The sequence below is a fragment of the Aquaspirillum sp. LM1 genome (genome assembly GCF_002002905.1).
Taxonomy (GTDB): domain Bacteria; phylum Pseudomonadota; class Gammaproteobacteria; order Burkholderiales; family Aquaspirillaceae; genus Rivihabitans.
Window position 1 is genome coordinate 1,660,330 of the sequence record NZ_CP019509.1, and the last position, 57,671, is coordinate 1,718,000.

The window sequence follows — 57,671 nt, forward strand, 5'->3', positions numbered from 1 at the left end:
TTTTCATCCCGTCCACTTTCGGGTCGCGGTACAGCAGCAGATTGCGGTTGGGCTGGGTGATATTGTTATAGCGGAATTCCTTCATCGAATAAATCGGGTAGAACTCCGGGAAATCCCGAATCACCGCATTGGCCAGCGTACTCAGATCACGCACCGTGGTGTAGTGCTGTTGGCCAGGCAAGCCGGTGGAATTGACAAAATGGGTGCCATTCATGCCCAGCCGGCGGGCTTCGCGGGTCATCAGCTGGCCAAACACTTCTTCGCTGCCGGCAATGGCTTCGGCCAGGGTCACGCAGGCGTCGTTGCCCGATTGCACAATCATGCCGCGAATCAGGTCGGAAACCGTCACCGGGGTTTTCGGGTCGAGAAACATCCGCGAGCCCTCGGTTTTCCAGCCCTTGGCCGACACCAGCAGGGTTTGTTCCAGGGTCAGGCGTTTTTCGCGCAGCGCCTTGAAAGTGAGGTAGGCGGTCATCAGCTTGGTCAGCGAGGCTGGCTCAACGCGCAGATCAGGGTCACGCACGGCAATGAGCTGCTGGCTGTTGAAATCATTCAGGAAATACGCCTTGCCGGCGATGTCCGGCGGCGGAGGCACAAAGCTGGCCGGGGCAGGATTGGCAAAAGACAGCGATGGCAAAACCAGCGCAGCGGCAACAACAAAAGAAAGCGGAGTGTTCATTGCGGATAGGGGGCGGCTGAGCGCGATAGGCGTTGACGGAATAAGCGCAGGGATTATACACCCCTGCCGGAACAGGACATCCCTCATCCCGCCTTTTGCCCAGCCTTTTGCCGCTGGCGTGCGTGGCCAGACGATAAAGCCGTGACCGACCTACCCCCTGACCGGTGCCGGCAAGACGGCATGCGCCATCGCACATCACCCTGCGCACCAGGTATTTTGCCTGGATGCGGCCCCCCCAATTCCGACCATCCATGCCACGTCATGCGGTGGTGTTTGTTTGAAAACACCACAACGCCAGCTGTGTAACTGGCTATTTAATTCAATCAGTTACATGATTTATTGGTGGGCAGGCCAACCCGGCTCCGCTTTTGTATTTGCACCCCAACCAAGCACTTGCTAGAATGCCTTCCATCACGCCAGAACACCAAAGAGGAGAAACGGCACATGATGACCCCCGGACAACGATTTAAAGCCGCTGTTGCAGCAGAAAAGCCCTTGCAGGTCGTGGGCGCAATCAATGCCTACGCGGCCCGTCTGGCCGACCATTCCGGCTACAAGGCGCTGTATCTGTCCGGTGGCGGGGTGGCTGCCGGGTCGTGCGGGATTCCCGACCTGGGCATCACCACGCTGGAAGATGTGCTGATTGACGTGCGTCGCATCACCGACGTGACCGAACTGCCGCTCTTGGTGGATATCGACACCGGCTGGGGTGGTGCTTTCAATATTGCCCGCGCCATTCGCCATCTGGAAAAAGCCGGCGCTGCCGCCGTGCATATCGAAGACCAGGTGCAGCAAAAGCGCTGTGGCCACCGTCCGAACAAGGCGATTGTGCCGCTGGATGAAATGGTTGACCGGGTGAAAGCCGCCGTGGATGCCCGTCGCGATGGCGACTTTGTCATCATGGCGCGCACCGATGCACTGGCCGTGGAAGGCCTGCAGTCGGCCATCGACCGCGCCTGCGCCTGCGTGGAAGCCGGTGCCGACATGATCTTCCCGGAAGCCATGACCGAACTGGCCATGTACAAGCAGTTTGTCGAAGCCGTGAAGGTGCCGGTGCTGGCCAACATCACCGAATTTGGCTCCACCCCGCTGTTCACCACTGACGAGCTGGCCTCGGTGGGCGTCTCGCTGGCGCTCTACCCGCTGTCGGCCTTCCGTGCCATGAACCTGGCTGCGCTGAATGTGTATCAGACGCTGCGCCAGGAAGGCACGCAAAAGAATGTGGTCAGCACCATGCAAACCCGGATGGATCTGTACGATCACCTGGGCTACCACGAGTACGAGCAAAAGCTGGACGCGCTGTTTGTCAAGGATGGCCAATAAGCGCCGGATGGCACTGACGTAAACCGGAATACTATGGCGTGGCCATGACCACGCCGCTTCCCACACATTGAAATAGAGGAGCACTCCATGTCTGAAGCACCCGTTGTCGGCAAACCGAAGAAATCCGTAGCCCTGTCCGGCGTTGCCGCTGGCAACACCGCCCTGTGTACCGTTGGCCGTACCGGCAACGACCTGCACTATCGCGGTTACGACATTCTCGACGTGGCCACCACCTGCGAATTTGAAGAAATCGCTTATCTGCTGGTGCACGGCAAGCTGCCGAACCAGGCCGAACTGACCGGCTACAAGAAAAAGCTCAAGGCCCTGCGCGGCCTGCCGGCTGCGGTCAAGGCGGCGCTGGAAGCCCTGCCGGCGGCCAGCCACCCGATGGACGTGATGCGCACCGCCGTGTCCGTGCTGGGTTGCGCCCTGCCGGAAAAAGACGACCACAACGCACCGGGCGCGCGCGACATCGCCGACCGCCTGATCGCCTCGCTGGGTTCGGCCCTGCTGTACTGGTACCACTTCAGCACCAACGGCAAGCGCATCGACGTGGAAACCGACGATGACTCGGTCGGCGGCCACTTCCTGCACCTGCTGCACGGCGAAAAGCCGTCCGAGCTGTGGGTGAAGGCGATGCACACCTCGCTGATCCTGTACGCCGAGCACGAATTCAACGCCTCCACCTTTACCGGTCGCGTCATCGCCGGTACCGGGTCGGACATGTACTCGGCCATCACCGGTGCCATCGGCGCGCTGCGCGGCCCCAAGCACGGCGGTGCCAACGAAGTGGCGTTTGAAGTGCAAAAGCGCTACGACTCGCCGGATGCCGCTGAAGCCGACATCAAGGCCCGCGTCGAGAAAAAAGAAGTGGTGATTGGTTTTGGCCACCCGGTGTACACCATCAGCGACCCGCGCAACAAGGTCATCAAGGAAGTGGCCCGCGACCTGTCCACTGCCGCTGGCGACCTGAAGATGTTCGACATCGCCGAGCGTCTGGAAAGCGTGATGTGGGACATCAAGAAGATGTTCCCGAACCTGGACTGGTTCAGCGCCGTGTCGTATCACATGATGGGCGTGCCGACTGCCATGTTCACCCCGCTGTTCGTGATTGCCCGCACCACCGGCTGGGCCGCGCACGTGATCGAACAACGCGAAGACGGCAAGATCATTCGCCCGAGCGCCAACTACGTGGGCCCGGAAGATCTGACCTTCGCGCCGATCAGCCAACGTTGATTGACTGATGCCAGAGGGGCGAGCCGCGCAAGCGGCAGCGCCCCTTTTGCGCCCCAGAGCCTGCTCACAGGCCCCTTGCCGATCGTCTTCACCTGGATGTTGCCACGTCATGAACACTGCATACCGCAAATCTCTGCCCGGCGCTGCGCTGGACTACTTTGACACCCGCGCCGCCGTTGACGCCATTGCTCCCGGCGCTTACGACACCCTGCCCTACACCTCGCGCGTGCTGGCCGAACAGCTGGTGCGTCGTTGCGAACCCGACGCGCTGACCGATTCGCTCAAGCAGCTGATTGAGCGCAAGCGCGATCTGGACTTTCCGTGGTACCCGGCCCGCGTGGTGTGCCATGACATTCTGGGCCAGACCGCGCTGGTGGACCTGGCCGGCCTGCGCGACGCCATTGCCGACCAGGGCGGTGACCCGTCGCTGGTCAACCCGGTGGTGCCCACCCAGCTGATTGTTGACCACTCGCTGGCGGTGGAGTGCGGCGGTTTTGATCCGGATGCCTTTGCCAAAAACCGTGCGATTGAAGACCGTCGCAACGAAGACCGTTTCCACTTCATCGAGTGGACCAAGACCGCCTTCAAGAATGTGGACGTGATTCCGGCGGGTAACGGCATCATGCACCAGATCAATCTGGAAAAAATGTCGCCGGTGATTCAGGTGCGTGACGGTGTGGCCTTCCCGGATACCTGCGTGGGCACCGACAGCCACACCCCGCACGTGGACGCGCTGGGCGTGATCGCCATCGGCGTGGGCGGCCTGGAAGCGGAAACCGTGATGCTGGGCCATCCGTCGATGATGCGCCTGCCGGATATCGTCGGCGTCAAGCTCACTGGCAAGCGTCAGCCGGGCATCACCGCCACCGACATCGTGCTGGCGCTGACCGAGTTCCTGCGCAAGGAGCGCGTGGTCGGCGCTTACGTGGAGTTCTTCGGCGAAGGCGCTGACAGCCTGTCGATTGGCGACCGCGCCACCATCTCGAACATGTGCCCGGAATACGGTGCCACGGCGGCAATGTTCTACATCGACCAGCAAACCATCGACTACCTGAAGCTGACTGGCCGTGAGCCGGAACAGGTGGCCCTGGTAGAAAACTACGCCAAGCTGACCGGCCTGTGGGCCGATAGCCTGGTGAATGCGCAATACGAACGCGTGCTGGCATTTGATCTGTCCAGCGTGGTGCGCAATATGGCTGGCCCGTCCAACCCGCACAAGCGCCTGCCCACTTCCGCCCTGCAAGCGCGCGGCATTGCCGACGAAGCCAAGCTGGCCAGCGCCCGCGCCGAAGAAGCCGAAGGCCTGCTGCCGGATGGCGCAGTGATCATTGCCGCCATCACCAGCTGCACCAACACCTCCAACCCGCGCAATGTGGTGGCCGCCGCGCTGCTGGCCAAGCGCGCCAATGAACTCGGCCTGACCCGCAAGCCGTGGGTGAAGAGCTCGTTCGCACCGGGCTCCAAGGTGGCCAAGCTGTACCTGGAAGAAGCCGGCCTGCTGCCGGAGCTGGAAAAACTCGGCTTTGGCATTGTTGCCTATGCCTGCACTACCTGTAATGGCATGTCTGGCGCGCTGGACCCGAAAATCCAGCAGGAAATCATCGACCGCGACCTGTATTCCACCGCCGTGTTGTCGGGCAACCGCAATTTTGATGGCCGTATTCACCCCTACGCCAAGCAGGCTTTCCTGGCCTCGCCGCCGCTGGTGGTGGCCTACGCCATTGCCGGCACCGTGCGCTTTGACATCGAGCAGGACGTGCTCGGCGTGGTGGACGGCAAGGAAATCCGCCTGAAAGACCTGTGGCCGTCGGATGAAGAAATCGACGCCATTGTCGCGGCCTGCGTCAAGCCGGAACAGTTCAAGCAGATTTACCTGCCGATGTTCGACCTGGGCGAAGTGCAACAGGCAGAAAGCCCGCTGTACGACTGGCGTCCGATGTCCACCTATATTCGTCGTCCGCCGTACTGGGACACCGAAGGCATGGGCGCGCTGGCGGCCAATCCGCGCACGCTCAAGGGCATGCGCCCGCTGGCCGTGCTGCCGGACAACATCACCACCGACCACCTGTCGCCGTCCAACGCCATTCTGGCCAGCTCGGCTGCCGGGGAATACCTGGCCAAGATGGGCCTGCCGGAAGAGGACTTCAACTCTTACGCCACCCACCGTGGCGACCACCTGACCGCCATGCGCGCCACCTTTGCCAACCCGCAGCTGGTGAACGAAATGGCCGTGGTCGATGGTCAGGTGAAGAAGGGTTCGCTGGCCCGCGTCGAGCCGGAAGGCAAGGTCATGCGCATGTGGGAAGCCATCGAAACCTATATGGACCGCAAGCAGCCGCTGATCATCGTCGCCGGTGCCGACTACGGCCAGGGCAGCTCGCGTGACTGGGCAGCCAAGGGCGTGCGTCTGGCCGGGGTGGAAGCGATTGCCGCCGAAGGCTTCGAGCGCATCCACCGCACCAACCTGATTGGCATGGGCGTGCTGCCGATGGAGTTCAAGCCGGGCACCACCCGTCTGACCCTGGCGATTGACGGCACCGAAACCTACGACGTGAAGGGCGATATCTCGCCGCGTTGCGACCTGACCCTGGTCATTCAGCGCAAAAATGGCGAAACCGTGGAAGTGCCGGTCACCTGCCGTCTGGATACCGCTGCCGAAGTGCGCGTGTACCAGGCTGGCGGCGTGCTGCAGCGCTTTGCCCAGGACTTCCTGGAATCCAACGCCGCCTGAGTGGTGTTGACCGGCCAGGCGGCGGCGCAAGCCAGCCGCCCGGCCAGCCCCCTTCGAGGAGAAAAGAATCCATGGCCACTGTAGCCCAGATCAAAGTTCCCGCCACCTATATCCGGGGCGGCACCAGCAAGGGCGTGTTTTTCCGCCTGCAGGATCTGCCCGAAGCCTGCCAGGTGCCGGGCGCGGCGCGCGACCAGCTGTTCATGCGCGTGATTGGCAGCCCCGACCCCTACGCCGCCCATATCGACGGCATGGGTGGGGCCACCTCCAGCACCAGCAAGTGCGTGATCCTGTCCAAGTCCAGCGTGCCCGATCACGATGTGGATTATCTGTACGGCCAGGTGTCGATCGACAAGCCGTTTGTCGATTGGTCGGGCAACTGCGGCAATCTGTCCACCGCCGCTGGCGCGTTTGCCATCCACGCTGGCCTGATTGATCCGGCCCGTGTGCCCGACAACGGCACCTGCGTGGTGCGTGTCTGGCAGGCGAATATCCAGAAAACCATTATCGCCCATGTGCCGGTGACCAACGGTCAGGTGCAGGAAACCGGTGATTTCGAGCTGGACGGGGTCACTTTCCCGGCGGCGGAAATCGTGCTGGAGTTCATGGACCCGTCCGACGGCGACGACGATGGCGGCTCGATGTTCCCCACCGGCAATCTGGTGGACGATCTGGACGTGCCCGGTGTGGGCACCTTCAAGGCCACCATGATTACCGCCGGCATCCCGACGGTGTTCGTCAACGCCGCTGACATCGGCTACACCGGCACCGAGCTGCGCGAGCAGATCAACAGCGACCCGGAAGCGCTCAAGCGCTTTGAAGCCATTCGCGTGGCCGGCGCGCTGCGCATGGGCCTGATCAAGACCCCGGAAGAAGCCGCCACCCGCCAGCACACCCCGAAGATTGCCTTTGTTGCCCCGCCCACCACTTATACGGCGTCCAGCGGCAAGACCATCGAAGCGGGTGATGTCGATCTGCTGGTGCGCGCGCTGTCGATGGGCAAGCTGCACCACGCCATGATGGGCACCGCTGCCGTGGCCATCGGCACCGCTGCCGCCATTCCTGGCACGCTGGTCAACCTGGCGGCTGGCGGCGGCGAACGCACCGCCGTGCGCTTTGGCCATCCGTCCGGCACCCTGCGCGTGGGCGCAGAAGCCAAGCTGGTGGACGGCAACTGGACGGTGACCAAGGCCATCATGAGCCGCAGCGCCCGCATTCTGATGGAAGGCTGGGTGCGCGTGCCGGGCGATACGTTCTGAGCGCGCTGCACTGACGTTTTTGTTTTAACGGGTTTCTTCGTGTCTGTTGTAAAACCCAGGTGATTGAGCCCGGCCTTGTGCCGGGTTTTTTTTATGTGCCGGGGCATGCCGGCACAGCATATGCCCGCTGCGCTTCACAGCGACGCGCCCATGGCGTTCTTCTGCTGCGCCCATCCGGATGCCAGCCCCGTTCCTGTGCCGGAGGTCGTGATCTTTTACGCACAAGGAGCACGCACATGCAATTTAACGACACGGCCAAAAAAACCGCGCTGGACGCGTTTGCCCAGCTTAACGCCCCCGCCAGGGAACAGATGCAGTTCAGTTCGGTGATGTTGCGCAATGGCCAGTTTACCGGCTCGGGCGTACTGGTGATGGACCGGGACAACCTTCAGGGTATTGTGACCGCCAAGCATAATCTGTGCGTCAAGGCGGGTATTTCCATTCCGACGCAATGGAGCGACGTTCAGGTCAACGATCTGGTGGTGCAGTTCCTGACTGGCCTGGTGGTGGGCTATGATTTTTCGCCTGGCCTGCCGAATAACACCACGCTGCCGCGCACCCTGCACGCCCAGGAGTTGAACAGCCACACCAGCGATATCGAGTTTCGCAATGGCTATGGCCGCTGGGACTATGACCTGATGTTCATCGCCTTCAAAGACCCTGGCCTGGCAATTCGCCAGTATATGGCCAGCGCGCCTTCGCACCGGATGGCCTATAGCCATAAGGACATGCCGTTTTACCAGCAGGACATGGTGGGCAAAACGGTGTTTGTCACCGGCTTTGGCGACGTGCTGGCCGGCACGGGGGCGTCACTGAATCTGTCTCACCCCTGGCAGGTGCGCCATAGCCGGGTATTTGCCCATCCGCCACAAGTGCTGCGGCACAGCAAGCCGGCGCACTATTTCACCGACGTGCTCAGCCTGGAGGCCAGCGACAGCAGCAGCAGCGCGCCAGGCGATTCCGGCGGGCCGGTGTGGCATGTGGCGGCCAATGGCAAGGTGTATCTGCTGGGGGTGACGCTGGGGTCAAATTTCCTGTATGACAGCCTGCCGCCGGATCAGCCAATCATCAATAATGCGGCCACCTATCTGTTTGCCGGCGGCTATCTGTTTTAAGGGCGGGCCGCCAGACAGTAAGGACACGCTGAAAAAACCATCATTCCCGCGCAGCCGGGAATCCAGAGGCATCCACAGCGTGCAGCAGGTGTGTGCGCTCACGACTGCCCCGCCATGCTAAGGCCCCGACGGTGCACGATGTGGTCCGGTCTGGGTTCCCGCCTGCGCGGGAACGACACCTGAGGTGAAACTCATGCCGAAAGCGGTCGAGTCGCCAGCCAGCGTGCTAGGGAAGCGCTGAAAAAATCGTCATTCCCGCGAAGGCGGGAATCCAGGGTTTTGATTTTGCTGGGTTTTGCTTTTGGCAAAAACGGTTTTTCTGAATAAATCAGCGCGTCCTTAGCTGCGCCGCCCCGCGCCCGGCGTTTTCAGCGCGGTATACAGCGCCTCCACTTCCGCGCGCGCCCACGGCGTGCGGCGCAAGAAGGTCAGGCTGGATTTAATGCTGGGGTTGCTGGTAAAGCAGCGGATATTCACCCGCTGTCCCAGCGCCTCCCAGCCATACTGCGCCACCAGTTCGGTGAGCAATGCTTCCAGGGTCACGCCATGCAGCGGGTTATTGTGTTGTTTCGGGTCGGTCATACGCTTACCTTGCGGCCAGAGTTCGGGTTACGGGTATAGGCGCAAAAGCCGGGACGCGGGCCGATTTGGGGATGGTTGCGGCAGGTGTCCGGGCGTTCGGCATAAATGGTACACAGGCGGCTGAGCGGGTCCAGATACTGGCAATCGCCATTGGCGCGCCGGCTTAAGGTAAACACGCTGTATTTGAAGTTGAAATGCTGAATCACCCGCTGTTTTTCCAGCCGCCGGGCAATCTGCTTGATTGGCTCCTGCAGTTCAAACTCGTCCACCACGCCCATGCGCACCAGATCCGGCAGGCGAACCTCCACCGGCATGCTGCAACAGCTGCCCAGGCAATCGCTGCATAAGCCGTTTTTGTACTTCACCCAGGTGCCCAGACGCTCGATATCGGCCACAACCCATCCTTAACGCATTGAATTCAAAAAACTTCCGCCTGTTTGCGGAAAGCGGGCATTCTACGGACAAGGGCCAGGAGTGGCAAGCAGGGCAAGTGCCCGAACACGCAAGCGCTGTTGGGAAACGCTGAACGCGTCGCCGCTGCCGCATGGGCGGGAATCCTGGGTTTTGCTGAATCAATCCGCGCTGTCCTCCCTGCAGCCACCGCCAGCGCTATGGCATACTACACACTTGCAGCCACCCCAAAGAACCCACACCATGCGCCCTGTCCTCATCACCCTGGCCACCGCCTGGGGGCCGCGTTTTGGCGGCATCAACACCTTTAAGGACGCGCTGAAAAAATCAGCATTTCACCAAAGAAGACCGAAGCGGGCCGCATCGATTCGGCATGAGCGCTTGGGCGAGTAAAAAATGCCTGCTCACCGTCATTTTCGGTCAGTCTTCACCCTGTCAGGCGGCAAATTTCCTCATTTCCCCCTTTCAGGACGCACCTTGGGTGTTCAGCGCAAACAGTCGCCGCCTGGCCGTCAACAGATTCGCCAACCCAAAAAGGGTGTGCAGCCGCGCCGTGTTCTTCGCCAGCCCACGGTAGGACACCTTCTTCATGCCAAAGAGGTTCTTGATGATCTTGAACGGATGTTCAACCTTGGCCCGGATCCTGGCCTTGGCCTGTTCGATCCGCTCCTGCAGTCGTCCGACCGGCGTATCCGGCAACGCCTTGCGCTTGCCCGCACGCATGGCAATTTCCCATTCAACCCGCCTGCCCCGGTTCTCTTCCCGCTTCTCAACCCCTTGGTAGCCTGCATCGCCAAAGGCAAGCCGCTCTTCGCCATGCAGCAAGGCATGCGCCTGGGTAACATCGCTGATGTTGGCTGACGTGGTGACCAGGGTATGCACGATGCCCGTTTCAGCATCCACCCCAATGTGTGCCTTCATGCCGAAGTACCACTGGTTGCCCTTTTTGGTCTGATGCATTTCAGGATCACGCTCACCGCTTCGATTTTTGGTCGAGGACGGCGCAGCAATGATGGTGGCGTCAACAACCGTGCCTTCCTTGAGGATCAGGCCCTTCGCGGCCAGTAGGGCGTTGATGGTCTCGAAGATGCGCTCGGTCAGCTGGTGCGTTTCCAGCAGGCGGCGGAACTTGAGCAGGGTGGTGGCGTCTGGTGCAGACTCCCGCGACAGGTCTATGCCAACAAATCCCCGGATGGCCTGGCTGTCATAGATGGCGTCTTCGATGCCTTCGTCTGAGAGTCCGAAGCATTGTTGGGCGATGTACATTCGCAGCATCCGCGCTACGCCAATCGGCGGTCGGCCCCGGCCTGTTCCTTTCGGGTAGAACGGCTCAATCTGCGCGACCAAGGCGGCCCATGGCGTGACTTTGTTGATTTCGTCAAGAAACCGGTCGCGCCGCGTGACCTTCTTCTTTGTCGCGTATTCCAGTTCGGAAAAGCTGGCTTGCGTCTTCATGTGACCACCCACGTTCAATGTGCTGATGTTCGCAGATCAGGAGGCTTAGATCCAGCTGTTGGGGAATAAATCAGCGCGTCCTTAACACCGAGCTGGTCAAATCCCTGGGCGTCCACCAGGAGCGCGATTTTGACGTGGTGTGCCTGCTGCCGCGCATCACCCCAGAAGACGCGCAAGCGGCCCAAACCCGCTACGCGCTCACCCTGCTGGGCCTGAACCGCCCAAACGACGAATTCGACCCCACCACGCTGACCGCTGATGTGCAGCAAATACTGACCACACGCGGCTGGCAAGCCCCGGTCTGGCTGGGCCACGACGACAAAACCGGGCCGCTGGCCTTGCAGCTGCGCGACGCGCTGGGCGGCCGCGCCGCGTTGGTGCATCACATGGCGCATGGCGCGTATCAGGGGTTTAAAAAGGGCAGCAGCGCCAGCGCCGCTGAAAAAGCCGAGCACCAACGGCAACTGTTTTGCCAGGCGGATGTGTGCCTGGCAGTGGGGCCACGGCTGCAACGCGAGCTGGAAGACCGGCTGCTAAATGAAGCCAAGCCATACACCGTGCATACGCTGATCCCCGGCCTGAGCGACCCGGTGGAGCATGGCGTGCATCCCGCTTCGCGCATGCCGTCCTCGTTTACCGGCTTTGTCTCGGGCCGGCTGGACGATGACCGCATCAAGCAAGGCCGGCTGGCCTTGCACGCATTTGCCCAGGCGGTGGCGGAAGCCCGCGAGCACGATGGCCCACCGGCGCTGGCGCGCTCGCCGCGCATGCGCATGATGGGCATCGACCCGGCTCAAGAAGACGTGCTACTCGGCCAGGTACAAACCTGGGCAGATGGCATGTTTCAGGTGGATTTGCTGCCCTATAGCGAAGACCGTGCGCACTATTTTCGTCAGTTGGCAAGCTCCAGTGTGGCGCTGATGCCCTCCTGGCATGAAGGTTTTGGCCTGACCGGCTGGGAAGCCATCGGCGCTGGTGTCCCGTTGATTCTGGGCAGTAACTCCGGCCTGTGGGAATGGCTGCGCGACACCCTGCATGGCAGCGGCGAAAACCACAGCCTGTTTCCACTACAGATTCGCGGCCACTATAGCCCCGACGCCAATAGCGAAAACCACCACGAGCAAGACCTGCAAGCGGTGAAGCACGCCCTGCGCCGCCTGGCCAACAACCCCGAGCACGCCAAACAAGCCGCCCTGCGGTTGCGCGACACCATCCAGCGCGAAGGCTGGGATTGGCGCAAAACCGCCGAGCAATGCATGAACGCGCTGGCCCTGCCCCGCGCCACCCCACAAACCCAGCCGCCAGCCGTCACGCCCGCGCCCAGCATCGCGCCGCCGCCAGCCACGGCAAGCCTACCCGACTGGCTGCGCCCGCCCGAGGCGTCGCCATGGCAGCCCGAGCTGGGGCTGGCGCCGTCGCGGCTGCTGCAAGCCGCCAACGCCATTGTGCCGTTTCACTCCGCGCGCCAGCCGCTGCTGGATAATCTGCTGGACTGGGCGCGCCGCCCTCAACACCCGGTGCAAGTGCGCCTGTACACCGGCGCGGGCGGCAGCGGCAAAACCCGTCTGGCGCTGGCCGCCAGCCAACATCTGGCCAAGCAAGGCTGGACCGTGGCCTGGCTGGGCAGCGCCAAGCCCGCCGACTGGCTCGCGCACTGGCAAACCCTGCTGCGCCAGAGCCAGCCGCTGTGCCTGGTGGTGGATTACGCCGAACACCGCGCCAGCGAGCTGGATGCCCTGCTTAGCGCCGCACACAACGCCCTTGGTCAGCCCAGCATGCAAGTGCGCGTGCTGCTGCTGGCGCGCAGCGCCCACGGCTGGTGGGCCGACCTCCGCCGCGACAGCCCAGCCGCCGACCTGTTGAACGGCCCCGCTACCGAGCCAGTGCACACCCTGCCGGATTTGCGCCTGGACAACCAAGACCGCCACGAAGCGTATCAACAGGCGCTGGCCGCCTACGCCCACGCCCAGCGCCGGCCCACCCCCAGCCACGCCTTTACCCCACCGCTGGAGCAGGCGCAATACGCCCGCCCGCTTTACTTGCACCTGGCGGCGCTGGCGGCATTGGACAGCCAGCGCGCCACCCAGGCCAGCAGCCTGCTGGAAAGCCAGCTGCACCGCGAATGGCGCTACTGGAAAACCAGCGGCGCCGACACCCGCCATGACGACTGGGCCGACGCGCTGGCCTGGCTGGCGCTGGTGGGCGGCGCGCCGCGCGCAAATGCTGAACAGATGCTGAGCACGCTGGGCCTGCCGCACGCCGCCGCCCTGGCCACCCAGCTGGCGCGCGCCTACCCCGCTGCCCCCGGTACCATCGCCACCCTGCAACCCGACCTGCTGGCGGAAACCCTGCTGGCGCAACGCCTGGCCGGCGAGCGTGGCCTGGCGCTGCTGCAACAGGCGCTCAGTCAACACCCGGAGGCCGCGCTGGCCACCCTGGGCCGCCTATGCGCCGACACCCGTCGCCCCGCCAGCGCACACGACGACCCCGGCTACGCCGCCACCCTGCTGCACGCGCTGCAACACGCCTTCCCCAGCCAAGGCCAAACGCTGATCAACGCCGCCCACGCCAGCGAACCCGGCCTGGGCCGCTGGCTGGCGCGGGCCTGGGCGGGGCTGGATGATGAGACGCAGCAGCGGTTGAGTGAAAGCTTGCAGTTGCCGGAGTTTTCGGTGTGTTTGTTGGATTTGCAGGTGGGCTATCGCCAGGCTGCGCTGCGGGCGGCTGGGGAAGATGCAAATGCTCGGGCACAGGCATTGAATAATCTGGCGCTAGCCTTAAACGCCCAAGGTGGCGCTGAAGCACAACAGCAGGCGCTGGATTATGCCCGTGAGTCCATGGAAATTCGTCGGCAACTGGCCGCCAGCCAAGCGGCAGCCTATCTGCCGAATTTGGCCATGTCGCTGAATAACCTGGCTGTCTGGCTCGGTGAACAAGGCGATGCCGAGTCGCGCCGGCAGGCGCTGGCTTATGCCCGTGAGTCCATGGAAATTCGTCGGCAACTGGCCGCCAGCCAACCGGCAGCCTATCTGTCAAGTCCCGCCTGGTTATAAATGCGTTTCTTGAATAATTCAGGTTTTTTCTTCTGCCATTCCTTCAGCGCCTGAACGGGCGAAAGATGATTGAGCGCACGCTGCGGAATCTGATGATTGTACGTTTTCACATAGCGTTCAAGCGTCGTTTCCAACTCGGCGGCTGAAGCAAATCGGGTCTGACTCACCACCTCACTGATTCGGCCATTGAAGCGCTCAACCATCCCGTTTGTCTGTGGATGGCGCGGCGGGCACAGGCGGTGCTCAATGCCCAGCTCCGTGCAGCGAACATCAAAGGCATGCTGCCCGGTTGGCTCACGTTTTTTGCTGGTGAAGCGGTCGGTGAACTGGCTGCCGTTGTCGGTGAGCAACCTGACGATCTTCATCGGTGCTGCGCGCTCCAGCCGGTTTAAAAAGTCCACGCTGCTGCGCTCACTTTGATTGGCATAGATATGCATGAACACCCAGCGGGTGGCGCGGTCGATGGCCACAAACAGGTAGCGCCGCTCTTTCTCGTCAGGCATCTTCGGTAAGTACTTGATATCCATGTGCAGGAAGCCTGGCTCGTAATCCTTGAAGGTTTTGACCGGCGGCTGGACCTGGCCGGCATCAGCCAGCGCCTCGGCTTGCAGTTGACGCAGGTTGGCCACGCCATGGCGGCGCAGACAGCGATCCAGCCCAGAGCGCGAGACGTCTGGATTGATGAATTCGCGCACCACCGCGACCAGGTCATCCAGTCCCAGTAGCGTCAGGCTTCGCAAGGCCACGACAATCGCCTCCTGCGCCGGCGTCAGCGTGGTGCAAAGCTTGTGCGGGCGGTGTGATAAATCCTCCTGGCTATCGCGCTGCTTCCACTTGCGTGCGGTGGCCACGCTGATGTTGTAGCGTTTTGCCAATTCAAGCAATGATGCTGTTGAGTTCTTGATCTCGGCTCGCGTGCGAGGGGTGGTTCGGGCCTGGGCGTGGACTTCACTCATGTTGATTGCTCCGCTTTCAATGTCTCAATCAGATCACGCATCAGGTCTCTTGCCAAGAAGAGTGGCCAGCTACGAATTGGAATATGATCACACGGGACGCGACACCTATCTACCGTATTTGGCCGGGTCGCTGAATAACCTCGCTCTTCGTCTGAGTGAGCAAGGCGATGCCAAATCACGCCTGCAGGCTCTGGCTTATGCGCGTGAGTCCATGGAAATTCGTCGGCAACTGGTCGCCAGCCAAGCGGCGGCTTATCTGCCGGATTTGGCCATGTCGCTGAATAACCTGGCCCTTCATCTGAGTGCGCAAGGTGATGCCGAGTCGCACCGGCAGGCGCTGGCTTATGCGCGTGAGGCCATGGAGACCTATCGGCAACTGGCCGCCAGCCAAGCGGCGGCTTATCTGCCGGATTTGGCCATGTCGCTGCATAACCTGGCTATTGGCCTGAGTAAGCAAGGTGATGCCGAGTCGCGCCGACAGGCGCTGGGCTATGCGCGTGAGTCTATGGAGGCTTATCGGCAACTGGCCGCCAGCCAACCGGCAGCCTATCTGCCGAATTTGGCCCTGTCGCTGAATACCCTGGCCAATCGTCTGAGTGAGCAAGGCGATGCCGAGTCGCGCCGGCAGGCGCTGGCTTATGCCCGTGAGGCCATGGAGGCTTATCGGCAACTGGCCGCCAGCCAACCGGCAGCCTATCTGCCGAATTTGGCCGGGTCGCTGAATACCCTGGCCAATCGTCTGAGTGAGCAAGGCGATGCCGAGTCGCGCCGGCAGGCGCTGGCTTATGCCCGTGAGGCCATGGAGACCTATCGGCAACTGGCCGCCAGCCAAGCGGCAGCCTATCTGCCGGATTTGGCCAGGTCGCTGAATACCCTGGCCAATCGTCTGAGTGAGCAAGGCGATGCCGAGTCGCGCCGGCAGGCGCTGGATTATGCCCGTGAGTCCATGGAAATTCGTCGGCAACTGGCCGCCAGCCAACCGGCAGCCTATCTACCGGATTTGGCCGGGTCGCTGAATAACCTCGCTCTTCGTCTGAGTGAGCAAGGCGATGCCAAATCACGCCTGCAGGCGCTGGCTTATGCGCGTGAGTCCATGGAGACTTATCGGCAACTGGCCGCCAGCCAAGCGGCAGCCTATCTACCGGATTTGGCCGGGTCGCTGAATACCCTGGCCAATTGTCTGAGTGAGCAAGGCGATGCCGAGTCGCGCCGGCAGGCGCTGGGCTATGCCCGTGAGGCCATGGAGACTTATCGGCAACTGGCCGCCAGCCAAGCGGCAGCCTATCTGCCGGATTTGGCCGGGTCGCTGAATACCCTGGCCAATCGTCTGAGTGAGCAAGGCGATGCCGAGTCGCGCCGGCAGGCGCTGGATTATGCCCGTGAGGCCATGGAGGCTTATCGGCAACTGGCCGCCAGCCAACCGGCAGCCTATCTGCCGAATTTGGCCATGTCGCTGAATACCCTGGCCAATCGTCTGAGTGAGCAAGGCGATGCCGAGTCGCGCCGGCAGGCGCTGGATTATGCCCGTGAGGCCATGGAGGCTTATCGGCAACTGGCCGCCAGCCAACCGGCAGCCTATCTACCGGATTTGGCCGGGTCGCTGAATAACCTCGCTCTTCGTCTGAGTGAGCAAGGCGATGCCAAATCACGCCTGCAGGCGCTGGCTTATGCGCGTGAGTCCATGGAGACTTATCGGCAACTGGCCGCCAGCCAAGCGGCAGCCTATCTACCGGATTTGGCCGCGTCGCTGAATACCCTGGCCAATTGTCTGAGTGAGCAAGGCGATGCCGAGTCGCGCCGGCAGGCGCTGGCTTATGCCCGTGAGTCCATGGAGACTTATCGTCAACTGGCCGCCAGCCAACCGGCAGCCTATCTGCCGGATTTGGCCATGTCGCTGAATACCCTGGCTATTGGCCTGAGTGAACAAGGCGATGCCGAGTCGTGCCGGCAGGCGCTGGCTTATGCGCGTGAGTCCATGGAGACTTATCGGCAACTGGCCGCCAGCCAACCGGCAGCCTATCTGCCGAATTTGGCCCTATCGCTGAATAACCTGGCCAGTCATCTGAGTGAGCAAGGCGATGCCGAGTCGCTCGAACAAGCTTTGCATCATGCGCGTGAAGCGGTGACCATTTTTGCCCGATGTTATGCCAGCATGCCGGCGGCTTTTGAATATAGATTGAACATCGCACGCGGCACACTGCTGCGTAGAGCTAACGCCCTGGGGCTGGATGGCGAGGCGGAAGTGAGCGCGGCCTTACACGCTGGTGGTATCGAGCCAGGGAGGCGCTGATTGATTCAGAAAAACCGTTTTTGCCAAAAGCAAAACCCAGTAAAATCAATACCCTGGATTTCCACCTGCGCGGGAGTGACGGGTTTTTCAGCGTTCCAGTCGTCAGTCACGTTGAAACACAAGGGTTCATGTGAGCCAGTTTATGCCGGGTGTCTTGGTTTAAGGACGCGCTGATTTATTCAGAAAAATCGTGTTTGCCAAAATCAAAACCTAGCTAAATCAACAACCTGGATTCCCGCCTTCGCGGGAATGACGATTTTTTCAGCGTATCCTTAATTTCTGTTAAAACAAAACCTGACTTTGCCACAGCGCATTGTCTTCCGCACCCCACCCCGTCATTCCCGCGCAGGCGGGAATCCAGGGGCATCCACAGCGTGCAGCGGGTTTGCGCGCCCACCACCGTCCCGCCTGCGCCACGCCCACGGCGCACGCTGTGGCGCGGGGGAACGACCCGTTTTGGTAAGGTTCAGCCGCAAGCGGTCGAGTCGTCGTCCTGTCGAAATACCCGCGTGAATGCATGCGCTTGCCCTGTGCCTTTGCCCTGCGCGGCGCAGTTTGCGATAATTGCCGATTGACTTGTTCGCCGCGCCGCTCTGGCGCGCCGTTGACCTCTGCTGAGCCGCCGCGCCGGGAGCTTTTCCCGCCGGGCGCTGGATAAAAACCGATGACCGCACCGACCCCCCTGTCTGCCGAGCTGGCCGCCACCCTGGACGTGATCCGCCGTGGCGCCGACGAACTCTTGATCGAAGCCGAGCTGATTGCCAAGCTGAAAGAAAACCGCCCGCTGCGCATCAAGGCCGGCTTTGACCCCACCGCCCCCGACCTGCACCTGGGCCACACCGTGGTGCTGACCAAGATGCGCCAGTTGCAGGACATGGGCCACCACATCATGTTCCTGATTGGTGACTTTACCGGCATGATCGGCGACCCCACCGGCAAAAACACCACCCGCCCGCCGCTCACCCCGGAACAGGTGGCGATCAACGCCAAGACCTACCAGGAACAGGTGTACAAGATTCTCGACCCGGCCAAAACCGAAATCTGTTTCAACTCCACCTGGCTGAACCAGCTGGGCGCAGCCGGCATGCTCAAGCTGGCCGCCAGCACCACGGTGGCGCGCATGCTGGAGCGTGACGACTTCAAAAAGCGCTTTGCCAGCAATCAGCCGATTTCGCTGCATGAATTCATGTACCCGCTGATGCAGGGCTACGACTCGGTGGCCATGCGCGCCGATATCGAGCTGGGCGGCACCGACCAGAAATTCAACCTGCTGATGGGCCGGGCGCTGCAGGAACAGCACGGGCAAAAACCGCAGTGCGTGATCATGATGCCGCTGCTGGAAGGCCTGGACGGCGTGAACAAGATGTCCAAATCGCTGGGCAACTATATCGGCATCTCGGAAGCCGCCAACGACATCTTTGGCAAGGTGATGAGCGTGTCCGACACGCTGATGTGGCGCTATTACGAGCTGCTGTCGCTGCGCCCCTTGGCCGAGATCGAGCAATTCAAGGCCGACATCGCCGCCGGGCGCAACCCGCGTGACGTGAAAGTGCTGCTGGCGCAAGAGCTGGTGGCGCGTTTCCATTCGCAGGCCGCTGCCGAAGCGGCGCTGGCCGACTTTGAAGCGCGCTTCAAGCAAAATGCCATCCCCGACGAGCTGCCGGAAGTCACCGTGCAAACCGGCGAAGGCGGTGTGCTGGCGATTGCCAGCGTGCTGAAAGAAGCCGGCCTGGTGGCGTCCACCTCGGAAGCGCTGCGCATGATTGACGGCGGCGGCGTGAAGGCTGACGGGGTTAAAATTGAAGACAAGAAACTCCAGCTGGCCGCTGGCAGCACGGTGGTGCTGCAAGTGGGCAAGCGCAAGTTTGCCAAGGTGACCCTGGCCTGACCATGTCCAGCCAACACCTCACCCTGATGGTGCCCGGCCTGGTGTGGCCCGACGCCGAGCTGCGTGCCGAAGCCACCCGCGACCTGGCGCTGCCGGCGCTGGCCTGGCTGCTGGGCCGGGGCCAGGCGCGTCCGGCCAACACTCCGGCCAGCCCCTGGCTGGCGCGGCTGCTGGGCGTGGCCGCCTCGCTGCCGGTGGCGCGCCAACTGGCCCAGGCCGATGGCCTGACCGCCAGCCAGGGCCACTGGCTGTGCGCCGACCCGGTACATTTGCGGGTAGAACAAGATAGCCTGCTGCTGGCCGACGCGCAGATGTTCAGCCTGACCCAGGCCGAAGCCGATGCGCTGGTGGCCACCCTCAACCAGCACTTTGCCGAAGATGGCCTGGTGTTTCACGCTGCCCAGCCCACCCGCTGGTATCTGCAACTGAGCGAAGCTGCCGACGCCCACTTTACCCCGCTGGGCGACGTGGTGGCGCAAAGCATCGACCCGCATCTGCCGCGCGGCCCGCGTGCCAGCCAGTGGCGGCATTGGCTTAACGAACTGCAAATGCTGCTGTTCAGCCACCCGGTCAACGCAGCCCGCGAAGCCGCCGGCCAGCCGATGATCAACAGCATCTGGCCATGGGGCGGCGGCGAAGCCGGCACTCTGCAACTGCCCGCGTCTACCGTCTACACCGACCAGCCGCTGCTGGCGGCGCTGGCCGCCCAGGCCGGTGCCTGTGTGGACACGCTGCCCACCCAGTTCAGCCCGGCCTGGCTGGGCGAGTGGCGCGGCGAGGCGCTGGTGTGGCTGGACGGGCTGAGCGCGGCGGTGAGCTACCAGGATGGCTGGGCCTGGCGCAATCAGCTGCTGGCGCTGGAGCAACATTGGTTTGCCCCCTTGGCGGCGGCGCTGAAAGCCCGCCAGTTGACCACGCTGACCTTGCATGTGCCGGGCGAAGTGGGGCTGAGTGCCACGCTGCGCGCCGGCGACAGTTGGAAATTCTGGCGTGGAGCCAGACAGATAGCGACCTTCTGATGACCCGAATTGCTGCACGGGCCGTACCCGATACGGCCCGGCAGGCCCTGTGTGCGCAGGGTTTGCCAGATTTGTTTGCCCGTTTGTACGCGGCGCGTGGCGTGACCGACAGCCACCAGCTCGACCCCAGTCTTAAGCACCTGCTGCCCTACCACACCCTCAAGGATATCGGCCCGGCGGCGGTGCGGCTGGCCGATGCCATTGCCCGCCAGGAACGCCTGCTGGTGGTGGCCGACTACGACGCCGACGGTGCCACCGCCTGCGCGCTGGCGGTGCGCGGCCTGCGCCGGTTTGGCGCGCAGGTGGAATTTATCGTCCCCAACCGCTTTGAATACGGCTATGGCCTCACCCCGGAAATTGTCGAACTGGCCGCCCAGCGCCGCCCGGATTTGCTGATTACCGTGGATAACGGCGTGGCCAGCGTGGCCGGTGTGCAGGCGGCGCGCGCGCGCGGCATGGACGTGCTGATTACCGACCATCACCTGGCCGGCGACGAACTGCCCGATGCGCTGATCGTCAACCCCAACCAGCCGGGCTGCCCGTTTCCCAGCAAGCACCTGGCCGGCGTGGGGGTGATGTTTTATGTGCTGATGGCGCTGCGCGCCGAGCTGCGCCAGCGCGGTGCCTTTGCCGGCGGCGAAGAACCCAATCTGGCCGACTGGCTGGACCTGGTGGCGCTGGGCACGGTGGCCGACGTGGTGAAGCTGGACGACAACAACCGCATTCTGGTCGAACAGGGCCTGCGCCGCATGCGTGCTGGCCGCGCCTGCGCCGGGGTGAATGCGCTGTTTGCCGCCAGTGGCCGTCAGGCGCGCCGCGCCAGCACGGTGGACCTGGGCTTCATGCTCGGCCCCCGGCTGAACGCCGCAGGCCGGCTGGACGACATGAGCCTGGGCATTGCCTGCCTGCTGACCGACGACGCCGGCCACGCGCTGGCGCTGGCTGGCGAGCTGGACCGGCTGAATAAAGAACGTCGCCATATCGAAGCCGGCATGCAGGAAGAAGCGCTGGCGCATCTGGCCGGGGTGGATCCACAAGGCCGCTCGACGCTATGCCTGTACCGCGATGACTGGCACCAGGGCGTGGTGGGCATTGTTGCCAGCCGGCTGAAAGAGCGCTTTCATCGGCCCACGCTGATTTTTGCTCCCGGTGACGAAGGCGAAGTGAAAGGCTCGGGACGGTCGATTCCGGGTTTTCATCTGCGCGACGCGCTGGACCGGGTGGCCAAACAGCACCCGGATTTATTGCGCAAGTTTGGTGGCCACGCCATGGCCGCCGGGGTGACCCTGGCCGAGGCGGATTTACCGCGCTTTATCAGCGCGTTTGAGGCCGTGGGGCAAGACTGGCTGACCCCGGCACAACTGACCCGCACCATCGAAACCGACGGCAGCCTGGCGGTGGGTGACATCCGCATGGACACCGCCGACCAGCTGGCCGCCAATGTCTGGGGCCAGGGCTTTCCACCGCCGTCGTTTTACGACCGCTTCCGCCTGCTCGACCAGCGCCGGGTGGGCGAACGCCATCTGAAACTGAAACTGGGCCGCGACGGCGTGGAGTTTGACGCCATGCTGTTTAACTGCCCAGACTGGCTGCCGGCCTGGATTGACGTGGTGTATCAGCTTAATGTGAATGAATGGCGCGGCGAACGTAACTTGCAGCTGATGGTGGATAACTGGCAAGCGGCTGCGGGCTAGGAACGTCAGCACGCTCGCCTGCACGCGGGTATTTCAACGGGACGGCGACTCGACCGCTTTCGGCATGAGCCTCACCCGACTTGTCATTCCCGCGCAGGCGGGAACCCAGGTCGCGCCACCGCGTATGCCGTGGGGGTGGGGCGTTGTGGGGCGGTGGTGAGAACTCACCCCCGCTGCACGCTGTGGATGCCTCTGGATTCCCGCCTGCGCGGGAATGACGGGGCGGGGTGCGGCGGGTGGTTCGCTGTGGCTAGATAAGACTTTGTTTCAAAATAAATTAAATCAGAGTAGCCATCGGAGGCTAGCCCTCTTCTGGCATGAGCTTCACCCACTTGTCGTTCCCGCGCAGGCGGGAACCCAGTCCGTGCCACCGCGTGCGCCGTGGGGGTTTAGCATTGCGGGGCTGTCGTGAGCGCACGCACCTGCTGCACGCTGTGGATGCTCCTGGATTCCCGCCTGCGCGGGAATGACACGATGGGGTGCGGCGGGTGGTTCGCTGTGGCTAGATAAGACTTTGTTTCAAAATAAATTAAATCAGAGTACCCATCGGAGGCTAGCCCTCTTCTGGCGTGAGTTTCACCCACTTGTCGTTCCCGCGCAAGCGGGAACCCAGTCCGTGCCACATCGTGCGCCGTGGGGGTTTAGCATGGCGGGACGGTGGTGAGAACTCGCACCTGCTGCACGCTGTGGATGCCCCTGGATTCCCGCCTGCGCGGGAATGACGCTTGTTCCAGCGCATCCTTAGCATCGTGTGGCGGGGGCATGCATTTTGCGCCGCACATACAGTGTTTTGCGCACCCGCGTCACCACCTGGCCGCTTTCATTCTCCACGTCCACCGCCAGTTCGGGCAGCACCTTGCTGCCATCGGCTGTGGCGGCGCGGATGTCATCCAGTTCAGCATCAGCATGTAAAACGGGTCGGTCAAGCCTCGCCTTCTGGCGCACCAATAATCACCCCACCCCCCAGACAGACATTGCCGTCGTACAGCACCGCCGACTGGCCGGGGGTAATCGCCCATTGCGGGCTGTCGAAGGTGAGCACTGCCTGGCCAGCGGCGTCGTAGCTGAGCACGCACGGCGCGTCCTGCATGCGGTAGCGGTTTTTGGCCGCGTAGCGCCCCGGCGCGGGCGGCTGGCCCAGCGTCCACGACAGCTGGCCGGCGCACAGCGCCTGGCTGTGCAGCAGCGGGTGGTTATGGCCCTGTACCACCACCAGGCGGTTGGCGTCGCGTGCCTTGCCGGCCACAAACCACGGCTCGCCCGGCCCGCCAATGCCCAGGCCCTGACGCTGGCCGAGGGTGTAATACATCAGCCCCTGATGCTGGCCCACCACTTTACCTTCCGGTGTCACCATCTCGCCTGGCTCGGTGGGCAGGTAGCGCTGCAGAAACTGGCGAAATGGCCGCTCGCCAATAAAGCAGATGCCGGTACTGTCCTTTTTGCCGGCATTGGGCAGGCCAATCTGGCTGGCGATGTCGCGCACCTGCGGCTTGTGCAGCTCGCCCAGCGGAAACAGCGCCGCCTGCAGTTGGTGTGGTTGCAAGCGGTATAAAAAGTAGCTCTGGTCCTTGCCGGGGTCGTCGCCCTTGCACAGCTCGGCCCCTCTGGCGCTGTCTACCCGACGGGCGTAGTGGCCGGTGGCAATCCGTTCGGCACCCAGGCTGATGGCGTAATCCAGAAACGCCTTGAACTTGATTTCGGCATTGCACAGCACGTCCGGGTTGGGCGTGCGGCCAGCGGCGTATTCTTCCAGAAAATAACGAAACACCCGGTCTTTGTACTCGCTGGCAAAATTCACCACTTCCATGTCAATGCCGATGATGTCAGCCACCGCCATGGCGTCCAGCGCGTCCTGCTTGATCGAACAGTATTCGTCGTCGTTGTCGTCTTCCCAGTTTTGCATGAACACGCCAATCACCTCGTGCCCCTGTTGCTTGAGCAGCCAGGCGGTGACAGACGAATCCACGCCGCCGGACAAACCGACGACAATGCGTTGCGGGCGGGTCATTACGGGGACCATCCTTTGTTCCAGTCCGCCAGTGGCAGCACCACGGCGGGAAGGCCATGATCAAAAAACCAGCTGTCCACCGCATAGCGGAGGCCGTCGCTGAGGTCTTCAATCGCAGCGGAATAATGTAAATCCACCAGCCAGGGCGCGCGCCATACCGGCTCCAGCACCCGATGAAAGTGCAGCCAGCCGTGCTCCAGCAGGTAGTGCAGATAGGTGGTGGTGTTGGTGCTGTGGTCGATGCAGTCCTGGCTGCCGGGGCCGTTGTCGTTGACATTGCCGCCACGGTCATTGCCTATTGGCGTGGTGCGTGCGGCCATCTGGTTCATCAGCCCGATGGCCTGCGCCAGCGCCTGGCGTTCGTGCTCCGGGTCGGGCTGCGCCAGCAGGCTGGCCAACTGGTGGTTGTCCAGCGCATCCAGCACGGCTTCACCGCGCTGCTTGCAGCCGTAGTGGTAGCAAATCGACAGGGTTTCGCCGTGAACCGGCAAGGCCAGCGCCAGCAGTAACAACAGGGACAGCATCCGACGGGGCGGGCAAGGCAGCATGGCGGGCTCCTGCGCCGGCACAAACTGCCCTCAGGCCATGGGCACGGCGCGAATCAGGGTCAGCGGATAGCGCTGGCCAGACAGATAATCTTCGATGCATTGCCACACCAGCGGGCTGCGCCAGCGGGCCGGATCGGCCTGCAGCGCGTCGGCAGACACCCACCGGGCTGCGATAATACCGGCATCCAGCGCCCGCTGGCTATCATGGCCGCGCAGCTCGCCAGTAAAGGCAAAGCGCAAATACACCACATCGCTGTTTGGGCGCGGGCAGGTGTACACCCCCAGCAGCGCGGTGGGCTCAAACAGGTAGCCGGTTTCTTCCAGGGTTTCCCGGCGCACCGCATCCAGCAGCGATTCGCCATGCTCCCAGTGCCCGGCGGGCTGGTTCAGCCGCACGCCGTCTTCGGTGTGTTCTTCCACCAGCAAAAACTGGCCATCCTGCTCAATCACCGCCGCCACCGTGGCGTTGGGTTTCCATTGCAAGCTTCGTACCATGCGCTTTCCTGAAGATGCGCCACTGCGTGGCAAACCCGACACAGGCGACAGCGACGCCACCTACACGCTCAGGCTTGCCCCGGCAGGGCGCTGGCGCGGCAAGTCCACGCCAAGATGATGTTTATCAAGTTATTTTACTGCGTCACTGCCTGAGGCAAGCACCATGGTTAAACCGGCGTGAATCCTGCTTGGATACCCCGGCAGGGCAAATGACTCACGCCATGATTGACAACCATTATCGTTTGTACGATAGTTGCGACAGGTTCTCATTATATCGCAGTCCACAGCGGGCTGCCTTGAACAGGAGTGCAACCGTGTACGTCTGTGTATGCCATGCCGTAACCGACACCCAAGTGCGTCAGGCCGTTCATCAGGGTGCCACCATGATGCGCGATCTGCGCCAGCAGCTGGGCGTGGCCAGCGATTGTGGTCGCTGCGCCTGCTGCGCACGTGACATCCTGCGCACCACCTTGTCCGAGCTGTCCTGCTGCGACGACGAACTGGCCGAAGCCGCCTGAGCGCCCAGGCGCACCCCCTGTGGTACCCATCCGGTGCGGTGGCAGGCCAGCGCACCAGCCTGACACAGGCAAGCATTCTACCAGCTGTTTTCAGCGCTGCCGTGGCCCGCGCCCATCAACGGGGAAAACGCTCGACATGCGTGTCGCCCCGGCGGCCAAAATAGCTTGCCTGTCGCCCGGTCATCCACGCCGTATACCCCACGCATCCCGCCTGCTGCAAGCACGGGTTGAATTCACCCTCCCCCCGCGCATCCCCAAGCCACATGGTGACGCACTCGCCTGTCCGTGTTTCAGGCCAATGGAAAGGCAAGCTCTTGCGCTGGGTCGCGCACGTTTTCCAGCAGATAATCAATCATCACCCGCACCTTGCGCGGCAATTGCCGGTGCGCCGGGTAGAGCAGATAGGCGTGGCCCCAGTAGGCGTGGGTGATGCACTCCCAGTCGGCCAGCACCCGGCGCATGCGTCCGGCGCGCACATCCTCGGCGGCGACAAACTGCGGCAGGCTGGCAATGCCCAGGCCGCGCAGCACCGCATCGCGGCGGATGTCGCTGTGGTTGACGATATAGCGCCCGGACACCCGCACCCGCTGGCGCTGGCCATCACGGGCAAACTCCCACACGCAATCGTCCGGAGTTTCCCCCAGAAACAGACAATCATGGTTTTGCAGCGCCTGCGGCTGCGTGGGCTCACCGCAGCGGGCCAGATAGTCGGGTGAGGCGCACAGCCATTGCGCCACCGGCATCAACGGCCGCGCCACCAGCCCCGGCGGCGGCTGGTCGGTGGCCAGCACCACCAAGTCCACCTCATCGCTGATCGGGTCGCGGGCGTGGTCGTCCAGCAGCAGTTGCACGTCCACCTTGGGATAACGCGCCAGAAACGCCGGCATTAACGGGTGGATCACCCGCCGGCCAAACGCCTTGGGCATGGCCAGCCGCACCCGGCCACTGGGCTCGGCCTGATGCGCACCGGCGCTATCCAGCACCGCCTGGGCCGATTCCAGCATGGCCTGGCTGTGCTGAAACGCCAGCTGGCCAGCCTCGGTCAACCGCAGGCTGCGCGTGGTGCGCTCCAGCAGCCGGCTACCCAGCGCCTGTTCCAGCCGCGCCATCTGCCGGCTGACCGCCGACGGCGTGCTGCCCAGCGCGCGCGCCGCCGCCGAAAAACTGCCGCCTTCCACCACCTTGACCAGCACCAGCAAATCGGGCAACACGCCCAGCAATTTATTTGTGTCCATGGCGCACAACTGATGTTCTGAAAGGGGGAATTATCGCCGTTTTCGCATCAATGTATCGTCTGCCCATCGGGAATTTTCAGCAAGCCGCGCCGACGTCTGGCCAGGCGTGTGGCCGTCAAGGGTGGCTGACCCAGTTTTAACAGCGGCAAACCACTCGCGGCATCACCCGCCAGGAAGGGTTGGGTTTGCCGCACCAAGGAGAACACGATGGGACAACGCATGTTGGCCAGCGCCGAATGGCTGCTGCTGGCGGTGGCGCTGGTGTGGGGCACCAGCTATGGGGTGGCCAAACTGGCGCTGGAGCACTACCCGGTGTATGGCGTGCTGGCCGTGCGCTTTATCCTGGCCGGGCTGTGCCTGCTGCCGGCGCTGCGCACCCTCCGCTGGCAAGCCTGGCGCGCCGGCCTACCGATGGGCGGCATTCTGCTGGCCATCCTGCTGTGCGAAACCTGGGCGCTGCAATACACCAGCGCCAGCAATGCGGCGTTTTTGATCAGCCTGTGCCTGGTGCTCACCCCGCTGGCCGAATGGCTGCTGTACGGCCAGCGCCCAGCCGCGCGCATCTGGGCGCTGGTGGGCCTGTCCTGGCTGGGCGCGCTGCTGCTTACCGGCGACAGTGCCATGCATTTTTCAGGTGGCGATGCGCTGATGCTGCTGGCCGCCGTGCTGCGCGCCTTTGGCGTGTGCTGGCTGAAACAACTGGCCGAGCGCCAACCCGCCACCGCCCAGGCGCTGACCGCCATGCAATGCTGGACCGTCGGCCTGGGCGCCCTCGCCCTGAGCGCCAGCCAAGGCGGCCTGCCGCCGCTGCCGCGCGAGCCCGGCTTCTGGCTGGCTATCAGCTACCTGGCCGTGCTGTGCACCGTCTGCGCCTTTGCCATCCAGAACTACGCCCTGCGCCGCAGCGACCCCAGCCGCGTCGCCCTGCTGATGGGCAGCGAACCGGTATTCGGCGCGCTGTTCGCCTGGTTGTGGCTGGGCGAGGCCATGGGGCCGCTGCGCTGGGTGGGCGGCGGGTTGATGGCGGTAGCGGCGGTGATGGCGACGGGGGGAGGGAGTAAGGTGGGGAAGGTGGCGGGTGAGAAGGAGGAGGAGGTAGTAGGGTGAGGGTGGGGCTACTCCAGTAGTACGGTGTCACATGAGTCTGGCAGAGTTTGAAAGACTATGCCGACTCAAGCCTGCACGAATGCAGGCTTGAGCGGCTGGCTCCATCGGAGTGTTCGAAAAAATTTGACCAATACAACGGCGTAAATTTGCTTACATGCACGCGTGTGTTTCAACATGACTGACTACCAGATGCTCCACCAACCGGGATTCACTCAGCCACTGTAGTGCCAGCTTGCGATCCAGCTCTTCACGCTCGACACGACTGTCTTGACTGGCCAGGCAGTGCGAGCAGACATTCTCACAACTGACCGGACAGTGCAGACGTTCCAAAGTCTTGCCCAGCAGCAACGTAATTTCGTTCAGGCCGGCTAGCACAAAGCTGGCTCCACCGCTGGCTTCATCGAACAGCTGGATGACCGAGCGGCCTTGCCGCGTGTCTCGGTCCCGGTCGAGGCGATGGCCGAAGCCCATTTCGCTACTGGCGATACCGAGCCGGTCGGCGATCACGTCGCGCAGGGCTGCCCCCAGCGTCGTAGCAATCAAACGACCTTCGGACGAGTCCGGCAACCATTCACCCGTCAGCGGGTTCCTGAGAAAGATTTCCAGCACATCAGTGCGGATCTGGTAGCCCAGATGCAGATTGCCCATGACAGCTTCACCGGGGCAATCAGGCTCTGGCTTACTGTCCTTGCCCTTGCGACGTTGCCCGCCCAGCGGGAAATGCAGCGTGCCTGGCTGCAGGCCTTTAGGGATATCACCAGAGGGGAGCATCGACTCTGCACGCCCACAATTCATGCATATGGCGTATCCTGTTTCATGCTCACCGGATGAATGATGGAAAACGCTGCCCTCATGACTAAAGCGCACGAAGCCGCAACGCTGATCAGGCAGCGCAATGCTCTCACCATTCAGCTGAATGCGTGGGCGCTGGACGTTAATGTACTTCTGCGAGGTCACGTCATTCGTAGTTGGCTCGTAAAAGTCAGTTACAAAGCCACCTGGGCGCAACACCACACGTCGCTCGCTGGATGGAATAGGGGTCGCGCAATGCTCACAGCACAAGCCATCGCTATTGGCATAGGCATGCTCGACCACACCCGTGTTGCCACATTCCGGGCAGCGCCAGGCGATATCGAATTTCTGCACCTCGTTGACCTGCCCATCGGCATGCCACTGCAGGCTGACACCGGCAGAGCGATAGACGCGGCCATCAATCACCACCTGAGCGCCGGGGGCATATTCGCGAATGGCGATGTTCAGGCTGCGTGAGGGCATTTCCTTGTTGTCGAAGATGCTGTCTTCGCGACTGGCATCACTTTTTCGCTGCTGATGTAGAAAGTCCTCGACGTTATAGGTTTTAAGGTTTACTACATCAGTCGGAAAACCATAGCCTGGCAGGAATGCGGACGATGCCAAATAGCGGAGCAGGTACTCGTTTTCATGGCGCTGCTTCTCCAGCGCCAGGGCCTTCTTGTACGGCCCGTCGTTGGCGGCCTGTAGCTTATGGTTGATGTTGCGATACTCGCTCAGCCAACGTTCCTCAAGTTCACGCAATCCCAGTTGGGTCTCGCCAGTGATTGAGCTGAGCAAGCGTCTTTCCAGACCGGTGCCGCACACCAGCTGCTTCACGGCACGGTCAAATTCATCGGGGCTGGCCGTAAGCCAGGCCATAAACTGCTGAGCGGGTGAGTTGTTTGGAGCGAAGAACCAATGCAAGGTCAGCTTGGTGCGGTCGCCATCATTGCTGCTGTGCATGCGCAGGAATAGCGCCAGCAACAGCGAGTTGACGTGTCGCTGCACGATCCGCACAGAACTGAGGGTGATGTTCGGTGCCGGAATGGCAGTCACGAACGGCCATTTGGGATTGGCGAAGGCACGCTGGTTATGCGGATCAGCTTTGCATAGCGTATAGGCGATGGCCCGTGCCTCGCTGCGTCGCCCGGCTCGACCGGCGCGCTGCAGATAGTTGGCCGGATGTGGCGGTAGGTTGTTCATCACCACGGCGGAGATGCCACCGATATCCACGCCCATTTCCATGGTGGTAGAGCAGTTTAGGACGTTGATATCGCCGCGCTTGAACTCCTCGACATAGTCATCCAGCCGTTTTGCTGACTGCTGCGCCGAGTGCTCTGCGGTCCGATAGTAGAAACCGCCCTCGACCGTGCGATCACTGATGTTCGTCCACAGGTTTTCCTCGCGCAGTTGAGTAATCACGGGATCTTTCGCGATCAACTGGCGGATTTGCACCTGCTTGGGTACCGGGGAACCATCCGGCATCAGGCTGCTCAGGACGGGAAGCTGGATCTTCTGGCAGCGGTAGTCTTGGCTCAGCAGTTTTCGCGGGAGATAGGGTGTCAGACCACGGAAGGTAGTACTAAAGACCCGTCGGGTCAAAGGGCAGACCCACCCCTCTGTCGGTAGCGAGAAGGTAAGGGTTTCTAGGCGCAAACGATGGCCGGTATCGGAAGACTCCAGAATGCCAGCATTGACCAGCACCAGCCAGGCCGCTTCGAGCCAACTGTTGATCTTGTCGGCATCGGCATTCATGGTGCGATCCAGTCCTGTTGCCAGTTCAAGCAGCTTGATCAGGCGGTGGGGGATGCCAGGCTTGATCTGCGGCCACTTTTTGGTGCTGCTGCTTTCCTGTACATCACTCTTGGGTGAATAAAGCGCTTTGGGGCTGAAGCGGCTGCCCATCCAGCGGCGCATCTTGTTTTCCATCGGGATGAAGGTGTTCTCCCGGACGTAGAAATCGAGTGCAACTTGGAGGAAGTCACGCCAGTCGCCCAGCGTCAGAGCGCTTCTAGAGGCATGAGCATCGTCGCTCGCAGAGATGGCTCGGGTATCGACCCACAGGGCTGGAGTCGTCATCACCTTCTCCAATCCCTGGTAGCCAACTTTGATCAGTCCCAGCGTTTCCGTGCTGTTCTGATTCTTGGGGCGCCGGGAGAACTCGCGGGCCAGCAGCAGACGCGCCATAGTCAGACCGCCTTCGTAGCCATCGAACAGCGCCGGATTGGCATAACGGTTGTAGCGCAGGATGAACTGGTCGATAGCCCTGGCTGCCGCAATGGTGTCGGCCATCTGCGACCAAGGAATGATTTCGGCCTGATTGGCGGGTGCTGCGCCGCGCTGCAAAAGTTCAGCTTGCCTACGCAGTTCTGCCGCCATGCCAGCCATGCCCATTTTTTCCAGGTTTTCTGCCTGGGCAAGAAGCTCGGCAGGATTGCCGCTGGGGGTGTCCTTGGGTGCTGCATCGGCCTTAGCCTGAGCATTCCTGAGCGTTTCAAACACCAGCCCGCGTAGCCGGGAGCGCTCCGCTTCCTGCTGCATCCTCACCGCCATGCGCGCGGTGCCCTGGCGGCTGTCGGTGAAGGTGATCAGCTTGCGCCCGCGTCCCGGCAGTTCTTCGGGAGAGCGGCCTTCGCAATCCGCCTTGTCAGGATCAGGACAGAATTCCAGGATGGTTGGCACGGCGTTGGCAATGTAGAACGGCGCACCAAGGTAGGCTTTTCTCAGAAAGTCGCTGGTGCCAAGCGATGAGTTGTCGCAGTGGCTGCAGCAGCTGTCCTTTTCCATGGTAAGTACAATGTCGATGTTGTGGGTGGCGTTCACTGCGCCCAGCTTCTGGTTTTCCAGATCGAGACTAACAGGAAAGTAGGGCTCATGCGCCGCCGGCAATCCAGCAATGATCAGGTGTGTACTGGCGGCATTCGCCGTCAATAGTTCGGCTGGCGCATCCTCACTACCGTTTTCATGATTGAGCGCGAACTCATCGCCGGCGTAAGGGCTGGGCTGGTGCAGTTCGCCATTGCGATCCTCTGCCAGCAGGTGCGGCGTCTTGCAGTCGTCGCAGAAGCCCAGCTCGTATACCGGCGCATGGCACTCGCAGCGTGTGCGCTGGGTCACATAGACATTGCCGAAGGGCCAGTCCTGCAGGTGGCTGGATTTGGCGCTGCACTGCGGATCGACGCAGGCCCAGAGCCCATGCAGCATGCGCTGGAATAGGTGGATGCGTAGCTTGATGAACGGCGGCTGGCCTTCGTCTGGATGCGTGCCGGTCATGGTGTCGAGCCAGTCGAGCACCTCCTGCTGCTGTTCGAGGAGGCTGCCTCCCTGCAACTGGTCGGAAACTGTACCAATCAGGTCATGCAGGTCGAGGGGCTTGTCGGAGCTGACCACCGCATGGCGCAGGCTCCTGGCGATGGTGCTGTCGCACAGGGCCTTGAAGCGTGCAGCGGATACTGTCGTTCTCGGTTCGATATCCCGGATGGCCTGCAGGCCAATATCGTTGCCTGCAGAGTCGGATGCCAGGTCGGGCCAGACGCGCGAGCTGCCAATTACTTCAACCTGATCAAGCGGTACGCCCGCCAGGTCGGCCAGGTAGCGTTTCAGTCGCTCTTGCGCATCGGTGCCGGCGATGGTGGCCGAGGTGGCTACGAAGCGGATCTGCTTGGACTGCCTGCCAAAGGACTGGACCACCCGGCGTAGTAACAGAGATATTTCCGCTGCCTGCGAGCCCACATAAGTGTGGGCCTCATCAAGAACAATCCAGCGCAACGACTGTTGCTGGCGCGAGATTTCCAAGATCGGGCTATCGACCTGGCGCACCAGCATGTATTCCAGCATGGTGGCGTTGGTCATCAGAATCGGAGCTGGCTCCTTGCGCAGCCGTTCCCGAGACAGGATCTGGTTGGGCTTTTGTTGCTGTTCCTTGCGGATCTTGTCGGCGCGTTCTTCGGTCTTGCCGTTGTACAGGCAGAAGCGGATGTTGCTGCCGTACTTCCGGGTCCAGGCGTCAAGACGCTCCTGCTGGGAGTTAATCAGTGCATTGAGCGGGTAGAGAAACAGGGCGCGGACACCCACCAGTGCAGCTTCGTTGCGCTCATGCTCACGGATTAAATCCTCGAGGATTGGCACCATGAAGCATTCGGTTTTCCCCGAACCAGTGCCGGTGGTGATAATCGCCGAGCGTGGTGTGTCGTCGAGCAGGGCGCGCCAGGCCTGCAGCTGATGCACATAGGGGTGCGCCGTTTTCGGGAAACGGTAAGCTGGTGCGCTAGCTAGCGTGTCGAGCAGGCTAGAGGATAGCAAGCCCTCTGCCGACAAGTCCTGTAGGCGTAGCTTGGCTTCCTTCCAGCCAAAGGTATGCTCGAATACTGGCGGGGCAAGGAAGCAGCCCTCAGCCCCCAATGTGTTCACCATGCTTTCGCTCAGGTGACGACGCAGACCCGGATGGTTGATGCCCAGGACACCGAGCGTTGCCTCACGGGTGCGCTCAAGGCTCTGCTCGATCAAGTTCTTAAAAAAGCGCATTACAACTCCTTATGCCTCATCCTGCGAGGCAAGCAGATAAGACACCATCAGGGCGTGGACAGGTACAAACCAGCCCTGACGGTCAAAATCGGAAACCAGGCGAATGGCAAATTTCAGATAGGCCGGTGCCGCCGGCAGATCGGTGATTCTAGCTTTGCCAGCAGTGACGAAGGCCATGAAGATCGGCAGGTAAGTCACTGCGTCGGTGAACTCCACCAGCGAAAGGGCTTTCACCAGAGGAGGGAGCCGCTGCCTGTCGATCCATCTGGAAAGCTCGCTGCCGAGCAGGGTGGACCAGTTCCGATTGGACTCGTGAAGACGCCGCAGATCCTGGTACCAGATAGGCAGAACACTTCCCGGCGGCAGCTTGGTCAGCGAACTGCGATTGCCGGTGCTCAGATAGTTTCCCAGATAGTCGAAGCCGGAAACGATGCAACGCAGCACGTTGGTCCGGTTCGAGACGAGATTGTTGACCAGCGCTTCGGGAAGCCCGATCAGGCGCATGCTGTCGTGAAATAGCTGGTAGGCCTGTACCCATAGCGGAAGCGGGACAGCCTCCCAGATGACAGCAAGCTCGTCGCGTATACGTGCACAGAACGATTCGTCCATTTCCAGGCGGAATACCGCGAAGCTCAGTGCTTCCTGATTGCGCGACAGGGCTTTCCATGTCTCGAAGGATGACAGCGGCAGGTGGCGATAGTACTGCTTCAAGTCGGCCAGATACTGCCAGCCACTGTGGTTGAAGTCGGTCGCCATGGCGGCAATCTGCAGCTCGATGACATGTGGATTGTGCTGGGGATGGAAAAGCTCGGCGGCGCGATGCAGCGAATGCACTTCGAACTCGGAGTCGAGACTGTTATCCGGCCTGATATATAGGCTCGGACGGAAATGAACGCTCGACTGTTCACCCGGGTAGATCAGCCATGGCCCCTGAGACTGCATTGCCTGCGGAATTTCGAAGTAGCCAGTGCCCACGGTCTCACTGGTCTTCTCTATCAGCTTCAGCGGTGTGCGCTTGGGGTCGGAAAGGAGCATTGCCTCGGCCCGAATACCCTCCAACATGGCAACATGTGAGGAGTTGCAGATATAAAAAGCATGTCTCCCCTCCCACTGGAGTCGCCCCCCATAGCGTCGAATATCGAGCCTCAGCAGCGGCTGCTCAGTTTCCAGGGAAAGCCTGATATAAGCATCTTGTTCATCAACCGCGCCGAGCATGTTCAGCATATCGCTCAAGTAACTGAATAGGCTGAGCATGACTGGCGCGCAGCCTACCCGGATGTCGAAGTTGCGTTTTGGGTGCGGTTGCTCCATACAGATCAGCTCCAGCCCCATGTAGAACGTCTGGCCCTGAGGAAGATCGGAGGTCAGTACGATGCGGTATCCCGTCAGTTCCGCCAGTGTCAGTTCTCGGATCCGAGATGGGTTTCCATGCTGATCCAGGAGACGAGCGCCCTGGCAGGGGTAGGGTAGGCGAAGTTGAATGGGTGGTAGGCCCTGACCGGTCTCCAGAATAAAGGTTGCAGGGGGATTATTCCCTTTATGATGCAAGTGCAAAGCATATTCGGATTGCTCCACTGCCAGGCTATTGCTGACAACCTGCAGATCAAGCTGGTGTGTGCCTTTGGGGAGAAGGCGTGCAGGTTGCTGCCCCTGTTCAGGAAACAGGGACAGACTGAATTCCCTGGGTAGGACGCCAAAGCGGCGCTGCAGCAGCGTTTTGCCCGAGCGGTGGCGCAGCGTGTAGCGAGCGAAACCATAGCTGCTGTTGCGCTGACGGTCCAGCAACTCACCGTTTACGAACTCAAGCAGTTCATCCTGGGGGTGAGGATAGTCTTCGGGTAGCTCAAGGCGTGGCCAACCCAGGAAGACGAGCGAGGGAGCGCTTTCGTAGACTGCAAAAACTCCCGTCAGGGTAGGTTTGCGGTCGTCGCCACCAGCCTGATTCAGTTCGATTTGGTAGTAATCGGCACCCTTGGCCAGAGATAGGCCCGAATATATCTCTATCCAACGACCATTCTCCGCATCCTGCGCCAGGGTGTCTGGAGCTGCACCTTCACTGGTGATGAAAAAGTCCTGAGGGATGCGAAGCCGAGCCAGTCCGGATGCCATCGAGCAGCTGGACGTGGCCACCAGTTGCCAGCGCTCGGAGCGATTCTCGAAAACTAGAGGAGCCTCCCGGTAATCGAGTGCGCTGCCGTCGAAGAACCGGCGATATACCGTGCGCCCGTTATCCAGCAGGCACAAGCTCAGCGGTTCGTCGAGCGTGCGTCGCTCCACTGTGACCTGAGGATTGGAGAAACGGACCTTGATACCCTCTGCGGTGAGCTGGCCATAAATAGCGGCACCACGAGCCAGCAACTGGTCACCTTCGTAATAGGCCAACTCCAAGCGAGTACTGCCAAGAGTCGTCTGGTCTATTGCAAAAGTTGTTTCGAAAGGTAGGGTCAAATCTGTGCGTATCGACCATTGGGGCAACGCTCCATGTAGAAAGTGCTCGCAGGTAAACGCCTGAGCTTTCTCGCGTGCCTCCTTGCGCTCTCTGTGTTTCTGGTCAGCATCACGTAACCAATCATTGAGCAATGATCGGGCATTATTTTCATCCAAAGGAATCGGAAAAGCCTCTGTCCAGCCGGGGTCTTGCTGATTAAGGTAACTAGCTGGATCCGGTTGATCCTTGAGTGGGTAATGTCCAACCAGATACATAAGTTGATCAACGATGCCTGCCAGCAGCTGGCGCGTCTCTAGGCTACGAAAAGGAACAGGCAGCCCTTCTTCAAAGTCAGCCATTAAATCTGCCGTGGTTCTACGATTGCCTTCGGTCCGGTAATAGTGCTTGATACCTCGACGTACAGCTTTTCCAAAGCCATGGGACTCACTTTGGACCAATGGCCATGGCAAGCCTCCCTCTGCGAATAATGAACCCAACCAATCGCGACCATTTTCCCGATAGCGTATAGGCCTTTTCCAATATGTTAGTCCATCGCAGGTCAATTTGGCATGCTGTGATTGGGTTAAGCAAACGCCTAGCTCCTCTTCTGCTCCAGACCAAGACCATATTGTATTGTAGTTTCTGCGATATTGTTCACTAACAAAAAGGCAAAAGCAAGCTGCGAAATGAGTGCTAACAATAGCTGAGCGATACTTAAAGCTGGGATGAAGCAGGTTAATTAATGATTGATATTCCGACTCTGTGACATGATACTTATATAGCGGTCTACCGTCCGGACCTTTAAATACTTCTCGATACAACAGGAATTCACTTAACCATGATTTTTCAGTGGTGGTAGCCATTATTTTAGCTTTCATTGCAAGCCTCTATTACACCCACAGAGCCGCTGAAAAATTCAACGGTCAATATGTGCGGATGGGGGTATTTTTAAGCGCTGAAATACAAATTCATTTATTTATAAATTATAGCACACACCTAGGATGATCGGGTGAAAGTGCGTCGCTCGAGCTAGGGATACGCTGAAAAAATCGTCATTCCCGCGAAGGCGGGAATTCAGGTTGTTGATTTTGCTAGGTTTTGATTTTGGCAAACACGATTTTTCTGAATAAATCAGCGCATCCTTAGGAATAAAATTTTGCTTTGTAGCGCTTCCTTTATAACAGCTATAACAGCCCCTGGCGGTTTGCTTCGCACCAGATAAAAGGTGACAATTTTTTCAGATAGACTGAAGGCAGCTGATATTCCAGGTATTCCTGATACAGGCGTGCCCGCAATTCCCGACACGCAGGATCATCCAGACCAAGCCGTTCAATGGTTTGCTCAACAATACGTCTTGGCTGTGCGGCCAAGTGTGGATTTGGATAAATATGCCCAGTAGACAGTTGCAGCCAGAATGAATTGGGCGCAAGAAAGAATGGATCCAGCACATCGTTGTACTCGCGTTTTCGACTGTTCATGGTCGAGCAGGCTAATCGATAGTTGCTCCATTCGTAGGCCTGACCCGCAAGGGTGGATTTGGCGATGAAATGATCCACACTGCTAGCCCCCATCACGCGCTCGAAAAACACCCCGAGGTATGCGCACACGCCGCCATATGCTTGGTGTAGGTCGGTCAAACAGTGGCACCAATAGGGTTCAATCGCTGTTTTTTCCGGTAGGGGTTGATCCAGCAGAATCCCCTTCTTGTTCAGATACGCCAAGCCCTTTTTGCGGACCTTGGCATCAAAATCAGCCGGTTCGGGCTGTGCCGTCACGGGTATCATTTCAGCCACCCTTGTTTTTCGCCAATGTAGCGCCAGCGAATCCAGAAGGGGTCTGTATCACCTAACACTGTGCGTAATGCTGCATCAAGGGCTTTTGCCTGCGCTGCGTCAATCACTTCTTCAGACAGAATTTTGCCAGCTTGCTGCAACAACACTTCAGCCTCCAGAGATCGTGCGCTATCCATGTCAAAAGCGTCGCTCACCAGCCAGCGGGAAACATCGCCCAGGCGCACAAATTGGCGTTTGGTGAACGTGACTGAGGCTTCACGATGTGCGGAGCAAATTAAATCAAGATCCCACCAGGCGTCTTTTTGCTCGTCAAATTGGGGCTCGACTGACGCCATCACCAATGGGGAATGGGTCACGGCAATCAGCTGGACTTCTGCCGAGGTGGTGAGCTTGGCCATTACCTGCATCAGCGCGGGGATCACGGTGCGCTGCCATCTTGGGTGAAGGTGCGATTCCACTTCATCAATCAAGAAAGTGGCTTTTGTTTCCGGCTCTTCGCCCAACAGTTCTTTGGCTTTCAGGTGTTCTTCCCAGCACCACACCAAAAAATAGGCCAGTGCAATCACCCGCCGCATGCCAGAGGATGCATGCACAACGGCCACATCCTGCCCGTAAGGCATTTTCAGCGTGGGCATGTCGCGCACATCATCCAGGCTGATGCGCGTTAATGCGCCTGCTTGCAATGGCTCGGCAGCAGAGGGCGACAATGCGGACAACACGGCACACAGATAGCCAAAGGCGCGGCCTTTTTCTTTTTGCCAGCCGGCCCAGTCGCGGATCAGGCCGTTGCACAGCCAAGCGCCATCATCGCGCTGCAAGCCATCCCATACTTCTTTTGGGCTGAATACATAAGCCGGTGGGCGGTCTGCTCGTTCTTCGGTTTTATTTTTCCAGTAGTTGCGCGCGGGGTCCCAAACGGCAAAGCTGCCATCCGCCATGGCATAAAAAACCATGCCGGGGTTGGCGGGGCGGCCACGGGGGAGGTTCCAGTTTTGCAGGCGAGGGTCAAAGTCAATGCTATTGGCTTTGGTTTTCGAGACACCGGTAAACGAAAAACCAATCTCAGCTTTCTGTTTTTTATCGGTGGGCAGTGCAATCTTACCTGCAGTGAGTTTTGGGTTGACTTCAGCCGGCCATTTTCGGGTCATTGCCCACCAGGCAATATCGAGCAAAAAACTCTTGCCTAATCCATTATCACCCGTAATCAAATTCAGCCGATCAGCAAATTCCAGCTCGACATTGGCAGGGCCTATATTGGTAATCTTTAATTGCTTGAGCACTTCCAGGCTCCTTTTGTGCGACTGCTCGCTTTACCGCGTATTGTCGGCCAAACCAAGGGCACACTGATTTATTCAGAAGCATCGTCTTTGCCAAAAGCAAAACCCTGCAAAATCAAAATCCTGGATTCCCGCCTTCGCGGGAATGACGGTTTTTCAGCGTTTCCTTAGTGGCGCTAAATCACCTTTTCTGCGCTCACTCCTTCCCCCCATACGGAATCCCCAACCCCTTCCACCCCTCTGGCCCCAGCTCGTTCACCACTTCAATGTTCCGCTCAAAGATCGCTGCCGGGTCCGGAAAACTTTCCACTGCCCGATCAATGCTGGCCTGGCGGATCAGGTGCAGGGTGGGGTAGGGGGCGCGGTTGGTGTAGTTGCTCATGTCGTCCGGCTGAGTGTCGGCAAACTGGAAGTCTGGGTGGAAGCTGGCCACTTGCAGCGCTTCGTCCAGCCCCAGCGCCTGTGGTGCGGCTTCGGCCAGTTCGAGAAAGTCGTTGAACACGCCAAATTCGGGAAACAGGGTGGGGTGGATCAGCAGGGTGGTGTCGGTCACTTCCGGGTCGATATTGGCCAGGTGTTCCAGTTCCTGGTCCAGTTCTTCCAGAAACTGGTCGGTATGGCGGGCGTGGCTGACCACGTAGCGGATCTGGTTTTTGACGTACACCGCCTTGGCAAACGGGCACAGGTTCAGGCCGATCACGGCTTTTTCCAGCCAGATGCGGGTAGCTTCAATCACGGTTTGGTCGTCGGGGGTGGGGTGGGTCGGGCTCATGGTTGGGCTTTCAGGCAAAGCGCTCGGCGAGGCTTTCCAGGTTGAATTCTTCCAGCAGGGCGTTCAGGCGCTCGCGGGCGTTGCCACGCGGCTGGCCGGTGTGGCGGGCGATGATCAGTTCGTTTTTCATCGAGTGTTCCCAGCCCACCAGTTCGGTGACGGTCAGCTGGTAGCCGTGGGCTTCCAGGCGCAGGCAGCGCAGCACATTGGTCAGCTGGCTGCCAAATTCGCGGGTGTGGATCGGGTGGCGGTAGATTTCTGCCAGCGGGCCTTTGCTTAGCGCGCGGTTTTTATGCTGGCGCAGTACGCTGGCCACTTCGGCCTGACAGCACGGGGCCAGCACGATAAAGCGGGCCTGTTTGTCCAGGGCAAAGCGAATGGCGTCGTCGGTGGCGGTGTTGCAGGCGTGCAGCGCGGTGACCACATCAAAGCGTTCGGGCAGTTCGGCCATGCGCCGGGATTCATCCACCGACATATTCAAGAAATGCATGCGGGCAAACCCCAGCCGTTCGGCCAGTTCGACCGAGCGGCTGACCAGTTCTTCGCGGGTTTCGATGCCATAAATATGGCCGGCGTCGTGTGATTTGAAAAACAGGTCGTACAGGATAAAGCCCAGGTAGGATTTGCCGGCACCGTGGTCGGCCAGGGTCAGCTCGCCACCGGCGTCGAGCACTTCCTGCAGCAGTGGTTCGATGAATTGGTACAGGTGATACACCTGCTTGAGTTTGCGCCGGCTGTCCTGGTTGAGCTTGCCGTCACGGGTGAGGATGTGCAGTTCTTTCAGCAGCTCGATGGACTGGCCGGGGCGGATGTCGGGGATGGACATGATGAGTTCCAAAAACATGGACGGGCAGCCCGTGGGCTGCCCGGTGAATCTTGCCGCCACTCGTGCGGCGGGGTGGTGGCGCTGATTGATTCAGAAAAATCGTGTTTGCAAAAAGCAAAATCCAGCAAAAGCAAAACCCTGGATTCCCGCCTTCGCGGGAATGACAATTTTTTCAGCGCATCCTAAACCAATCACACCACAACGCCAGGAGGGTTTTCTGAGCAACGCTTAGCGGGTGATTGGCTTGTAGCGCAAGCGCTTGGGCTTGGCACCTTCTTCACCCAGGCGTTTTTTCTTGTCGGCTTCGTATTCCTGATAGTTGCCGTCAAAAAACACCCACTGCGATTCGCCTTCTGCCGCCAGAATATGGGTGGCAATCCGGTCGAGGAACCAGCGGTCATGGCTGATCACAAACACGGTACCGGCAAATTCCAGCAGGGCGTCTTCCAGCGCGCGCAGGGTTTCCACGTCCAGGTCGTTGGACGGTTCATCCAGCAGCAGCACATTGCCGCCCTTGAGCAGGGTTTTGGCCAGATGCAGGCGGCCACGTTCGCCACCAGAGAGCATGCCCACTTTCTTTTGCTGGTCGCCGCCCTTGAAGTTAAAGCGGCCCAGGTAGGCACGGCTGGGCATTTCAAAGCGGCCCACGCTGAGAATGTCGGCACCGTTGGACACATCTTCAAACACGGTTTTTTCGCCATCCAGCCCTTCGCGGCTTTGTTCGACAAAAGCCATTTGCACGGTCTGGCCGATTTTTACTTCACCGCTGTCTGGTTGTTCCTGGCCGGCAATCATCTTGAACAGGGTGGATTTACCGGCACCGTTGGGGCCGATGATGCCGACGATGGCACCAGGCGGAGCCTTGAAGCTGAGGTTGTCAATCAGCAGGCGGTCGCCAAAAGCTTTGCTCACGCCGTCAAACTCAATCACTTCGTTACCCAGCCGCTCGGCCACCGGAATAAAGATTTCCTGGGTTTCGTTGCGCTTCTGGTATTCAAAGCTGGACAGTTCTTCAAACTTGGCCAGACGCGCCTTGGACTTGGCCTGGCGGCCCTTGGGGTTTTGTCGTACCCATTCCAGTTCCTGCTTCATCGCCTTCATGCGCGCAGCTTCAGACTTGGATTCCTTGGCCAGACGTTCTTCTTTCTGTTCCAGCCAGCTGGAGTAATTGCCCTTCCAGGGAATACCCTCGCCACGGTCGAGTTCCAGAATCCATTCAGCGGCGTTATCCAGGAAATAACGATCGTGGGTAACCGCCACCACGGTGCCGGGGAAGCGCACCAGAAACTGTTCCAGCCATTCTACCGATTCGGCGTCCAGGTGGTTGGTGGGTTCGTCCAGCAGCAGCATGTCGGGTTTGGACAGCAGCAGCTTGCACAGCGCTACCCGGCGTTTTTCACCGCCAGACAGCGGGCCGATTTTGGCGTCCCACGACGGCAGGCGCAGTGCGTCGGCGGCCAGCTCCAGTTGCAGGGCCACGTTGTCGCCCGCGCCGGCGGAGATGATGGCTTCCAGCTTGGCCTGTTCTTCGGCCAGCGCGTCAAAATCGGCGTCCGGCTCAGCGTAAGCGGCGTACACTTCTTCCAGGCGTTTTTGTGCGCCCATCACATCGCCCATGCCGCTTTCCACTTCTTCGCGCACGGTCTTGTCCGGGTCAAGCTGCGGTTCCTGCGGCAGGTAGCCGATTTTTACGCCGGCCAGGTGCTGCACTTCGCCGTCGTATTCCTTGTCCACCCCGGCCATGATCTTGAGCACGGTGGACTTCCCCGAACCGTTCAGACCCAGGAGGCCAATCTTGGCACCGGGAAAGAACGACAGCGAGATGTTTTTGATGATCTGCCGCTTGGGCGGCACAATTTTGCTCACGCGGAGCATGGACATGACGTATTGGGCCATATTTCCAGTTTCAGTCAGGATGCGGTCAATAAAAACGGCGTGGGCAGGCGGGGCGCCGGGCCTGGTAAAACAGGCGGCGCGGCGTGCTCACGTCGGGAATTTTGCGGCAAATAATCCGCCAAGTTTAGCAAACCGTCCGCCGGCTGGCATCCGCCAGGGGTTTCGGTCGGCGCGTTTTTGTTTTATAACGACACGTTTTCCCTCTGTTCACGCCTGCTGGCTGCGTGCGGCCCGGAATGTTTGTGCCCATCTTACTTGATCCCCTCACCCTGTTTATCAGCAATGCGCTGGTCTACCTGGCGCTCACCCTGGCGCTGGGCATCACCAGCCGGCTGGCACCGGATATTCTGGCCATCCGGCTGTGGATGCGCGCCTACGGCCTGATGGCGCTCGGGCTGAGCCTGATGGTGGCCATGAGCCAGCTGCTGCCCAGCTGGCCGCCCCAGCGCCTGCTCATCAGCATGCTGGTGATTTCCGGGCAGTTGCTCATTTTGGCCGGCCTGCGCCATTTTTTTGGCCTGCGCCCGCTGCCGCTGGGGCTGAAAGTGGCGTATCTGTTCAGCCTGGCCGGGCTGGTGCTGGCCGGTATGCTGTGGCCCACCATTCCCATGGCTGGCTTGTGGAGCGCCTGCGTGGTGACGTTCCTGATGCTGGGCAATCTGCAGGTGATATGGCGGCAACGCAGCCATTTGCGCCGGTTGATTTTGTGGCCCACGCTGGCGTCAATTTCCGGCATCTGTCTGGGCCTGCTGCTGCGTATTGGGCTCTTGCTGCTCAGCCTGTTCAGCGATACCCATGAGGAGGGCTGGTACTATCTGTCCAACCTGACCGGGCTGCTGGTGGTGATGATTGGCGGCATTGGCATGGCCATGAGTTTCTGGCTGCTGATTACCGACCGCATGGTGTACGCCCTGCGCCAGATTGCCGAGCGCGATCCGCTGACCGGCATTTTTAACCGGCGCGGTTTTCAGCGCACGGTAGACCAATTGCTGGCCCGCCAGCCCAATACCCTGACGGTGATGATGCTCGACATCGACCACTTCAAGCGGGTGAACGACCAGTTTGGCCACGCCGCCGGCGACCAGGTGCTGGTGTGCATGGGCGATATCCTGCGCGATGCGCTGCGTGCCAGCGATATTTTTGCCCGGCTGGGCGGTGAGGAGTTTTGCGTGGTGATGCATGACCGCTCGCCCCACACCGCCAAAGATGTGGGCGAACGCATCCGCCGCCGCTTTGCCCGCCGTTCCGCCCAGCTTAAAACCGCGTCGGCCTGCACCCTGAGCGTGGGCGTGGCCTACGGCGAAGCCCGGCTGCACAGCCTGGCCGAACTGATGGCCCGCGCAGACCTGGCGCTTTACCGCTGCAAGGCGTCCGGACGTGACCAGCTGCAGGTGTACGACCCCAGCCATGACCGCCGGATGGCCGATGACGACGAGCCGTTTCCCTGGCATTAACCGGCTTCAATACAGCCATTCAATCCAGCCGATAGATAAATTCTATCCATTGAAACGCTGCGATTGTCCCAATAAACTACTATCATTCTGCTTGCGCGGCTGACCTGAGTGGCCAGCGCATGTTGACTCCCTTACTGAATACAGGATTGACCGATCATGAGCACCCCTCGCCATTGCCGACTTCTGATTCTGGGCTCCGGCCCGGCGGGTTACACCGCTGCGGTGTACGCGGCCCGCGCCAACCTCAATCCGGTGATCATCACCGGCATTGCCCAGGGCGGCCAACTGATGACCACCACCGAAGTTGACAACTGGCCAGCCGACCCGCAAGGAGTGATGGGCCCGGAGCTGATGAGCCGCTTTCAGCAGCACGCCGAGCGCTTTGGCACTGAGATGATCTTTGACCATATCCACACCGCCGCGCTGACGGAAAAACCAATTCGCCTGGTAGGCGATTCCGGCGAATACACCTGCGATGCGCTGATCATCGCCACAGGTGCCTCCGCCCAGTATCTGGGCCTGCCGTCGGAAGAAGCCTTCATGGGGCGGGGCGTGTCGGCCTGCGCCACCTGCGATGGGTTTTTCTACCGCAACAAAGATGTTGCCGTGATTGGCGGCGGCAATACCGCCGTGGAAGAAGCGTTGTATCTGGCCAATATTGCCCGCCATGTGACCGTGGTGCATCGCCGCGACAAGTTCCGCAGCGAAAAAATCCTGGCCGACAAGCTGGCCGACAAGGTGAAAGAAGGCAAGGTCACCCTGGCGATGAACCACACGCTGGACGAAGTGCTGGGCGACGCCAGCGGCGTTACCGGCATGCGCATTCAGTCCACGGAAACAGGCACCTCCCGTGATATCGAACTGGCCGGGGTGTTTGTGGCGATTGGCCACAAGCCAAACACCGACTTGTTTGTGGGCCAGCTGGACATGGAAAACGGTTATCTGGTCACGCGCGGCGGCCACGCCGGCAATGCCACCGCCACCAATATTCCCGGCGTGTTTGCCGCCGGTGATGTGCAGGACCATATCTACCGCCAGGCGGTCACCAGCGCGGCCTCTGGCTGCCAGGCGGCCCTGGATGCCGAGCGTTACCTCGACCACTGATCCGGTCAGGCCGGCTGTCAGTCATGGCGGGCAAACCGCTTAAAGATGCGCTGCGTCCCTTGCGGCGGGCCCTGCCATCGGCGCGGCCCGCCGTTGCGCCTGCGCCAGTAGCTGCGCCTGAACCGGTGTTTGCCGAGCTGTTTGCCGACGTGCGCCCGCTCAAGGCCGACCAGCGCTATCCACACCGGCCCGCGCCGCCGCCGCACTGGCCGCGACACAGCACCGCCCATCATCCCCATCATGCTTCAACAGCGCCTTCCAGCCAGGGCCAGATCACCGACAGCATGGTGGGCTGGTTTGAGCCGGCCACGCTGGACGCCAGCTTTGTCCGCCCCGGCATGCAGCGGCATACCCTGAAAAAACTGCGCCAGGGCCACTGGCCGCAGGTGGCCGAGCTGGATTTGCACGGGCTGTCGCGCTTTGACGCCCAGCAGCATCTGGCCGTGCTGCTGCACCGCGCCCGCCAGCTAGGGCAGTGCGTGCGGGTGATCCACGGCAAGGGCCTGGGCTCGCGTGAGGGGCTGCCGGTGCTCAAGCAGGTGATTCGCACCTGGCTGCGCCATCATCCGCATGTGCTGGCGTTTTGCGAGGCCGACGAAGCCCGGGGTGGGGCCGGGGCCTTGCTGGTGCTGCTGCGCCGGGAAAGCTGAACGCACTGGCATGCCAGACAGCACACCGGCTTGAAAACTGCATGTTTTTGCCAAATGGGCGGATAAGTCGCGCAAAAAACCGGTTCATGCCGTCTGGCAAACCGCGTGCCTCTTGTCGCCTCTCCCCAGACATGCCAACATACTGGCATATTGCTGTTCCTGCTGGGGTGCATGCGCGTGGCGCATGGCGCACCACAGGATAAGGACATGTTTGCCTGAGCCCAGGCCCCCTTGACGATTGACTGGATGAAACACACTGCAGGCACCCATTCGACCTCCCGCTCAATCAGCCTGCTGCAACTGGGCGGGATGCTGTGGTGCGTCGGATTTGTGCTGATGACCCTGTTCTGGTTGAACAGCGAGTATGCCCGGCAGCAAACGCTGTTTCGCCAGCGGGCAGAAGGCTTTTTTCAGAGCGTGTCCCAGCGCATGGAACAAAACGAGTCGGTGATGCTGTCGCTGGAGCTGCTGATGCGCACCCAGTCCCAGCTGGGGCTGCCCGACGTGCAGCGCTTTACCCAGCAGCTGATGCAGCGCTACCCGCATATGTACAGCATCCAGTTTTTTGAAGAAGTGCCGCGCGACCATGTGGCGAGCTTCACACAAAAAATGCGTCAGCGCGGCTTTCCCGACTTTCAGCTGAAAGAACCCGCCCCGGTCAGCCAGGGTGGCTGGCGTGCGGTGCGCCCGCGCGGCAATTACCATCCCATCGTGATGGTGGAGCCCCAGCTGGATGGCTCGCCCAATACGCTGGGCATGGATATCAACGCCGCCGGCCAGCACACCGAAACCCTGCGCGCTGCCGAGCAGTTTGGCCATATGGAGTCCACCGCGCCGTTTGCCCTGCCCGAAGGCGGGCGGGCATACCTGCTGGTAAAATCAGTGCAGCAACATGGCGGCACAGAAAACACCCCGCGCAAGGCTTTTGTGGGCATTCTGGTGCGCAACGACCGCCTGCTGGGCGAACTGCCGCTGACCAATAACTCCGCCCACGATGTCAGCATGGCGTTTTACCCCAGGGTAGACCGCCCGTTCGACAATATCTTTTTCCGCTCGCCCATGCATCCCATTCCTGCCTGGGAAAGCACCTGGCTGCCGCGTTTTCATTTTGAACAGCCGATTCCCAGCAGCGCCCAGCCGTTTCTGATCCGGGTGGATTATCAACTGCGCGCAGCCGACCTCAATCTGCAACCGCTGCTGTATCTGGCCATCAGCCTGGGCATGGCAGTGGGGTTCAGCATGGGGGTGCTGGGCCAGCGTCGCCGCTCGCGCCAGCAGGGTGCCGAAGCCAATGAATCACTGCTGCGCGAACGGGAAATGGCCGCCATGACCCTGCAGCATATCCACGACGGGGTGATACGCATCGACAGCCAGGGCCGGATTGATTATCTCAACCCGATGGCCGCCTCGCTGCTGCAGGTATCACCTGGCACGGTGATTGGCGAATCGGTGTTTTCGGTGTTTCGCCTGCATTTCGAGATGTCGCAGCATATGCAGGAAAACCCGGTTAACGAAAGCCTGAAGTTTCGCCGCTCTGTCGAACTGCCAGAAAACACCGCATTATTGCGAAAAGATGGACAAAACCTGCTGATTGAGGGCAATATTTCGCCCTTGCCATCCCGTCAGCATCTGCATGCCGGCGCGCTGATCACCTTCCGCAACCTCGGCCCCACCCATAACAAGGTGCTGGCCCGGCTGTCGGCCAGCCAGAAGCGCCTGCGCGAGCATGAAGAAAAACTGGCCCATGTTGCCCGGCTCAACACCATGGGCGAAATGGCCTCGGGAATTGCCCACGAGCTGAATCAGCCCTTGTCAGCCATTGTCAGCTACAACCAGGCCTGCCTGCGCATGCTGGACGATGACCATCCGGACCTGGAGCTGGTTGAGCAAGCCATGCGCAGCACCGCCCAGCAGGCCACCCGGGCTGGCGACATCCTGCAGCGGCTGCGGGCGTTTGTGTCCAAGCAGCCAGTGCGCTGGGAGCCCATCAGCCTGAATCAGATCGTGCACAACACCCTGATGCTGGCCGACCACGCCCTGCGCGAAAACGGCATTGAAACCCTGATCACGCTGCAGGACAATCTGCCCCCGGTACTGGGCGATGCCATCCAGATTGAACAGGTGACGCTGAACCTGCTGACCAATGCCATGGATGCGCTCAAGCACAAGCCGCAACCCCGGCAGATTCGTCTGGAAACCAGCTGCACCGACGAACTGGCCTGCTTGCGCGTGGTGGACAATGGCCCCGGCATTCCGGAAGCCATGGTTCATAAACTGTTTACTCCGTTCAGCACCACCAAGCCCCATGGCATGGGGCTGGGGCTGACCATTTGCCAGTCGATCATCGAATCGCACCAGGGGCATATTTCCGGGCGTAGCCTGCCAGATGGCGGCAGCAGCTTCCGCATTACCCTGCCACTGCAACATGCGCAGCCCAGCGCAGCCTCATTGTGTGAAAAGGACACCTCTCCCCATGAACCCAACCCTCAGCTTTGACCCGATTGTTTACGTGGTGGACGACGATCCGGCGGTGCTCGACTCGGTCAGCCTGCTGATTCGCAGCGCCGGCCTGAAAGTGATGGCGTTTCCGTCGGCGCTGGAATTTCTGGCTGCGTTCATCCCCAACCAGATTGCCTGCCTGGTGCTGGACATCCGCATGCCAGGCACCACCGGCCTGGACTTGCAAGCCGAGCTGGAAGGTGCCGGGGTAACCCTGCCGATTGTGTTCATTACCGGCCACGGCGACGTGGCGCAATGCACCCGCGCATTCAAGGCCGGTGCCAGCGATTTCCTCACCAAGCCAATTGACGGCGAACTGCTGCTGGAAGCCATCCGCAAGGCGCTGCGCCACTGCATTGCCACCTACGAAAAAGCCAGCCGCACCCAGGAAGCCGAAATCCGCCTGGCCCGCCTGTCTGGCCGCGAGCGCGAAGTGCTGGAACTGGTCACCGAAGGCATGTCGAGCAAGGAAATCGGCACCCGGCTGGGGCTGTCGCCGCGCACCATCGAAGCCCACCGCGCCAGCCTGTTCGACAAGCTGGAGGTCAGTACCCTGGCTGAGCTGATCAAACTGTTTGTGTACGCCATTGATGCCGAGCGGGCGCATCGCCTGCTGCCGGGCAATGCCCAGATGCAGGGCGAAAGCGACCTGGAAGCCGATGATGTGCCGGCTGCGCCGGATGACGGCCTGGATGACGATGCGCCCACCGCTGACGCCACAGACGCCCCGGCAGACCACCCGGACACCCCGCCCGCCGCCTGATTGCGCCCCGCATCTGCTCTGCTGCCCTTGCCCCCGTCCCGCCTGTTGGCGCGGCGGGGGTTTGCATGGCGCGTGCGCCGATGATGCTCCCGTGGCCAGGCTGGCAGGCTTATTGCTGTTTATCCTGTCCATTCCATTTTGCCAGGCCAGCCTAGCCATACGGGCAGACCTGGCCGCCACGAGCGTGCCATGACCTCAGACCTTGCCTCGATTCGCCATTTTGTCAGCTACTCCGGTGTGAAACTGCCGCTGAAACTGAACACCCCGCTGGAAGACGCCGACCTGCGCCACCGGATTACCTTTTACCGTGCCTATTACAACGCCGCCGAACAGATGACCAAGGTAGAAAAAGTGGTATATGGCGAAATTGAATCGTTTCACGACTATCGCTACCACGCCGATGGCAGCCTGAGCGAAGCCACCGTGGTGATGGTAGCGGAAGAAGAAAGCACACTGATGCGCTTCAGCCCGGACGGCAGCTTGCTGTCGTCGGAAACCTCGGCACTGGAAAGCTGAAAAGCTGCAGCAAAACAGACAATCCTGTACGCTTTCACCCACTTAACATCCCCCCGCCCACCCTAGGGATACGCTGAAAAAATCGTCGTTCCCGCGCAGGCGGGAATCCAGGCCGCACCACATCGTGCGCCGTGGGGGTTTGGCATTGTGGGGCGGTCGTGAGAGCACGCACCTGTTTCGGCATGCGCCTCACCTCACGTGTCGTTCCCGCGAAGGCGGGAACCCAGACGGTGCCACATCGTGCGCCGTGGGGGTTTAGCCTTGTGGAACGGTCGTGAGAGCGCACCTGCTGTACGCTGTGGATGCCTCTGGATTCCCGCCTGCGCGGGAATGACGGGGTGGGGCGCGGCGGGTAGTTCGCTGTGGCAATGCAATGCAAGGGTTTGTTTTTTTAAGGATACGCTGAAAAAATCGTCATTCCCGCGAAGGCGGGAATCCAGACGGTGCCACATCGTGCGCCGTGGGGGTTTAGCCTTGTGGAACGGTCGTGAGAGCACGCACCTGCTGTACGCTGTGGATGCCTCTGGATTCCCGCCTGCGCGGGAATGACGGGGTGGGGCGCGGCGGGTAGTTCGCTGTGGCAATGCAATGCAAGGGCTTGTTTTAACAGAATAAATAGAGATGCCCGACGTTAAGCTCGCTCACATATGCCATTGTGTTTCAAGGCGATGGGTGATTAGACCTTTTTCGGCATGCGCCTCATCTCACGTGTCGTTCCCGCGCAGGCGGGAACCCAGGCCGCACCACATCGTGCGCCGTGGACGTTTGCCCACGCTCCAGCGCGGCCAGCGCATGGGTGAGCGGCTGGCGGGCCGTTGGGCGGCGCTCGCGCAGCTGATGCACATGGCGCGCCTGCGCCGCCAGCTTGGCTTCGATCAGCTCGCGGGCATAACTCAGACAAAATGCCCCATCCTGCGCCAGGCGCAACTGTGTCAGCCGCCGGCGCGCATCCTGATGCGGGCGCGCCATCAATAGCGTGGGCGTGTGCTTGCGCCCGGACAACACCACCACGCCCACCCCACGCTCGCCCAACTGCCCAAGCAAACGCGCTTGCAGCGTCATGTCGCCATGCACCACCACCCGCTCCAGCGGCGCCAGGGGCACCGCGCCAATGCGCTCGCCGTTTTCATAAAACACCAGCGCGCCGCCATCCACCCGCAAATCCACCCCGCGACGATCCACATACAGGCAGCTCATGACAAGCCTCACACAATCAGGAAAGGATCACACTGCGGCGCGCGCGCCACGCCAAAGCGCAGCACCTTGCGCCGCGCATCCAGCGCAAACACATGCACTTTGTCTTCTGCTGGCGCAATCACCGCCTCCAGCCGCGCCAGCAAAGCCTGATGCTCTCCTGCGGTCAGCCAGCATTCATACACCGATTTTTGCCCACTGACAGCATGCGCTTGCACTGCTTCGTGCACCTTGCGCCAGCGCTTGGGATCAGCAATGTCATCGCACAGCGGAAAAACAAGACGCGAACTTGTCATGCCGTTTCTCCGCACAGTGGATGCGTAAATCATATGCCTGATGGCTGTGAAACTGATAGCCCGCGAGACTGGTTTTTACGGAAAAATTTAGCCTAAGTTGGATATTTGCAACACTTTGTCATCGCAGGTCACACGGATGGCTGACTGCGTAGCAGAGTCTTAATCCCTTAGAGATCAGGGAAACCACTAGAGGCTGGATGCAAGCTTACACTCGCTGGATTACGAGTCTTAATCCCTTAGAGATCAGGGAAACCACTAGAGGGCTATCAACACTTTTTTCCGCGACTTGCTCAGTCTTAATCCCTTAGAGATCAGGGAAACCACTAGAGAATTCCGGCTGACCAGCGATTTCAAGTTCAAGGGTCTTAATCCCTTAGAGATCAGGGAAACCACTAGAGTCGAATAGCCGAACTGCTCGGCCAAGATCTTAGCGTCTTAATCCCTTAGAGATCAGGGAAACCACTAGAGAGCACCCCCTACTTTTCTCTTGCAAAATCAGCATCTTGCAGAGGGTGTTCCCAACTTTTCGCTCCGGGCGGGGAGATGTCTCCCCAGACACCCCCGAAACGCCTTGCGATAGTAGCGCACTTCATGCTGTCTGCCTAGTCGGTTTTGGGTGGCGAAATCAATTTTTGTGCGTATTTGTCCATATCAATGGCGGGCACTGTGCCGAGTGTTTGCAGCAAACTGATGAGCCTGAACAAAAAGGCAGTGGCGGCTTTTTCGTGTGTTTGGATGCATAGCGGCGGGGAAGGCAAGATGACTGGCTTTGACGCCAGGCGCTTGAGTTTTTCGGTGGCAAGGCTGTGTTGGGTTTTTCTGTGTTTGAGTTTTGGGGCTGCATATAAGCTGGCCATGGGTTTTGCCATCTCTTTTTGCCACCAGCGTTTATTTGAGGGGGCCGGGGTCAAGTCAACGCTGAAAAAATAACCAGGGAGGGGTTTCTTGTCATCACGGGGTTCATTTGTTTCAACTTCAGCAACGCAGCCAATATCAATCTTGCCGTGCGGGTGCTGTGGAAGCAGGCCTGATAAATGTTTATATAATGTGTCTTCAGTGACCTCACTGCGTAAAGCCAGAAAGCCACCTAGAATATGTTTGGGTTTTTGTGGGGCATAGACCCCGCCAGCGTGAGTAATCGGGGCGCTGGTGCGTGTGAGCCGACGCACACTATGAATTTTTTCTTGTGCGTATTCAATATGTGCTTTATTAGCGGTTTGCTTCACCTCAAAAACCGCATACACGCTTTCTGCCGGCACAATCATGCTGCCGCGCAGCTCAAAAATCAGCGGAGTGTATTGGCGGTCGAAAATCACGATGTCGATTTGCTCGCTGAATTCGCCGTTGCTATCCACCACATGGGCTTTTTCGGCGCGGTAGCGTTGTGGCAGGTAATCCTGCATCAGTTTCAGCCAGACGTCTTCGCTGGCGTCGCCTTTGTCGGTGGGATGGGCCAGCACGCGGCAGGCTTGCAGCTCACCTTGAATGCGGGTGTGCAGGGTGTTCAGTAGTTCGGAAAGGTTCCAGTCAGTCATGATGTGTTTTTGTCAGTAAGAAAAGCACGGATTTATTCAGCAAAATCAAAACCCTGGATTCCCGCCTGCGCGGGAATGACGATTTTTGGCGTATCCTAGGGTATGGTTTTTTTACGGGTGTGCGCCAGTCAATCAGCGTGTAATTTTCTCCAGGCTTTATAAGCATGGCTGTCTTTATCTTGCAAGGCCCAGTCTTTAAGCAATTTGGCGTGCTGCTCCTCCAATATGCACCGTATGGTGTCCCAAGGGGTATCAGGCCATTTTTGTGCAGCTTCTGTTTTGGTCTTGTTAAAATCCTTGCCAAATTTCTTGGCCAAAGTGCTGGATGGCAAGTCCAACCATTGCCGGATTTGCTCGGTGGCGGACAGAGTTTGCTGGCGTTTGTCTTGGGTAAATTTTTCAGTGCGTGAGTGGTTTTCTCCCATCCGCCCATACCCCGCTGCGCGTTTACCGCCAATGCCGACTCCGTGCAGGGCGGCTTTAAGCAGTTGCATGGCCAGTTCGGCCCAGGGTTGGCTGTCGGGGCATTCGCAGCCGATGTAAAAGAAAAACTCGCCCTGCGTGGCCAGCTGGGCGTTGGGCACCGGGGTGTCGGTGTCGCTGGCCAGGGGGGCGTTGCCCTGGTAGTAATCCGGGTGGTGAACGGTGACGACATCGGCCACAAAGGGAGTGTCCTGGCTGCCGGGGCGCCACCAGGCGTCGTGCCACACCAGGCCGCCGGGGCCGGCCAGTTCGCCTTCGTCCAGGCCAAACAGCATGGCCAGGTATTCTGCGCCCAGCCCGAGTTGCTGGGCGTAGGCGCGGACGCAGCCTTTGACGGCGCTGCCGGGGATCATCGGCATGCCGTAGCTGTGCTGGATGGCGACGCCGGTTTCCAGCGCGCTGGCGGCATTGCTGCCGATCAGCAGGCGCTGCGAGACGGTGGCGAACAGGGCGACGCCGGGCAGGGTTTTAACGGTTTCTTCCCAACGGCTGAAGGCTTTTTTATAAAGCGTGCTGGGCTGGATGGCGCATAGTTTATTGATGTGGCCGGTTTTATTGCCTTCGGCGTCGCCAGTGACAAAAGCGGGCCAGCCGCGTTGCAGCCACAGGCCGGCGTGGGCGTGATCTGCCTTGGGGGGTTGATCAGCCAGTTCTTCGCGCATCAGTGCGGTCATGATTGCGCGCCCTCGGTGGTGGTGGGGGTTGGCGCCTCTGCTTGCTCTTCTTTCAGCAGGGCTTGGGCGTAGCGTTTCAGCCAGCCGCTGGCGTCCAGCGCCTGGCGGGTGAGTTGCTGATAGGTGGCCAGGCTGCTGTTAATCACATCAGTATGTAAAACCTCGCCACTGCTTTTACCCAGGATGCTGGCCAGATCAATCAGATACCGCTGATATTCGTTTTCGCCGCTGCTTTTTGCCTGCAAAAACCCGGTGGCCTGCGCCAGGCCGGATTGCAGCACCATGATAGGAAAACTTAACGCCAGGGCGCGGTATTTGCTGGCATAAGGTTGTGAAACGACGGCGCTTACGCACGCGTGTGCGTTGGCGGCGTGTTGGCGGCTTCGCGTGTTCATGCTTGCCCGCCCCCTGCCGGTTTTGTGTTCAGCACCAGCCGGCACAGGCCACGGCCAATGGTGTGTTTGCCGCCCAGCTGCATCAGCTGCTCAGGCTGGCTAAAGCAGGTTTTGAATTTGTTTTGCATCTCTTGCGCGCTCCCGGCGCTGTTGCGCGACGGGCTAAACGCCAACATGCCCCACAGCACGCTTTCGGCGGGCAGGTTTTCTTCGTACCACAGCGCGCCAGTGGCCACGGTGCGGGTGTTGGGGTCGATGCGCACGCGGGCGCGGATTTCGGTGGCGGTGTCGGCCAAAAACGAAAACACATTGTCCGGCAGGATGGCGAAGTGCTTAACAAACTCCTCCCGCCAGTCTGCGTCGTGGGGGTAGAGCACTTCAGCCAGGTGATGGCCCCAGGCCTTGGCTTCGGTGTGGTTTGGCTGAATGCTTAGGTCTAGGTCTTCCAGCAGCAATTTTTGATCGGCGCCCAGCACGCTGCACTTTGGCAGCGCGGCTTCGGTGTTGGTGTCGGCCAGGGTGGGGATGGGCAGTTGCTCCCGGTGTGCGGCGGGCAGGTCGCGGGCGTAGCGGCGCAGGATAAACGGGCAGGTGGCAAACGCCACCACACCGCAAAATGCGCGCACCGGCAAAATCAGCAAATTGGCGTCACCCACCACCAGCGCGCCAGCGTGCGGATTGTCCATGCCGATGTTGTCCGGGCCAAACAGCGCGGGCAGGCTTTTGTCATCCAGGGTTTTTGCCTGCTTGGCGTGGTCGCGCAGCACGCCCTTCAGGCTGGAGCCGGGCAGCAGCGGCAGTTGGGTGGCGCGGGCGCGGGCAATGGGCAGGTCGATGGCGCCCACCCCCTGGCCTGTGCCGGCGTGCAGGGCGGACAAGGCGTGCAGATAAAACAGTTGATGTTCCATGTTCGGCAATCTCGGGGTCAGGCGGGTGGGGGCGTCCAGGCGGCGGGCAGGGCCAGGCCAAAACCGTCGCATTGGTCTTGTGGATCATCGCTGAGGGCTTGCGTCCACAACGGGCGCAATGCCTCGGCGCTAAGCTGGGCGGGGTGATCCAGCGTAAACCACAGCACCGCGCCGGCTTTCAGGGCTTTGCGCGCGGCGCGGGGTTGTTGCTTGGCCAAATCCCAGCCGGAGACTGGCTGCCAGCCGTGGGCGGCTATGGCGCGCAGGGTTAAGGTCAGGCCAGGGCAGCCGGGCGGCTGGCCGCTCAGGCGTCCGTTTTCTGTTTTGCTGTTCAACCAGCCAGGCAAGTGGCCGCCGGCAAACAGCGCCGGGGTGAGCAGGGTCAGGCGCAGGCCGCCTTGTTTGAGCATGCGGGCGATTTGATCTTCGCAGGGGCGCAGCCAGTGCGCCGGGGCGGCGTGGGCGTCCAGCGGGTGCAGGCGCGACAGCCGGCGCTCGCCGCCAAAGGTGGCCAGCCGCGACACCAGCGGCTTGGGCGAGCTGGCCAGCCACACCAGCTCGCGCGTGGCCCAGCCGCCGTCGGCTTGCCGCTGCGGGGCCAAATCCAGCCCGGCGGTTTGAAACAGCTGGCCATCGGCGGCGGCCTGGCTCTCGGGGGTGATGGCCACATGGGTGCGCACGCTGTCGGTGAGCGCCCTCAGGCCGCTGTTGTTGAGCGCTTCCAGGGTGATGTTTTCGTCGTCGCCCTGGCTCCAGCGCACCAGCTCGGTCAGCGGCCAATACTGCGGGCCGGTGGCGGGTTTGCCGGGGTTTTGGGCCATTTCTTCGATGTTCCACACCGGCAGCAAGCCAGCGGGCAAATCGCAGCCTATTGTGTCTGGCAGCGGCTGCGGGCTGCGGCGGCGCAGGAGGGGGTGGGGCGCTTGTTGCCCATCGGTTTGCCCGTTTTGTTTGTCTGGCTGGACTGTCACATATTGGGCATCGGCCGGCGCGGGGGCCAGCGGAATCAGCGTGTTGTCTGGCTCGCGCCAGGCCAGCAGCGGGCCATAGGCGGCAATCTGGTGGAGCTCGGGGCTGAACGCCTCGCCCTGCTGCTCGGCCCACAGGCTGCGCAGCAGGCCGGCCAGGCTGGAAGGCAGCGGAAACGCCGCGCCGTCGGCGCCGGCATTCACGCCAAACGGCTTGCCCGAGCGAAACACCAGCGGGGCCAGGGCCTCCAGCTGGTAATGAAACAAGTCGCTCATGCCAATTCTCCCAAATCCTGACGGGTTTTGCTGGCCAGCCAGTGGCTGACGTAAAGCTCGTGGGCCAGCTCGCGAGCGGCGCTGTCGGAGTGTTGCTTGTGCAAGGTGGCCAGCCGGTCTTTCAGGCATCGCTGCCAGTGCGCGCGGGCTTGTGCCTGGATTTCCGGTTTGCTGCTGTTTTCGGCAATCTGCGTCGGGTCGGAGCGAAATTCGGTGCGGGCAAACAGCCGGATGAATTCGGCTTCCAGCATGGCGGCGGAATGCCTGGCCCGCTCACCTGCCTCCACTAGCGCCAGCGCATCGTGCGCCAGCCGGCTGGGCAGCAGCTGCTGCAAAAAGCCCTGCTGCCATTGCTGCAAGGCTTTTTGTCCATCGTGATCGTCCCAGCGGCGGCGCAAGCTCAGCTCGGCGTTGTTGCGGCTGCGCAGGTAAATGCCCAGCGCATTGCGCGGCTGGGTGTGCTGGTTGCCCTTGGCCAGTTGCTCGGCGCGCTTGGTCAAGCCCTCCTTGGCCAGTTTTTCGGCGCGCTTGGCCAAATCGCGCAGGGTGTTCAGGGTTTCTTGCATATGGCCAATGCCCAGGCCCACGCTCAGGGTGGGATAGTGGTCGTGGGGAAGGTCAAGCGGAATTTTTTTAATGCATGCGGCCAGGATGTGGGCAAAATTTTTGCGCAGCGCATCGGCGCATGCCCATGCCTGATCCAGCGGAACCAAGGCCAGCACATCGTCGCCGCCAGCGTAAATCACATGGCCGTGGTGCTTACGCGCCACCTCGGCAGCGCCCCCGGCAAAATCAGCCAGCGCTCGCGACACTTGCTGATGATGCTCGGGGCTGCCGATGTGCTCCAGCAGCGCGCCCATCTGGTCGCCATCGGCTTGCAGCACGGCCATATACGGCGTGGGTTCGCCGTAGGCGCGCCAGATTGGGGTGAGTGTGTCTGCCAGCGTTGTCAGTTTTTCTGCCAGCGCGTTGAGGTGGTCATCTGTCAGATTTTTCAGCTCGCGCTGCGCCACCGCCAGCCGGGCGCGGTAGAGCAAGGCGCCGTCAAACGGTAGAGTCTGATAATCACCGCTATTGCCTGTCACCCGAGACGCCAGCCCCAATAAACTGGCATCTTTCTCGGCCGTCCCAGCCAGCTGTTTTCCCGCCTGATAAACCGCCTCATACGCCATGCGCAAACGGTCTTGCTCTGTGTCGGGCAATTGCCGCAGCCAGCTGTCTGCGGCAATGCGCGACACCGGGGTAAATTGCTCGGCCTTGACCGCCAGCCGCTTGATCAGCCCCATGCAATCCAGCTGCTCGCCTGGGTTCAGCCCGAGTTTCAGCTCACGCTGAAAGGCAGCATGGATGGGCTCGGGCTCTGTGTTGGGCGCAGGCGCCAGCACGGTTTCCCGCGCGCCATCCAGCGACGACTTGGGCAGGCCAAACCCTGCGGCATCATCCCGGTGGCTGGCCAGCTGGGCAAAATCACGGGTGGCCTTGCGCGCTTGCAACGCCAGATTGGCGCGCCGCACGGCCTGGCTATAGCTGATTTTCGCCTGTTCGTCTTGTGTCGCCCAGCCGGCATAGCATTCCAGATAATCAATCAGTTGCTTGTGCCACAGGGCGTTATTCAGCATCAGCCCGGTATCCGCGCGGCGCGTGTTAAAGCAGCTCTTCGTTTCGGCAGCCAGCTCGCTCAAGCGCCGCTGCGCCGCCTGGCGCGCCTGCTGAATCCGCTCGCCAATCTGCTCAGCGCTGGGCTGGCCGGCGAGGTTGGCTTGCAGTTTGTTGGCGACAGACAAAAGCGAATTTGGCTGTAACAGCGCGTTGGGGTCGGTTTTTGCCACCGCCGGAAACACCAGCTCGACGCCAGGTAGCTGATACAGCGCCAGCGCGGCGGCCTTGCACACCTCCGACAGCAACCACGAGCCACTCCATAAATCCCGGCTGCGCCGCGCGGCGGCGATAAAATCCTGCACTGGGCCAAAAGAAAGGATGAGGACGGTGGTCATGAGTTTGTCTGGCTCGGATAAGTTTTAAAGTATTGCAGAAACGCCAACAGTG

The 57,671-nt window shown here is 60.8% G+C and carries 45 protein-coding genes and 1 CRISPR repeat array (2 of these 46 only partly in view); of the genes, 19 read left to right on the forward strand and 26 right to left on the reverse strand.

The window, feature by feature from the left end; all coding sequences use genetic code 11:
* A protein-coding gene (locus tag BXU06_RS07130; RefSeq protein ID WP_077298163.1) for a D-alanyl-D-alanine carboxypeptidase family protein crosses the window boundary here: on the reverse strand, positions 1–679 show its 5' portion. It extends 470 nt beyond the left edge of the window; only the first 679 of its 1,149 coding nucleotides appear in the window; its start codon is at positions 677–679; the stop codon falls past the left edge of the window.
* Between the two features lie 444 nt (positions 680–1,123).
* Here BXU06_RS07130 and prpB point away from each other — a divergent pair, with 444 nt between their 5' ends.
* From prpB to BXU06_RS07155, 5 genes are all read left to right on the forward strand, one after another.
* Positions 1,124–2,002: a methylisocitrate lyase gene (prpB, locus tag BXU06_RS07135; protein ID WP_077298165.1), complete on the forward strand. Its 879-nt coding sequence runs from the start codon at positions 1,124–1,126 to the stop codon at positions 2,000–2,002.
* An 87-nt stretch (positions 2,003–2,089) separates the two neighbouring features.
* Positions 2,090–3,238: a 2-methylcitrate synthase gene (prpC, locus tag BXU06_RS07140; protein ID WP_077298167.1), complete on the forward strand. Its 1,149-nt coding sequence runs from the start codon at positions 2,090–2,092 to the stop codon at positions 3,236–3,238.
* 109 nt (positions 3,239–3,347) lie between these two features.
* Positions 3,348–5,969: a Fe/S-dependent 2-methylisocitrate dehydratase AcnD gene (gene acnD, locus BXU06_RS07145; protein WP_077298169.1), complete on the forward strand. Its 2,622-nt coding sequence runs from the start codon at positions 3,348–3,350 to the stop codon at positions 5,967–5,969.
* Between the two features lie 71 nt (positions 5,970–6,040).
* Positions 6,041–7,228, forward strand: coding sequence for a 2-methylaconitate cis-trans isomerase PrpF (gene prpF / locus BXU06_RS07150; RefSeq protein WP_077298171.1), 1,188 nt, complete (start codon positions 6,041–6,043; stop codon positions 7,226–7,228).
* A gap of 236 nt (positions 7,229–7,464) precedes the next feature.
* A complete protein-coding gene (locus BXU06_RS07155) occupies positions 7,465–8,343 on the forward strand; it encodes a hypothetical protein (protein ID WP_077298173.1) in 879 nt (292 codons plus the stop codon).
* 339 nt (positions 8,344–8,682) lie between these two features.
* Here the strand turns inward: BXU06_RS07155 and BXU06_RS07160 are convergent, their stop codons facing one another.
* Positions 8,683–8,925: a VF530 family DNA-binding protein gene (locus BXU06_RS07160; RefSeq protein WP_077298175.1), complete on the reverse strand. Its 243-nt coding sequence runs from the start codon at positions 8,923–8,925 to the stop codon at positions 8,683–8,685.
* Entirely contained in the window at positions 8,922–9,320 is a 399-nt protein-coding gene (locus BXU06_RS07165) for a YkgJ family cysteine cluster protein (RefSeq protein ID WP_077298177.1), read from the reverse strand. The genes BXU06_RS07160 and BXU06_RS07165 overlap by 4 nt, the downstream gene beginning before the upstream one ends.
* A 259-nt stretch (positions 9,321–9,579) precedes the next feature.
* Between BXU06_RS07165 and BXU06_RS17675 the strand changes: the two genes are divergently transcribed.
* Complete coding sequence (locus tag BXU06_RS17675) at positions 9,580–9,729, forward strand: hypothetical protein (RefSeq protein WP_171982142.1); 150 nt, start codon at positions 9,580–9,582, stop codon at positions 9,727–9,729.
* A gap of 72 nt (positions 9,730–9,801) precedes the next feature.
* Here BXU06_RS17675 and BXU06_RS07170 read toward each other — a convergent pair whose 3' ends face one another.
* On the reverse strand, positions 9,802–10,791 hold the full coding sequence (locus BXU06_RS07170; protein WP_077296044.1) for an IS5 family transposase: 990 nt from the start codon (positions 10,789–10,791) through the stop codon (positions 9,802–9,804).
* 65 nt (positions 10,792–10,856) lie between these two features.
* Here BXU06_RS07170 and BXU06_RS07175 point away from each other — a divergent pair, with 65 nt between their 5' ends.
* Complete coding sequence (locus tag BXU06_RS07175; RefSeq protein ID WP_374754327.1) at positions 10,857–13,844, forward strand: hypothetical protein; 2,988 nt, start codon at positions 10,857–10,859, stop codon at positions 13,842–13,844.
* Here BXU06_RS07175 and BXU06_RS07180 read toward each other — a convergent pair.
* The gene (locus BXU06_RS07180) at positions 13,817–14,800 is read right to left on the reverse strand and encodes an IS481 family transposase (protein ID WP_077298182.1); all 984 of its coding nucleotides are present in this window, start codon (positions 14,798–14,800) and stop codon (positions 13,817–13,819) included. The two genes, BXU06_RS07175 and BXU06_RS07180, sit on opposite strands and share 28 nt — an antisense overlap.
* A gap of 76 nt (positions 14,801–14,876) precedes the next feature.
* Between BXU06_RS07180 and BXU06_RS07185 the strand changes: the two genes are divergently transcribed.
* From BXU06_RS07185 to recJ, 4 genes are all read left to right on the forward strand, one after another.
* Positions 14,877–17,090 (forward strand): tetratricopeptide repeat protein, encoded by a 2,214-nt coding sequence (locus BXU06_RS07185; protein ID WP_171982143.1) that lies wholly within the window; start codon positions 14,877–14,879, stop codon positions 17,088–17,090.
* A gap of 664 nt (positions 17,091–17,754) precedes the next feature.
* Entirely contained in the window at positions 17,755–18,978 is a 1,224-nt protein-coding gene (gene tyrS / locus BXU06_RS07190; protein ID WP_077298186.1) for a tyrosine--tRNA ligase, read from the forward strand.
* 2 nt (positions 18,979–18,980) lie between these two features.
* A complete protein-coding gene (locus BXU06_RS07195; protein WP_077298188.1) occupies positions 18,981–19,997 on the forward strand; it encodes a hypothetical protein in 1,017 nt (338 codons plus the stop codon).
* Positions 19,994–21,691, forward strand: coding sequence for a single-stranded-DNA-specific exonuclease RecJ (gene recJ / locus BXU06_RS07200; RefSeq protein WP_374754328.1), 1,698 nt, complete (start codon positions 19,994–19,996; stop codon positions 21,689–21,691). Before BXU06_RS07195 ends, recJ begins: the two co-directional genes overlap by 4 nt.
* Before the next feature lie 741 nt (positions 21,692–22,432).
* On the opposite strand, the gene BXU06_RS07205 is transcribed toward recJ, so the two are convergent.
* Genes BXU06_RS07205 through BXU06_RS07220 form a run of 4 tightly spaced genes read right to left on the reverse strand, consistent with a single transcriptional unit; the run spans position 22,433 to position 24,742 of the window.
* Positions 22,433–22,639: a hypothetical protein gene (locus tag BXU06_RS07205; protein WP_077298192.1), complete on the reverse strand. Its 207-nt coding sequence runs from the start codon at positions 22,637–22,639 to the stop codon at positions 22,433–22,435.
* The gene (mnmA, locus tag BXU06_RS07210) at positions 22,614–23,699 is read right to left on the reverse strand and encodes a tRNA 2-thiouridine(34) synthase MnmA (protein ID WP_077298194.1); all 1,086 of its coding nucleotides are present in this window, start codon (positions 23,697–23,699) and stop codon (positions 22,614–22,616) included. The genes BXU06_RS07205 and mnmA overlap by 26 nt, the downstream gene beginning before the upstream one ends.
* Positions 23,699–24,247: a hypothetical protein gene (locus tag BXU06_RS07215; protein ID WP_253189547.1), complete on the reverse strand. Its 549-nt coding sequence runs from the start codon at positions 24,245–24,247 to the stop codon at positions 23,699–23,701. The genes mnmA and BXU06_RS07215 overlap by 1 nt, the downstream gene beginning before the upstream one ends.
* A gap of 30 nt (positions 24,248–24,277) precedes the next feature.
* Entirely contained in the window at positions 24,278–24,742 is a 465-nt protein-coding gene (locus tag BXU06_RS07220) for an NUDIX hydrolase (RefSeq protein ID WP_077298199.1), read from the reverse strand.
* 314 nt (positions 24,743–25,056) lie between these two features.
* Between BXU06_RS07220 and BXU06_RS07225 the strand changes: the two genes are divergently transcribed.
* A complete protein-coding gene (locus BXU06_RS07225; protein WP_077298201.1) occupies positions 25,057–25,260 on the forward strand; it encodes a bacterioferritin-associated ferredoxin in 204 nt (67 codons plus the stop codon).
* A gap of 290 nt (positions 25,261–25,550) precedes the next feature.
* Here BXU06_RS07225 and BXU06_RS07235 read toward each other — a convergent pair whose 3' ends face one another.
* A complete protein-coding gene (locus tag BXU06_RS07235; protein ID WP_077298203.1) occupies positions 25,551–26,495 on the reverse strand; it encodes a LysR family transcriptional regulator in 945 nt (314 codons plus the stop codon).
* Positions 26,496–26,702: 207 nt separating this feature from the next.
* Between BXU06_RS07235 and BXU06_RS07240 the strand changes: the two genes are divergently transcribed.
* Positions 26,703–27,602, forward strand: a complete 900-nt coding sequence (locus BXU06_RS07240) for a DMT family transporter (RefSeq protein WP_077298205.1) — start codon at positions 26,703–26,705, stop codon at positions 27,600–27,602.
* A gap of 150 nt (positions 27,603–27,752) precedes the next feature.
* On the opposite strand, the gene BXU06_RS07245 is transcribed toward BXU06_RS07240, so the two are convergent.
* The 7 genes from BXU06_RS07245 to ettA form a co-directional block, all read right to left on the reverse strand.
* Positions 27,753–32,918, reverse strand: coding sequence for a DEAD/DEAH box helicase (locus BXU06_RS07245; RefSeq protein ID WP_216352550.1), 5,166 nt, complete (start codon positions 32,916–32,918; stop codon positions 27,753–27,755).
* A 9-nt stretch (positions 32,919–32,927) separates the two neighbouring features.
* Positions 32,928–36,224, reverse strand: a complete 3,297-nt coding sequence (locus BXU06_RS07250) for an STY4851/ECs_5259 family protein (protein ID WP_077298206.1) — start codon at positions 36,222–36,224, stop codon at positions 32,928–32,930.
* 306 nt (positions 36,225–36,530) lie between these two features.
* The gene (locus BXU06_RS07255) at positions 36,531–37,139 is read right to left on the reverse strand and encodes a hypothetical protein (protein WP_216352552.1); all 609 of its coding nucleotides are present in this window, start codon (positions 37,137–37,139) and stop codon (positions 36,531–36,533) included.
* The gene (locus BXU06_RS07260) at positions 37,127–38,419 is read right to left on the reverse strand and encodes an AAA family ATPase (protein WP_077298210.1); all 1,293 of its coding nucleotides are present in this window, start codon (positions 38,417–38,419) and stop codon (positions 37,127–37,129) included. Before BXU06_RS07260 ends, BXU06_RS07255 begins: the two co-directional genes overlap by 13 nt.
* Before the next feature lie 193 nt (positions 38,420–38,612).
* Positions 38,613–39,188: a DUF1415 domain-containing protein gene (locus tag BXU06_RS07265; protein WP_077298212.1), complete on the reverse strand. Its 576-nt coding sequence runs from the start codon at positions 39,186–39,188 to the stop codon at positions 38,613–38,615.
* Positions 39,189–39,198: 10 nt separating this feature from the next.
* Positions 39,199–40,017: an SAM-dependent methyltransferase gene (locus BXU06_RS07270; protein WP_150125273.1), complete on the reverse strand. Its 819-nt coding sequence runs from the start codon at positions 40,015–40,017 to the stop codon at positions 39,199–39,201.
* 225 nt (positions 40,018–40,242) lie between these two features.
* On the reverse strand, positions 40,243–41,910 hold the full coding sequence (ettA, locus tag BXU06_RS07275) for an energy-dependent translational throttle protein EttA (protein ID WP_077298214.1): 1,668 nt from the start codon (positions 41,908–41,910) through the stop codon (positions 40,243–40,245).
* Between the two features lie 242 nt (positions 41,911–42,152).
* Between ettA and BXU06_RS07280 the strand changes: the two genes are divergently transcribed.
* The 6 genes from BXU06_RS07280 to BXU06_RS07305 all read left to right on the forward strand — a co-directional run bounded on the left by BXU06_RS07280 (position 42,153) and on the right by BXU06_RS07305 (position 48,896).
* On the forward strand, positions 42,153–43,364 hold the full coding sequence (locus BXU06_RS07280; RefSeq protein ID WP_171982145.1) for a diguanylate cyclase: 1,212 nt from the start codon (positions 42,153–42,155) through the stop codon (positions 43,362–43,364).
* A gap of 156 nt (positions 43,365–43,520) precedes the next feature.
* Positions 43,521–44,468: a thioredoxin-disulfide reductase gene (trxB, locus tag BXU06_RS07285; protein ID WP_077298218.1), complete on the forward strand. Its 948-nt coding sequence runs from the start codon at positions 43,521–43,523 to the stop codon at positions 44,466–44,468.
* 23 nt (positions 44,469–44,491) lie between these two features.
* Positions 44,492–45,118 (forward strand): Smr/MutS family protein, encoded by a 627-nt coding sequence (locus BXU06_RS07290; protein ID WP_077298220.1) that lies wholly within the window; start codon positions 44,492–44,494, stop codon positions 45,116–45,118.
* Between the two features lie 246 nt (positions 45,119–45,364).
* Positions 45,365–47,614, forward strand: coding sequence for an ATP-binding protein (locus BXU06_RS07295; protein WP_150125142.1), 2,250 nt, complete (start codon positions 45,365–45,367; stop codon positions 47,612–47,614).
* Positions 47,592–48,380, forward strand: coding sequence for a response regulator transcription factor (locus tag BXU06_RS07300; RefSeq protein WP_077298224.1), 789 nt, complete (start codon positions 47,592–47,594; stop codon positions 48,378–48,380). Before BXU06_RS07295 ends, BXU06_RS07300 begins: the two co-directional genes overlap by 23 nt.
* A gap of 189 nt (positions 48,381–48,569) precedes the next feature.
* A complete protein-coding gene (locus BXU06_RS07305) occupies positions 48,570–48,896 on the forward strand; it encodes a DUF6156 family protein (RefSeq protein WP_077298226.1) in 327 nt (108 codons plus the stop codon).
* Positions 48,897–49,595: 699 nt separating this feature from the next.
* On the opposite strand, the gene BXU06_RS07310 is transcribed toward BXU06_RS07305, so the two are convergent.
* The 9 genes from BXU06_RS07310 to cmr1 all read right to left on the reverse strand — a co-directional run.
* Positions 49,596–50,093 (reverse strand): CRISPR-associated endonuclease Cas1, encoded by a 498-nt coding sequence (locus tag BXU06_RS07310; protein ID WP_077298228.1) that lies wholly within the window; start codon positions 50,091–50,093, stop codon positions 49,596–49,598.
* A gap of 8 nt (positions 50,094–50,101) precedes the next feature.
* A complete protein-coding gene (cas2, locus tag BXU06_RS07315; protein ID WP_171982146.1) occupies positions 50,102–50,386 on the reverse strand; it encodes a CRISPR-associated endonuclease Cas2 in 285 nt (94 codons plus the stop codon).
* Positions 50,387–50,542: 156 nt separating this feature from the next.
* Positions 50,543–50,854: direct repeats of the CRISPR family, unit length 36 nt; unit sequence GTCTTAATCCCTTAGAGATCAGGGAAACCACTAGAG.
* A gap of 134 nt (positions 50,855–50,988) precedes the next feature.
* Entirely contained in the window at positions 50,989–51,921 is a 933-nt protein-coding gene (locus BXU06_RS07320; protein WP_077298232.1) for a DUF6602 domain-containing protein, read from the reverse strand.
* 128 nt (positions 51,922–52,049) lie between these two features.
* The gene (locus BXU06_RS07325; RefSeq protein WP_077298234.1) at positions 52,050–53,078 is read right to left on the reverse strand and encodes an RAMP superfamily CRISPR-associated protein; all 1,029 of its coding nucleotides are present in this window, start codon (positions 53,076–53,078) and stop codon (positions 52,050–52,052) included.
* Positions 53,075–53,473: a type III-B CRISPR module-associated protein Cmr5 gene (gene cmr5 / locus BXU06_RS07330; RefSeq protein ID WP_077298236.1), complete on the reverse strand. Its 399-nt coding sequence runs from the start codon at positions 53,471–53,473 to the stop codon at positions 53,075–53,077. Before cmr5 ends, BXU06_RS07325 begins: the two co-directional genes overlap by 4 nt.
* Positions 53,470–54,381, reverse strand: coding sequence for a type III-B CRISPR module RAMP protein Cmr4 (gene cmr4, locus BXU06_RS07335; RefSeq protein WP_077298238.1), 912 nt, complete (start codon positions 54,379–54,381; stop codon positions 53,470–53,472). The genes cmr5 and cmr4 overlap by 4 nt, the downstream gene beginning before the upstream one ends.
* A gap of 17 nt (positions 54,382–54,398) precedes the next feature.
* Entirely contained in the window at positions 54,399–55,625 is a 1,227-nt protein-coding gene (locus tag BXU06_RS07340; protein ID WP_171982147.1) for a type III-B CRISPR module-associated Cmr3 family protein, read from the reverse strand.
* Positions 55,622–57,619, reverse strand: coding sequence for a type III-B CRISPR-associated protein Cas10/Cmr2 (gene cas10, locus BXU06_RS07345; RefSeq protein WP_077298242.1), 1,998 nt, complete (start codon positions 57,617–57,619; stop codon positions 55,622–55,624). The genes BXU06_RS07340 and cas10 overlap by 4 nt, the downstream gene beginning before the upstream one ends.
* Positions 57,616–57,671, reverse strand: the final stretch of a protein-coding gene (gene cmr1, locus BXU06_RS07350; RefSeq protein WP_077298244.1) for a type III-B CRISPR module RAMP protein Cmr1. 1,219 nt of this gene lie beyond the right edge of the window; only the last 56 of its 1,275 coding nucleotides appear in the window; its start codon lies beyond the right edge, outside the window; it ends in the stop codon at positions 57,616–57,618. The genes cas10 and cmr1 overlap by 4 nt, the downstream gene beginning before the upstream one ends.

What these genes read in the sequence shown, in the direction of transcription:
- BXU06_RS07300 (WP_077298224.1), top strand. Translation starts at nt 47,592, where the DNA reads ATGAACCCAACCCTCAGCTTTGACCCGATTGTTTACGTGGTGGACGAC.
- BXU06_RS07295 (WP_150125142.1), top strand. Translation starts at nt 45,365, where the DNA reads ATGAAACACACTGCAGGCACCCATTCGACCTCCCGCTCAATCAGCCTG.
- tyrS (WP_077298186.1), top strand. Translation starts at nt 17,755, where the DNA reads ATGACCGCACCGACCCCCCTGTCTGCCGAGCTGGCCGCCACCCTGGAC.
- trxB (WP_077298218.1), top strand. Translation starts at nt 43,521, where the DNA reads ATGAGCACCCCTCGCCATTGCCGACTTCTGATTCTGGGCTCCGGCCCG.
- BXU06_RS07240 (WP_077298205.1), top strand. Translation starts at nt 26,703, where the DNA reads ATGGGACAACGCATGTTGGCCAGCGCCGAATGGCTGCTGCTGGCGGTG.
- cas2 (WP_171982146.1), bottom strand. Translation starts at nt 50,386, where the DNA reads ATGACAAGTTCGCGTCTTGTTTTTCCGCTGTGCGATGACATTGCTGAT.
- prpC (WP_077298167.1), top strand. Translation starts at nt 2,090, where the DNA reads ATGTCTGAAGCACCCGTTGTCGGCAAACCGAAGAAATCCGTAGCCCTG.
- BXU06_RS07195 (WP_077298188.1), top strand. Translation starts at nt 18,981, where the DNA reads ATGTCCAGCCAACACCTCACCCTGATGGTGCCCGGCCTGGTGTGGCCC.
- BXU06_RS07245 (WP_216352550.1), bottom strand. Translation starts at nt 32,918, where the DNA reads ATGCGCTTTTTTAAGAACTTGATCGAGCAGAGCCTTGAGCGCACCCGT.
- BXU06_RS07170 (WP_077296044.1), bottom strand. Translation starts at nt 10,791, where the DNA reads ATGAAGACGCAAGCCAGCTTTTCCGAACTGGAATACGCGACAAAGAAG.
- cmr4 (WP_077298238.1), bottom strand. Translation starts at nt 54,381, where the DNA reads ATGGAACATCAACTGTTTTATCTGCACGCCTTGTCCGCCCTGCACGCC.
- BXU06_RS07310 (WP_077298228.1), bottom strand. Translation starts at nt 50,093, where the DNA reads ATGAGCTGCCTGTATGTGGATCGTCGCGGGGTGGATTTGCGGGTGGAT.
- acnD (WP_077298169.1), top strand. Translation starts at nt 3,348, where the DNA reads ATGAACACTGCATACCGCAAATCTCTGCCCGGCGCTGCGCTGGACTAC.
- BXU06_RS07155 (WP_077298173.1), top strand. Translation starts at nt 7,465, where the DNA reads ATGCAATTTAACGACACGGCCAAAAAAACCGCGCTGGACGCGTTTGCC.
- prpB (WP_077298165.1), top strand. Translation starts at nt 1,124, where the DNA reads ATGATGACCCCCGGACAACGATTTAAAGCCGCTGTTGCAGCAGAAAAG.
- BXU06_RS07160 (WP_077298175.1), bottom strand. Translation starts at nt 8,925, where the DNA reads ATGACCGACCCGAAACAACACAATAACCCGCTGCATGGCGTGACCCTG.
- BXU06_RS07340 (WP_171982147.1), bottom strand. Translation starts at nt 55,625, where the DNA reads ATGAGCGACTTGTTTCATTACCAGCTGGAGGCCCTGGCCCCGCTGGTG.
- BXU06_RS07250 (WP_077298206.1), bottom strand. Translation starts at nt 36,224, where the DNA reads ATGAAAGCTAAAATAATGGCTACCACCACTGAAAAATCATGGTTAAGT.
- BXU06_RS07290 (WP_077298220.1), top strand. Translation starts at nt 44,492, where the DNA reads ATGGCGGGCAAACCGCTTAAAGATGCGCTGCGTCCCTTGCGGCGGGCC.
- BXU06_RS17675 (WP_171982142.1), top strand. Translation starts at nt 9,580, where the DNA reads ATGCGCCCTGTCCTCATCACCCTGGCCACCGCCTGGGGGCCGCGTTTT.
- BXU06_RS07235 (WP_077298203.1), bottom strand. Translation starts at nt 26,495, where the DNA reads ATGGACACAAATAAATTGCTGGGCGTGTTGCCCGATTTGCTGGTGCTG.
- cas10 (WP_077298242.1), bottom strand. Translation starts at nt 57,619, where the DNA reads ATGACCACCGTCCTCATCCTTTCTTTTGGCCCAGTGCAGGATTTTATC.
- BXU06_RS07325 (WP_077298234.1), bottom strand. Translation starts at nt 53,078, where the DNA reads ATGACCGCACTGATGCGCGAAGAACTGGCTGATCAACCCCCCAAGGCA.
- BXU06_RS07265 (WP_077298212.1), bottom strand. Translation starts at nt 39,188, where the DNA reads ATGAGCCCGACCCACCCCACCCCCGACGACCAAACCGTGATTGAAGCT.
- BXU06_RS07180 (WP_077298182.1), bottom strand. Translation starts at nt 14,800, where the DNA reads ATGAGTGAAGTCCACGCCCAGGCCCGAACCACCCCTCGCACGCGAGCC.
- BXU06_RS07320 (WP_077298232.1), bottom strand. Translation starts at nt 51,921, where the DNA reads ATGACTGACTGGAACCTTTCCGAACTACTGAACACCCTGCACACCCGC.
- BXU06_RS07305 (WP_077298226.1), top strand. Translation starts at nt 48,570, where the DNA reads ATGACCTCAGACCTTGCCTCGATTCGCCATTTTGTCAGCTACTCCGGT.
- cmr5 (WP_077298236.1), bottom strand. Translation starts at nt 53,473, where the DNA reads ATGAACACGCGAAGCCGCCAACACGCCGCCAACGCACACGCGTGCGTA.
- prpF (WP_077298171.1), top strand. Translation starts at nt 6,041, where the DNA reads ATGGCCACTGTAGCCCAGATCAAAGTTCCCGCCACCTATATCCGGGGC.
- mnmA (WP_077298194.1), bottom strand. Translation starts at nt 23,699, where the DNA reads ATGACCCGCCCGCAACGCATTGTCGTCGGTTTGTCCGGCGGCGTGGAT.
- BXU06_RS07215 (WP_253189547.1), bottom strand. Translation starts at nt 24,247, where the DNA reads ATGCTGCCTTGCCCGCCCCGTCGGATGCTGTCCCTGTTGTTACTGCTG.
- BXU06_RS07220 (WP_077298199.1), bottom strand. Translation starts at nt 24,742, where the DNA reads ATGGTACGAAGCTTGCAATGGAAACCCAACGCCACGGTGGCGGCGGTG.
- ettA (WP_077298214.1), bottom strand. Translation starts at nt 41,910, where the DNA reads ATGGCCCAATACGTCATGTCCATGCTCCGCGTGAGCAAAATTGTGCCG.